This is a genomic window from Isoptericola sp. NPDC056134, assembly GCF_042264825.1.
Lineage (GTDB): Bacteria > Actinomycetota > Actinomycetes > Actinomycetales > Cellulomonadaceae > Isoptericola > Isoptericola nanjingensis.
In genome coordinates this window covers 1-56,557 of record NZ_JBHJVM010000024.1, presented here as the reverse complement: position 1 = coordinate 56,557, position 56,557 = coordinate 1, and the positions used below count along the sequence as shown (strand labels likewise).

Below are 56,557 nucleotides of genomic sequence, written 5' to 3'. Positions count from 1 at the left end.
CCATCGGGGTTCCTCCCTGTCCTGCGCGGATGGGCCCGCGCCCGCAGGCGCGGGTGGATCAGATGGTGCACGCAAAAGTTAAGACAGCTTCCTATCCCGGCGACATCGGGGACTCCCACACTCACCGGCGCCGGCCGTACGCGACAACGCGTACGCCCGCGGCTGCGGGCCAGGTCAGGCGCGGGTCACGACGCGGGCCGCAGCGCGACCACCGTCAGCTCGGCGCGCGAGCTCACGCCGACCTTGCGGAACACGCGCCCCAGGTGCACCTCGACGGTGCGCACGGACACGCACAGCCGGTCGGCCACCTGCTTGTTCGCCAGGCCGTCCGCGACGAGGCGCGCGACGTCGAGCTCCCGCGCCGTGAGCACGTCCGCCCAGCGCGCCCACACGTCCGCGAGCCCGTCCGGACCGCCCCGGCACGTCCGCACGGCGCTCACCACGAGCGACGGCACGGCGGCCGGGCGCGGGTACCCGAGGTCGCGGCAGGCGGTGACCGCGGCGGGGTCCGGGTCCGGGCCGACGGCGCGCAGCCCGGCGGCGAGGGTGTCGGAGCCCCCGGTGCGACGTGCCACCTCCGCCGCGAGCCCGCCGACGACGTGCGTCACCGGCAGCCGCGCCGCGGCGTCGTCGAGCACCCGGGCCGCCTGCTCGGCGTCGCCGCCGCGCAGGAGCACCAGCGCCTGCACCACCCGCAGGTGCGCCTCCGCCAACGGGGAGAGCCCGTCGGCTCCCGCCCAGGCGACGGTCTCGCGGTACGGCACCGCGGTCACGACGGCCCGCGCCAGGACCTCGTCGGCCTCGCGGGGGTAGCGGTCGAGGCGGGCCAGCGCCTCGACCACGGCGGCCAGGACGGCGCGGTCCGTCGAGGACACCGTGGCGCGGGCCACCGGCACGACGAGGCGCGCGAGCCGGACGCCCGGCGGGTCGTCGTCGGCGTCGAGCGGGGCGGCCGCGCCGCCGCCGGGCCGCGGGGCGGCGGTACCCGCGGCGCGGGCGACCGTCCGGGCGTCGACCAGCGCGAGCACCGCGTCGCGGGCACGCTCGGCAGCCTCCTGGACCGTCGCCACGCCGGTGCTCGCGACCCGCTCGAGCCACCCGGCGGCGTCACGCACGTGCCCGGCGAGCAGCGCCGCGCGCCCCGCGACCAGGAACGCCCGCGCCCGCACGTCTCCGGTGCCGTGGCTGGCCGCCTCGCGCGCGATCGCGTGCGCCGCGACGGCGCACCCCTGCCCCAGCCGCTGCTGGGCGAGGCGCACCAGGCCGTCGGCCAGGGCCGGGTCGCCGGCGAGGGTGGCGAGCGCGGCGTGCCACCGCGCCGCGCCGGGCTCGCCCACCCGCTCCAGCTCGGTCGCCAGGGCGGCGTGCACGGCCGTGCGCTCGGTGAGGTCGGCGTCCTCGTGCACGACGGCGCGCAGCCTCTGGTCCGCGACCCGGAACCGGCCGTCGGCGAGCTGGAGGTGCCCGGCCAGCGGCGGTGCGAGCAGCCGTTCGACGGGGGCGCCGGTCGCGCCGAGCAGGACGTCGACGCGGTCCAGGACGAGTACCCCCGCGGTCAGCAGCAGGCGCCGGTCCGCCGCGTCGAGCGCGCCGGCGGTCCCGTCGAGGGCGGCCGCCCGCACCGCGGCTGTCACGGGGAGCGGGTCGGGCAGCGCGGCGACGCCGGCGAGCTGGTGGGGCGTGAGCAGACCGAGCGTCTGGGCGAGGGCCTCGGGGTCGGCGCCGACGAGCTCCGAGACCCGTCGCACGACCTGCGGCGCGACCGGGCGTGCACGCGCGCCGGACGAGGACTGCCAGGGCGCCGCAGTGTCGCGGATCGAGGTCATCGTCGGCCTCCCGTCTCGTGCCGGGCCTCGGTGCTCGGCGGCACCACTCTGCCGCATCGCCCCGAGATGTGCGCGAAGACGCAGGTCAGCGATTTGTCAGGTCTCCACCAATATCGTCACGGGGCCGTCGTTCACCAGGGCGACGTCCATGTCCGCGCCGAACCTCCCGGTGGCCACCTCGAGGCCCCGCGACCGCAGGTCGGCCACGACCGCGTCCACCAACGGCTCCGCCACCGGGCCGGGCGCGGCCGCGTTCCAGGTGGGCCTGCGACCTTTGCGCGCGTCCCCGTACAGGGTGAACTGGCTGACCACCAGCACCGGGGCGCCCGCGTCCGTGACCGAGCGCTCGTCGCGCAGGATCCGCAGCTCCGCGATCTTGCGGGCGACGGTCGCCACCTCGGCGGCGCCGTCGTCGTGCGTCACGCCGACGAGCGCGAGCAGGCCGGGGCGGTCGATCGCGCCCACCACCTCGCCGTCGACCGTGACGGACGCGCTCGACACGCGCTGCAGCACGGCCCTCATGCGACGTCCGCCGCGAAGGCCGGGCGCACCGCGCCGACCGGGGCCCCGCCGCCCAGCACGGGCGTGACGCCGACGGCGTCGAGCGCTGCGGCGTCCGCCCCCGCGACGCCGGCGGCCCCTGCCGCGCGCATCGCCGCGGCGAGGATGGCCGGGCGCGGCCGGTCGCCGCCGTCGAGGATCTTGAACGCCACCGCCGACCCGTCGGGCAGGCCCGCCGCGCACACGCCGTCCGCGCCGATCTTGGCGATCGCGCCGGGCACGGCGGTCATGACGAGGGTGTCCTCGCGCCCGCGGCCGGCCACCATCTCCGGGTGCCGCGCCATCGCGCGCGCGATCCGCCCGCCGTCGGCGGAGGCGCCGTCGGCGGCCGCCGACGCGAGCCGGCCGAACGAGCGGGCCAGCCCGAGCACGGTCGTGGAGAACAGCGGCGCGCCGCAGCCGTCCACGGTGACGTGCGGGTCCGCGTCCCCCGTCAGCCCGACGACGGCGTCGCGCACCGCGTGCTGCAGCGGGTGGTCGACGTCGAGGTAGGTCGCGGCGTCCCAGCCGGCCGCGACGCAGGTCGCGAGCATCGCGGCGTGCTTGCCCGAGCAGTTCTGCGCGATCCGCTCCGGGCCGTGCCCTGCCTCCTGCCAGGCGAGCGCCTCCGCGCGGCCCAGCGGCAGGTCGGGCGTGTTGCGGAGCGCGGACTCGTCGAGCCCGGCGCCGGCGAGGATCTCGCGGACCCCGGCCAGGTGCTCCGGGGCACCGCTGTGGCTGGCGGCCGCGAGCGCCAGGAGGCGGTCCGGCAGGTCGAGGCCGGTGCGCAGCATGGCCACGGCCTGCAGCGGCTTGACCGACGAGCGCGGCCAGATCGTCGTCGTCGGGTCGCCCAGGGCGAGCCGGACCGCGCCGTCCGGGCCCAGCACCACCAGGTGCCCCAGGTGCACCGACTCCACGAGGTCCCCCCGCACGACCTCGGCCAGCGGGGCCGCGCCCCGCGCCACGGGCGCGCTCGAGCCAGGCGTCGTCACCTCGACCACGTCACCAGCCGCCCGTCGGGCCCTGGGGACGACGCCCCCCGCCCGTGCCGTAGGGCAGGATCCGCGGGCGCACGTCGACCCAGTAGATGATCGCGGGCGTCACGGCGATGACGTTGAAGAACGACCAGGCCGTCATGAGCATCGGCGGCAGCCCGAACAGCCCGATGAGGGCCGCGATGCCGAGGATGATCAGCCAGATGTTCTTCTTCAGCTTCCCCTCGGACACGTAGGCGTTGGCCGGCCGGCGGGCGGCGTCGAGGAACGCGACGAGCTGCACGACGAACACCACGACGGCGAGCACGACGAGCACGATGTACTGGAAGGATCCGAAGGCGGCGGAGATCACCCGCCGAGCCTACGGGAGGACGCGGAGGCGCCGGGAGCGGGCGGCGCCCGCGACGTGCTCGTCCCACGCGGCGACGACGGTGTCGTCGTGCGCGACGGCGAGGGCGCTCGCCACGTGCAGGGCGTCGGCGCCACGCAGCGGCACGGGGCACGACGCGACGAGCTCGGCCGCGCGCTTCGAGACCTCGGCCGTCACCTCGAGAGTGTGCAGCCCGACGCTCAGCTCGTCCCAGATCGCCGTCCCGCGCCGTCGCGCGAGCGGGTCGAGGACGCCGGCCCGCTCGCCGGCGGCGAGCGCCGCCCGCACCTCGGCGTCGGCGATGCGCGACGAGACCACGATGTCGGCGCGGTTCCACAGCGCGCTCGCCAGCGCCGAGCCGGGCTCGGGCACGCACAGCTTCACCAGCGCGCTGGCGTCGAAGTAGACGAGGGCCATCCTGCTCCGTTCTCCGTGACGGCGGTCTTGCGGGCAAGAACGGCGTCAGCGCCGGATGCGCCGCACGAGGTCGGACATGCGCGACGCCGGCCGGGCCGCGGGGCGCGGGGCCGGCCGCGCGACCGTCCGGGCGGCCTCGCCGTGGTCGGGCACCGCGTGCACCGGCCGCTCCGTCGCGGCGGGCGTGAGCAGGCCGTCGCGCACCAGCCCGGCGACGAGGTCGGCGGTCTGCACCCCCGACAGGCGTGCGACCGGCACCCCCCGCTCGGTGATGACGACCTCCTCGCCCGCCCGCGCCTTCTCGATCCACGACTTGAGCTCGGCGCGCAGCGCGCTGACGGAGACCTCCATGACCGACGACCGTACCGTCCCCGTCGAGCCCCGAACAGACACCCCCGCCGAGGGAATACCGAACCTGACGAGGTAGGACGCACCCTGCCGAGGTAGGACGAGACCTGCCGAGGTAGTACGAGACCACGTGTCCGGTACCACCTCGGCAGTCCTGCTGCTCCCGCTCCCTCGGCGTCAGACGGCGCGCCGGTAGGCGCGGAACGCCGACGACGCGAGCGCGCCCATGACCGCGACGGCGCCGGCGAGCAGGCCCAGGTGCAGCCACACGGTGCCGGGGTCGGCGAAGCCCTGGAGCGCGTCGCGGGCCACGACCACCGCCCAGTCGAACGGGTTGTACCGCGCGGCGGTGGCGATCCAGTCCGGCGCGAGGGCCGGGTCCATCACGGCCGACGAGAGGAACATCAGCGGGATCGTCAGCAGCTGCGAGACGCCGATGAGCGCCTCCTGCTGCCGCGTGAGCAGGGCGACGGCGCCGGACAGCGCCGCGAACAGGCAGCTCAGCAGCGCGACGGCGACCAGCATGACGAGCACGCCGGCCCAGCCGCCCGGGAACCGCGCCCCGCCGAGCCACGCGACACCCACGACGACCAGCGCCTGCGCGCAGCCGAGCAGCGCGTACCAGGCCATCGACGCGGACAGCAGCGCGCCGCGGCTGGTCGGCGAGGCGAGGAAGCGGTCCATGACGCCGCGGTCCATGTCCTGCACGAACGTGGTGCCCGCCCAGGCCGCGCCTCCCATCGCCGTCATCATGACGACGCCCGGCGTGAGGTACTCGAGGTAGCTGACGTCCGCTCCCCCGGCGAACCCGGGGATCTCGATGACGGACCGGAAGAGCTGCCCGAACAGCAGCAGCCAGATCATCGGCTGCAGCAGGTTCATCACCATGAAGACGGGGATGCGCACGCCCTGTCGGGCCTGCCGCCCCGTGAGGAGCGCGGCCTGGGTCAGCGCGCTCGTGCGACGGGCCGGACGGCGCGTCGTGGTCGGGTCGATCGTCGCGGTGCTCATGCCGCCACCTCCGTGGCCTCGGCGCCGGCGCTGCCGGCGGTCTCGCTCGCGGCCCGGTGGGCCGCCTCCAGGCTGCGGCCGGTGTGCCGCAGGTAGACGTCGTCGAGCGTGGGCCGGGACAGCCCCGCCGCCCGCACGCCCAGGCCCGCGGTGTCGAGGGCCGCGAGCAGCGCCGGGAGCGCGGTGGCCCCCGCGTCGGCGCGCGCCCGCAGCGTGCGACCTTCCGCCACGACGTCGACGACGCCCGGCAGGCCCGCGGCGACGGGTGCGGCGGCCGCCGCCGCGGCGACGTCGTCGAGCTCGACGGTGACGCCGTCGCCGCGCAGCCCGTCCTTCAGCGCGTCGGGGGTGCCCGCGGTGACGACGCGGCCCGCGTCCACGATGACCACCTGGTCGGCGAGGCGGTCGGCCTCGTCCAGGTAGTGGGTGGTGAGCAGGATCGTCATGCCGTCGCCGGCCGCCATGCGCTCGATCTCGGCCCACATCGCGGCGCGCGCCTCGGGGTCGAGGCCCGTGGTGGGCTCGTCGAGGAACAGCACCTGCGGCCGGTGCACCAGGCCGACGGCGACGTCCAGCTTGCGCGCCATCCCGCCGGACCAGGTCTTCACCAGGCGGTCGGCGGCGTGCGCGACGCCGAACCGCTCGAGCAGCTCGCCGGCCCGCGACCGGGCGTCGCGGGCGCCGAGGCCCTGCAGCCGGCCGGCCAGGACGAGGTTCTCGCGGCCCGTGCCCATCGGGTCGGTGACGGGGCGCTGCGCGACGTAGCCGATGGCGCGCCGGACGGCGGCCGGGTCGCGCACGACGTCGTGGCCCGCGACGCGCGCGGTCCCGCCGTCCGGGGCGGAGAGCGTCGCGAGGATCTTCACGGTGGTGGACTTGCCGGCGCCGTTCGGGCCGAGCAGCCCCAGCACGCTGCCGGGGGCGGCGGCGAGGTCGAGGCCGTCGAGGGCGCGCACCGTGCGCGAGCCTCGACGTGCGGTGCGGCCGGAGCCGTAGGTCTTGGTCAGGCCGGCGACCTCGATCGTCGGCGCCGACAGGGTCGGGGTGGACATGCTTCCTCCAGGGGTCGGAGGGTCCGGCGCACGCCCTAGGGTGGGAGTGCGTCTCGTGGTGCGGTCGTGCACCGGACCCGAGCCACCGGTCCCGGGCGATGGCAGTCGCCCGGGACCGTTCTGCTGCTACTTCTTCTGCTGCTCCTCCGTCGACCGGAAGAGCATCCGGGCGAGGACGAGCATCATCACCGCGAGGGCGACGACGAAGGTCAGCCAGGACCAGGCCCAGCCGACGGTGACGCCGAGGACGACGAACACGACGAACGCCACCAGCCAGATGACGACCGTGTAGACGCCGAAGCGCGCGGCGGCGGCCGGGTCGTGGTCGAACCGGTCGTAGTGGTGACCGGAGGCCTGGGCCCGCGCGACGTCCCGCACCCACGCCTTCTTCCGGTTGGTCTGCGTGACGCCGAGCATCGTGAACACGACGCCGCCCACCACGAGGAGTCCTGCCGAGACGACGTACCCCCACGCCTCGAACGTGCCGAGCAGGGTGAACCCGGCGAGGAGCAGGCCGAAGACGGCGAGGCCCGTGGCGAGGTAGTAGCCGCCCGCGCGCCGCGACGGCACGGGATGGTTCGTCGTCGTCTCCTGCGAGAGCGACGACCCGACCACGAACCCGGCGGCGCTGGACGCCGTGAGCAGGAGCGCGGCGACGACGACGCCCGGCAGGGCGAGGACGTCGAGGGCCGCCAGCAGGCAGAGGGCGACCAGGGCCACGAGCACCAGCGACGCGAGGACGACGCCCAGGACGAAGCGCGGCTTCGGCCGGACACGGTGCTGCCGGGCGGCCACGAAGGCCTCCTGCAGCGCCGTGCGGGGTGCGCCGCCGGTCTCGGCGACGACGTCCGCCTGCGCGTCGGCGACGAGCGCGCCGACGTCGCCCAGCTCGTCGAACGCCCGGCGGGCGGCGTCGTCGGGTGACGCACCGCCGGCCTGCAGCTCGGCGGCCCGGGCCTCGAGGTTCGCCCGGATCTCCTCCTTGAGGTCCTGGACCTCGGGGGACGGCTCGACGCCCGCGAACGCGTCGTCGAGGAGGCGGTGGACGGTGGTCATCGGGAGGTGTCCTTGTCTGTGCTGGTGCCCGTGCTGGTGCCGGTGCTGAGGAGGGAGTCGATGACGTCGCGGGTGGCGACCCACGCGGCGACGTTGCTCCGGAACACGGCCCGCCCGGCGTCCGTGATCCGGTAGTACTTGCGGCGCCCGCCCTGGGACTCGTCGCCCCAGTAGGCCTCGACCAGGCCGTCCTTGGTGAGACGGCGGTACGTCGCGTAGAGCGTGGCCTCCTTGATCTCGTGCGCACCGCCCGTGGCGTCGCGGATCGTCTTGTAGATCTCGAAGCCGTAGCGGTCCCCGCGACGGAGCGTCGCGAGCACGATCGTGTCGGTGTGACCACGCAGCAGGTCGGCGGAGAACGCGTCGTCCGCCGTCGAAGGTTCAGCTCGCTGCATCACGCCAAGTACTGTATCTCATCAACTACTCGACGACAACGAGTGGTTCCGCATGCCGACCCGCACCGTCCGTGGCAACGTGCGACCCGGACGAGTTTCGACAGGCTCAACCACCGGGCCGGGAGGCATCCCATGACCGCTCCGAGCGCACCACCCGCCGAACCGGAGGCCCTGCCGCAGCGCAGGGTGCTGGCCATCTTCGGCGGGCTCATGCTCGCGATGCTGCTCGCCGCGCTCGACCAGACGATCGTCGCGACGGCGCTGCCCACCATCGTGTCCGACCTCGGCGGCGCGGAGCACCTCTCCTGGGTCGTGACGGCCTACATGCTCGCGAGCACGGCCACCACGGTGCTGTGGGGCAAGCTCGGCGACCTCTACGGGCGCAAGGCGCTGTTCATCGCCTGCATCCTCATCTTCCTCGTCGGGTCGATCCTGTCCGGCACGTCCCAGACGATGGGCCAGCTCATCGCGTGGCGCGCCGTGCAGGGCGTGGGCGGCGGCGGGCTCATGGTGCTGTCGCAGGCGATCATCGGCGACGTCGTCCCGCCGCGCGAGCGCGGCAGGTACCAGGGCTTCTTCGGCGCCGTCTTCGGCGTCTCGTCGGTCGCCGGCCCGCTGCTGGGCGGCTTCTTCGTGGACAACCTCGACTGGCGCTGGGTCTTCTACATCAACATCCCCATCGGCGTGGTCGCGCTGCTCGTCGTCGCCTCCGTGCTCCCTCGCATCGAGGCCGGCCGCAAGCCCAAGGTCGACTACGCCGGCATCGTCCTGCTCGCCATGGTCTCGACGGCGATCGTGCTGGTCACGAGCCTGGGCGGCAGCACCTGGGCGTGGGACTCCGTCGCCGTGTGGGCGATGATCGCGGCCGCCGTCCTCGGGATCGTCGCGTTCGTCGTCGTCGAACGGCGAGCCGCCGAGCCGGTGCTGCCGCTGCACCTGTTCCGCAGCAGGGTGTTCACCGTGGCCGCGGTCGTCGGATTCGTCGTCGGGTTCGCGATGTTCGGCGCGATCACCTACCTGCCGCTGTACCTGCAGACCGTCAAGGGCTCCACACCCACGGAGTCCGGGCTCGAGATGACGCCGATGATGCTCGGCATGCTGCTCACGTCCATCGGGTCCGGGCAGCTCATCTCCCGCACCGGGCGGTACAAGATCTACCCGATCCTCGGGACCGCGATCACCTCCGTCGGCCTCTACCTGCTCTCGCTCATGGGCCCGGACACGAGCACGCTCCAGGCCGGCCTGAGCATGTTCGTGCTCGGCGCCGGGCTGGGCATGGTCACGCAGGTCCTGGTGATCGCGGTGCAGAACGCCGTCGACTACAAGGACCTCGGCACGGCCACGTCGGGCGCCACCTACTTCCGGACCATCGGGTCGTCCGTGGGCGTCGCGGTGTTCGGCACCGTCTTCGCGAACCGGCTCGGCACCGAGCTCACCACCGCCGTCCCGGCGACCGCCCAGGGCCCCTGCTCACCGGCCGCCCTGTCCGCCTCGTCGCAGACGCTCGCGCAGTGCCCGCCCGAGGTGCAGAACTGGTTCGTCGACGCCTACGCAGGCGCGCTGCACGTCGTCTTCCTCTGGGCCGTACCGGTGGCGGCGCTCGCCTTCCTCCTCACCTGGCTGCTGCCCGAGGTCGAGCTGCGCAGCGCCACCCGCGGGGACGGGCCCGGCAGCGCGGGCCAGGCCGCCGGTGGGTCGTTCGGACTGGGGTCCGCCCGCACGTCGCTCGACGAGCTGCGGCTGATCCTGTGGCGCCGGGTGGGCAAGCTCGACCCGCTCAAGGTGTACGAGACGATCTCGCGCGACGACGACCTCACCGCCGAGGAGGCGTGGATGGTCACGCGTGTCTCCCTCAAGCGGAAGCGCTCCGTTCAGCTCATGGCCGAGCGCACCGAGGTCTCGCCCGCGACGGTGCGGCGGGTCGCGGAGGCGCTGGAGGCGCGCGGCCTCGTCGAGATCGACGGCGACGCGGTCCTCGCCACCCCCGACGGCGACGTCGCGGCCGAGTCGATCCGCGAGGCGGAGCGGCAGCGGCTGCGGCGGTACGTCGCCGAGTGGCCCGGCGGCGACGAGCCGGAGGTCGACGAGCTCGTGGAACAGCTCACCCACCAGCTCCTCGCCGACGACACGGACACCGTCGAGCACCGCTGAGACCAGCTACCTCGGCAGGTTCGGTACTACCTCGCCGTCACATCTCCGGGAGGGCGTCCCGCGCCTCCTCGGGCGGCAGGCCCGCCGCCTCCAGCAGGTCGACGACGGGCGAGCGCAGCAGCAGCACCAGCGACTGCACCTGCCAGTGCCCCTCGCCCACGGTGCGCGGGTCGACGTCGCGCGCGACGTCGAGGAGCGCGTCGCGCGCCTGCCCCAGGCCCGTGCCCGAGCCGAGGGCGGCGGCGAGCAGCCGCACGCCGTGCGCGAGGCGCACGACGAGGTCGGCCACCGGGTCGGCGGTCGGGTCGACCTCCGGCGGGGGCGGGAGCCCGCCCGACAGGGGCGCCGCCGTCACGCGGTGGCTGCCCTCCTCCCCCAGCTTCCCCAACGAGCGGAGCGTCGCCGGGGCACGCCGGGCGAGCACGCGGACGCTGCGCATGGCCCGGTCGACCAGCACCGCCTGGCCGGTGAGCCGCGTGATCTCCGCCCTGAGCACGCGGTTGACGCTCACCCGGGCGATCTCGTCCGACTTCGTCGCGACGTCGTGCCACTCCTCGAGCGACTTCTCGGCGGCCCGGCCGCGCACCAGCGCCGCGGCGAGCTCGTCGGCGTCGCCGTCGCGCAGGCCCAGCGCGACGGACTCCAGCGTGAGCGCCAGCTCCCGGGTCGCGCTCTGCGCCAGGTCACGGATGCGCCGCCGCGGGTCGCCGGGTGTGAGGAGCGCGACGAGCAGCGCGACGCCGCCCCCGACCAGGGCGTCCGTCCACCGGCCGAAGGCGCCGTTGGTCGCGACCGACGCCGGCAGGCCCACGACGACGCCCGCCTGGACGCCCGCCTGGATCGTCACCAGCGGGCCGCGGTCGACGAACCGGGCGAGGAGGGCCGAGACCGCCATCACCAACGCGATCTGCCACCAGCCCGACCCGATGAGGTGGACCATGAGGTCCCCAAGACCGACGCCGAGGGCCACGCCCGCGGCCACCTCGGCCACCTTCCGCAGCTCGCGGTCGAAGCTGAAGCCGAGGCAGACCCACGCGGCGACGGCGGCGAAGAAGGGCTGGGTGTGCCCGAGCACGACGACCGCGATCCCGTACGCGACGCCCGCGGCCAGCGCCGCCTGGACGATCGGCCAGAACGCGACCCGGACCCGCGAGATGCCCTGCCGGAGCCGGATGCGCCGGGGCAGGGACCGCAGCGCGGCGCGCGCGGCGGCGCCCGCGCGGCGGGACATGTCGCCCGCGGGACGGGCCGCCGGCTCGTCGCTCACGGGCGCCTGCTCACAGCAGGCTCTGCGGGGCGTCGGGCCCGCGCGGGGTGAGGCCGCGGGTCAGCGGCCCGTGCGCCTCGGGGCGGTCGGCCGAGACGCCGTCGCCCGGCACCACGACCTCCTGCGCGGCCGCGACCTGCAGCTCCTGCCCGCCGACGTCGCCCACCACGGTGAGCTCGGCGTCCTCGGGGGCGGACCGCTTGATCACGGCGAGCGCGACCGGTCCGAGCTCGTGGTGCCGCGCCACGGTGGTCACGGTGCCGACCGCACGCCCGTCGGGCCCGCCGACGAACACCTGGGCACCCGCCTCGGGGACCACGTGCTGGGAGCCGTCGAGGTGGAGCAGCACCAGCCGCCGCGGCGGGCGGCCGAGGTTGTGCACGCGCGCGATCGTCTCCTGCCCGCGGTAGCAGCCCTTGTGCAGGTGGACGGCGGTGCGCAACCAGTCGAGCTCGTGCGGCACGCTCCGGTGGTCGACCTCGTGGGCCAGCCGCGGGCGCCACGCCTCGACGCGCAGCGCCTCGGTGGCCCAGGTGCCGGCCAGGCGCCATCCGGCGGCCTCGCGCTCGGCGACGGCGGCCTCCAGGTCGGCGCGGGGCACGAGGACGAGGCGCCACGGACGGTCCAGGCCCGGGTGCTCCGTCTCGGGCGGGCCGTACCGGGTGCCGCCCTGAGCGACGCGCGGCCAGGTGTCCCACCAGGTCACGGGCTCGCCCTCGACGCCCTCGGCGGCGACGGGCTCCCCCAGCGCCGCGTACTCGGCGGAGAGGTCGTCGATCTCGACCCGCATCATGAACTTCATGCGCTCGAGCCAGGCGGCGAGCGGCGCGGCGTGGTCGCCCTCGGTGACCAGCCAGGTGGCCTCGCCGTCGTCGACGACGCCGGCGGCGTGCTCGACGTGGCCCTGCGGCGACAGCACGAACAGCTCGGTGGAGGTGCGCGGCGGCAGCGCCTGCACGTCCTGCGACGTGATCGAGTGCAGCCACGACAGGCGGTCGGGCCCGGCGACGCGCACGACGCCCAGGTGCGACTGGTCGACCACGGCGCCGCCGCGGGCGAGCGCGCGCTGCTCGGCCACCGGGTCCCCGTAGTGCCAGGCGACGCCCTCGTCGGCACCCGTGGCGGCCACGGCGCCCTGTCGGGCCAGGAGCGGCGAGTCCATCGGGGTCCCCTCAGTCGTTCTCGACGCGGTCGAGCTGGGCGGAGGCGTACGAGCCGAGCGGGTGCCCGAACGCGGCGAGCTCCTCGACCCACATCAGGCGCCCCTCGACCAGGCCGTACAGGCGCTTCGCCGCGGTGACCTCCGCGGCCGTCGAGGTGCGGGCCACGAAGTCCGTGGCCAGGTCGATGCGGCCGTTGCCCGCGACGCCGAGGAACAGGGAGAGCCGGCCGGACGCGTCGGTGACGAGCACCTCCAGCGCGTGCCGGTCGTCCTCCAGCCCCTCCGGCCGGTCGCTCGACACGCGCCAGTAGCCGGTCTCCGTCGACCAGACCGTGTCGGGCTCGTCGTCGCCCGGCGCGTCACCGCCCTCGCCGTCGGCCGCCGCGGCGGAGCGCACGCGCAGCGTGGACTCGAACCGCAGGTAGGGGCCGCCGTCGTGGTCGAAGACGAGGTCGTGCACGAACGGCGTCTCGTCGATGCCGGTGTACTCGATCACACCCTCGCCCCGCCAGCGGCCCACGAGCCACGCGAGCGGGTAGACCTCGGGCGCGAGTCCCTCGGGGAAGGCGAAGGGCATCAGCGCTGGCCCTGGAACAGCTTGTAGACGACGTAGCCGGCGAACCAGATGATCGTGACCGAGACGACGACCAGCAGACCGGTGAACACTGCCTCGAGAGCGTGGATCGACATGCCGCGATCCTACCCAGCCGTCACCCGGTCGGTCAGCGTGAGTAAGGTCGCCGCCCATGAGCACCCCCACCGCTGCGACGCCCGCGCGCTCGCTCGTGATCAAGACCACGTCGGGGACGGACCGGCCGGAGGCCGCCAACCAGGCGCTCACCGTGGCGGCCGCGGCCGTCGCCGCCGGCGCGGAGGTGAGCCTGTGGCTCACCGGCGAGGCGGCGTGGTTCGCCGTCCCGGGCCGCGTGGCGGAGCTCGAGCTCGAGCACGCGGCACCCGCCGCCGACCTGCTCGACGCCGTCCTCGCCGCCGGCTCGGTCACCCTCTGCACGCAGTGCGCAGCCCGCCGTGACCTCGGGCCCGACGACGTCCTGCCGGGCGTCCGCATCGCCGGGGCGGCGGTCTTCGCCGAGGAGGTGCTCCGACCGGGGGCCCAGGCGCTCGTCTACTGACGCCCGCACCGACGTGTGAGGCGCACCACCCGGCCGGCGGACCCACTCCCGCCGGGCACCCCCCGTACCGTAGATTGAACGTTGAAGCATCGAGTGACGTCCCGCCGTCGAGCCGGCCGGCGGGCGCACGTGCCCCACGGGCCCGCCCCCCGGCGCCGGCCGACGTCGCGACCACGGAGAACCATCCATGACCTCGTCCACCAGGACCTGGAACGACCTCGTCATCCCCGCCGCCGGCGACTACGTGCTCGACAAGGAGCACCGGCGGCTCGGCTTCCTCGCGATGCACATGATGGTGAGCCCGGTGCGCGGCGAGTTCTCGTCGGGCAGCGCGACCATCCGCGTGGCCGAGGACCCGCTGCAGTCGTCGGTCGCAGCCAGCCTGGACGCCGCGTCGATCAGCACCCACCTGCCGGACCGGGACGCGCACCTGCTCAGCCCCGACTTCCTCGACGTGGAGAACTACCCCACGATCGACTTCCGCAGCACGGGCCTCGAGTGGCGCACCGAGGTCGACCCGATCTTCTCCTGGGCCCGGCTCAAGGGCCGCACCCCGGGTCGCGCCGACACCGCCCCCAGCACGCTGAAGACGTCCGCGAAGTTCGTGCTGCACGGCGACCTGACGATCCGCGGCATCACGCACCCGATCGCGCTCGACGCCGAGTTCGGCGGGGCCGGGCGCGACCCGTACGGCCGCGACATCTTCGGCTTCAGCGCGGCGGCCGACTTCGAGCGCGAGCGGTACGGGCTGGTGTGGAACGTGCCGCTCGAGGCCGGCGGCGTGCTCGTGAGCAAGAAGGTGCGCATCGAGCTGGCCGGCGAGGCCATCAACATGGCGGGCGTGGTCGAGCGCCCGGCGTGACGCCGGGCCGGGCCCGCCACCGCGGGGTGACGCGCCCGCTCAGGCGACGACGAGCCGCCCCACGACGAACACCAGGATGCCGCTCACGGCGACCGGCGCCGTGACCGCGGCCAGCATCGCCCGGCGGCCGGTCAGCGCGGGCTGACGCTCGAAGAGCAGTCGCAGCACCGCGACCACCAGGCCGGTCACGGCTCCCGCGACCAGGCCGCTCACCGGGTCGATCGACGGCAGGAGCGTCGCCACCCCGCCCGCCGCGACGGCGCCCAGCACCACACCCACGAGCGAGCCCGCCCAGCCGCGCGCGACCGGCGTCGCCGACACCCCCGCGGCGACCGCGAGGCCGAGCGCGCTCACGACCACGAGCGACGCGCCCGCCTCGGAGCGCCCCGCGGCCACCCAGCCGGAGCAGCACACCGCGACGACCGCGCCCGTCACCGTGCCGCTCACGGACTCCACGAGCCGGGCCCGCCCGCCGCGGCGCAGCATCTCCGCGACGAACGCCAGCACCAGAGCCATCGCGAGCACCAGCGGCACGTTCCGCAGCACCGGCTCGCCCTGGGTGGCCCACGCCACGGCGACGGCGCCGAGCCCCGCGACCGCCACGACGACCGTCGTCCCGCCCTGGGCGGGCAGCCGCAGCAGCGGGCCCCAGCCCGTCGCGAGGAGCAGCACGAGGACCCCGGCCACCGCCGTCAGGGGCAGGGTCCCGTAGTCGTCGAGGGCGGCGGCCGCCGCGACGACGGCGGAGAGGACGGCCGTCCAGACGGCGCGGGTGGTGACGGTCACGACGACGAGTGTCGCAGACGGCGGGCGGCGCCCCGCCCGCTCGCGACGCCGGCCGCGACCCGCCGCCGACACGTCGCGGCACCGTCACGGCCGCGCCCGTCACAGTCCGGTCGTCGATCGGAAACGCGCCCGCAACACGGTTCGGGGCACACTGCGGGAACCGGTCACCCGACCGGGACGGGTGCGGTGTGATCGACGCCGCACCGCGGTACGTTGGCGGACGCACCTGTCGGACGCTGTCGAACGGACCGTCCGACGACCCGGGAGGAGGTGCCGGTGGCCGAGCTGCTGATCCTCACGCCCGCGTCCGGCGGGTCGGTCGAGGTGCTGCCCGCCCTCGGACTGCTGAGCCACCGGATCCGGGTGCTGCCCATGGAGCCGTCCGCACTGGTGGACGCCCCGGACTCCGACGTGGTCCTGCTCGACGCGCGTCGTGACCTCGTCGCCGCCCGCACCACGTGCCGGCTCCTGCACGCCACGGGCCTCACCGTGCCGCTCGTGCTCGTGCTCACCGAGGGCGGGCTGACCGTCGTCACGCACGAGTGGGGCGCCGACGACCTGCTGCTCGAGACCGCGTCCCCCGCCGAGGTGGAGGCACGCCTGCGCCTCGTCATCGAGCGGTCCGAGCGCGGCCCCGTCGACGACGGCCCGCAGGAGATCGCCGCCGGCGACCTCGCGATCGACGCCGGCGGCTACACCGCCCGGCTGCGCGGGCGTCCCATCGACCTCACCTACAAGGAGTTCGAGCTCCTCAAGTACCTGGTGCAGCACCCCGGGCGCGTCTTCACGCGGGCCCAGCTGCTGCAGGAGGTGTGGGGCTACGACTACTACGGCGGCACCCGGACCGTGGACGTGCACGTGCGGCGCCTGCGCGCGAAGCTCGGCCCCGAGCACGAGCAGCTCATCGGCACCGTCCGCAACGTCGGCTACCGGTTCGACCCGCCCAAGGAGCCGCGTCCGACCGAGGGCGGAGACGTGCCGGTCGAGTCCGCCGGCTGAGCCCGCCCGCCTGCCTGACCCGAGCCCGTCGCAGGGTCGGGCAGGCGGACGAACCTGTGACATCGCGCGCCCGTACGGGCCCCGGCGCGCCGCAGCGGGTAGGTTCGACCGGTGACCGCGATGTCGGACTCCAGCGACTTCTCCAGCGCCCTGGTCGACGGACCCTGGCGGCACGAGCTCGTGCCCGCGAACGGCGCCCGCTTCCACGTCGCGCTCGCCGGGCCCGACCGGACGAACGGCGGCCGCAGCCCGCTCGTCGTGCTGCTGCACGGGTTCCCGCAGTTCTGGTGGGCGTGGCGGCACCAGATGGAGCAGCTCGCCGACGCCGGGTACCGGGTGGCGGCGATGGACCTGCGCGGCGTGGGCGCCTCCGACAAGCCGCCGTCCGGCTACGACGTCCCCACCGGCACCCAGGACGTCGCGGGCGTGGTGCGCTCCCTCGGCCACGACCGGGCGGTCGTCGTCGGGCACGGCACCGGCGGCGTCACCGCGTGGTCGATGGCGCGGCTGCAGCCGGCCGTGACCGCGGCCGTGGGCGCCGTCTCCGCGCCGCACCCGGCCCGCCTGCACGTCTCGGGCCGCCGGCTGCTCACCCCGCTGGCACGCCGCCAGCTCGCCGCCTACCAGCTGCCCACCCTGCCCGAACGACGGCTCACCGAGGGCGACCAGGTGGCGCGCGTGCTGCGCGACGGCGCCGCGCGCCCCCTCGGCACCGACGCCTACGAGCTGTACCGCACGGTGATGCGGATCCCGTTCGCGGCGCACACCGTGATGGAGTCGCTGCGCTGGATGGTCCGCTCGACGCCGCGCCCCGACGGCCGCCGCTACCTCGCCGCGCTGCGCGAGCCCGTCGACGTCCCGGTGCTGCAGGTGCACGGCGAGCTGGACGGCTTCCTCGACCCCCGCCACGCCCCCGTCGACGGGGCGGCGCTCGCCCGCGACTTCCGCTACGAGACCGTCGACGGCGCCGGGCACTTCCTGCCCGAGGAGGCCCCCGACGAGGTCGGCAAGCTCCTCGTCGACTGGCTCGACCACGCGCTCGCCGCCCGCTGAGACCGGGTCACGGCTCGGTCAGTGGTCGGGGCTCAGCCCCGCGGCCCCGGCTTGACGAGCTTCGCCGCGGCGACCGGGTCGGTCTCCCCGATCCCGAACGACGGGCACCAGCGCGCCACCGGGCACGCCCCGCACGCCGGCCGCCGCGCGTGGCACCGCCGGCGCCCGTGCCAGACGAGGTGATGGCTCAGCATCGTCCAGTCCTTCTTCGGGAACAGCGCCCCGACCTCGTGCTCGACCTTGACCGGGTCCTCCTGGTCGGTCCAGCCGAAGCGGCGCGCCAGCCGGCCGAAGTGCGTGTCCACCGTGATCCCGGGGACGCCGAACGCGTTGCCCAGCACCACGTTCGCCGTCTTGCGCCCCACGCCCGGCAGCGTCACCAGCTCGTCCAGGCGGGCCGGGACCTCGCCGTCGAACCGCTCCACGAGCGCCTGCCCCAGCCCGATGATCGAGCGCGTCTTGGCCCGGAAGAAGCCCAGCGGCTTGAACAGCTCCTCCATCTCCGCCGGGTCCGCGCCCGCGTACGCGGCGGCGTCCGGGTAGCGGGCGAAGATCGCCGGCGTGGTCGCGTTGACCCGCACGTCCGTGGTCTGCGCCGACAGCACCGTCGCCACCAGCAGCTCCAGCGGCGTCGTGAAGTCCAGCTCCGCCCGCGCGTCCGGGTACGTCACCGCCAGCTCGCGGTCGATGCGGCGCGCGCGTCGCACCAGCGCGACCCGCGACTCGCCCGTAGGCGTCGCGTCGGACTGGAGGGCGGTCGAGGAGGTGGGCTTCGTCGGCACACTGCGAGCGTAGCCACGCCCGCCCACACGGGCTCCGGCAACGCTTCCCCGGCGCCTCCCGGCGCTTCGTCGTGCCGCGATTTGGTGCGGTGAGGCAGACTGAGAACCGGAACACACCCTCTTGACAACCCCCGGACGACCGCACCCGACCCGGGACGGCCGCCCACGAACCACGTGAGGAATCCTGTGGACGACACCGTCGTGCTCTCCGCCCCTCTCTTCGCGGACATGGAATCCGAGGAGACGAAGGCGCTCTTCGAGTCCATGGTCCCGGTCGAGCTGACCCGCGGGGACGTCCTCTTCCGCGAGGGCGAGCCCGGCGACCGGCTCTACGTCATCGCGCAGGGCAAGATCAAGCTCGGCCGTCGATCGAGCGACGGCCGGGAGAACCTGCTGTCGATCCTCGGCCCCGGCGAGATGTTCGGCGAGCTGTCCCTGTTCGACCCGGGCCCCCGCACCGCGACGGCCTCGTCCGTGTCCGACGCGCTCGTCTACGAGCTGCGCCACCAGGCCCTCGTGCAGTGGATCGCCGCGCACCCCAGCGTCGCCACCACCCTGCTCGGCGCCCTGGCCCGCCGCCTGCGCCGCACCAACGAGACCCTGGCCGACCTCGTCTTCTCCGACGTCCCCGGCCGCGTCGCCAAGGCGCTCCTCGACCTCTCCGCCCGCTTCGGCGAGCCCAACGACGACGGCATCCGCGTCGCCCACGACCTCACGCAGGAAGAGCTCGCCCAGCTGGTCGGCGCCTCGCGCGAGACGGTCAACAAGGCTCTGGCGGACTTCGCGACGCGCGGTTGGGTGCGTCGTGAGGGTCGCGCTGTGGTGCTGCTGGACATCGACCGTCTGGAGCGGCGGGCTCGCTAGTCCTCGCGGCCGCACCTGGTTGCGGCCGACACCTTTCTCGCTGCCGCAGGCGGGAGGGGCCGCCACTCCTGCCTTGCGCGTCGCGGTTCGTTCGCGCCGCGCCGTCGTGCGGCCGCGTGAGGAGCGCGCTCGCTCGTGGTGGGAGATCTCCCGGTGCTGTGACCCGGCCGGGGACCTGTCCCCCGAAGCAACCCGCCGCCGGCGCCCTGCAAACCCAGGGACCGCACGTCGCGCCGCGCACCGTCACCACGTCGTCGAGCGCGTCATCCGAGGAAGCGGCGCGCGAGACGGTGCAGGAGCGGGTGGGGACGAGGTCCTTCGCCAGGTCGTAGAAGTCCCGAAGTGGAGGGCCCCCTGGGGCCCGTGAACGCGACCTGGCGAAGGACCTCGTCCCCACCCGCGTCCGCAACCAAGAGCTACGGACAGAACCTCAGGAAAGCTCGACGACCAGCTCCACCTCGACCGGGGAGTCGAGCGGAAGAACCGCCACCCCCACCGCGGAGCGGGCGTGCACGCCCGCCTCGCCGAAGATCTCGCCGAGGACGTTCGAGGCGCCGTTGACGACGCCGGGCTGGCCGGTGAACGACGGGTCGGAGGCGACGAAACCCGTCACCTTGACGATCCGCGCGCCGTCGAGGGTGCCCACGAGGGAGCGGACGGCGGCGAGCCCGTTGAGCGCGCAGGTGCGCGCCAGGTCGGTGGCCTCCTCCGGCGAGACGCCGGCGCCGACCTTGCCGGTCAGCGGCAGCGCGCCGTCGACGAAGGGCAGCTGGCCCGCCGTGTAGACGTAGTTCCCGGAGCGGACGGCGGGGACGTAGGCCGCGACGGGCGCGGCGACGTCGGGCAGGGTGATGCCGAGCTCGGCGAGCCGGGCCTCGGGCGAGACGCTCATCACTGCCCGCCGGAGGGGCGCTTGAGGTAGGCGACCAGGTTGGTGCTGTCGGGGCCGGGGACGACCTGGACGAGCTCCCACCCGTCGGCCCCCCATTGGTCGAGGATCGCCTTGGTGTTGTGGATCAGCAGGGGGATGGTCGCGTACTCCCACGTGGTAGCCATGCCGCGATCGTAACCAGCGACCGCCCCGAGCGCCGTCGTCACGTCGTCCCGTCGCTCCCACGACGGGTCCACACGATCTGCACAGCGGGACCGGCGTCGCGGCCGTGCCGCCTCAGACTCAGCCCGTACCCTGGTGGGCATGGCCAAATCCGACCCTCGCCGCATCACGCGCACGATGCCGGCGACGCAGCTCGTCGCGCTGCTGCTCGCGTTCGTCCTCGCGGCCGGTGTCGGCGGCGTCCTCGCCGCCGGGCTGGTCATCCCGATGGTGGCGGGAGCCAACGCCGCGGCCGACAGCACCGTCGCGATCTACGACGAGGTGCCGGCGGAGCTGGAGCCGCGGCCGATGTCGCAGCAGTCGCGCATCTACGCCGCGAACGGGAAGCTGCTCGCCACGTTCTACGCGCAGAACCGCATCGTGGTGCCGCTGGACGAGATCTCCGAGCCGATGCAGCACGCGGTGATCTCCATCGAGGACGAGCGCTTCTACGAGCACGGCGGCATCGACGTGCAGGGCATGACGCGCGCGCTGGCCAACAACGTGGCCGGCCACGCCACGCAGGGTGCGTCGACGCTGACGCAGCAGTACGTGAAGAACATGCTCATCGACCAGGCCCTGCAGGACGGCGACCAGTTCGGCGTCATCAAGGCGAGCGAGGACTCGATCTCCCGCAAGCTCACCGAGGCGAAGATGGCCATCTCCCTCGAGAAGACGATGACCAAGGACGAGGTGCTGCAGGGCTACCTCAACGCCGCGCAGTTCGGGTCGCGCAGCATCTACGGCGTGGAGGCCGCGGCCCGCTACTACTTCGACAAGCACGCTTCCGAGCTGAGCATCGTCGAGGCCGCGACCATCGCCGGCATCACGAAGTCGCCGAGCCGCTTCGACCCCACGGTGAACCCGAAGGACGCCAAGGAGCGTCGCGACCTCGTGCTGCAGAACATGTGGAAGCTGGGGTACATCTCCACCGAGGAGCGCGACGAGGCGAAGGCGACGCCGATCAAGAAGTCGCTGGACGTCAACCCGACCGAGATCGGCTGCGCCGCCGCCAAGGACTCCGCGTTCTTCTGCGACTACGTCACCAAGGAGATCGTCACCAACCCGGTGTTCGGCGAGACGAAGGCCGAGCGTCAGCAGCTGCTGTACCGCGGCGGCCTCGAGATCCACACCACGCTGGACCCGAAGAAGCAGAAGGCCGCGGCCGCGGCGGTCAAGAACGCCGTCCCCGCGGGCGACTCGAGCGGCCTGCAGTCGGCCATCGCGTCCGTCGAGCCGGGCACCGGGAAGATCCTCGCGATGGCGCAGAACATCCCCTACACGCCCTCCGAGGGCAAGGAGGGGACCACGCGCGTCAACTACGCGGCCGACCCGACCCACGGTGCGTCCGGTGGTTTCCAGGTGGGCTCGAACTTCAAGCCGTTCGTGCTCGCGGAGTGGCTCAAGGAGGGTCACACCCTGTCCGAGCGAGTGAACGCCAACGAGGTCACCCGCACGGTCGGCAACTTCCAGACCAAGCCGTGCGTCGGCTGGCTCGGCCCCGAGCCGTGGACCCCGGGCAACGCCGAGGGCGGCGGGCAGGGCTACATCAGCGCGCTCGAGGCGACCTACCGGTCCGTCAACACGGCCTACGCGTCGATGGGCTACGAGCTCAACCTCTGCAACCTGCGCAACACCGCGTGGGACATGGGCTTCCGGCCCACCCGGTCCGAGGACAACAACGGTGCCGTGATCAACGAGCCGAAGCGGGACAACATCGACGTCCGGGCGCCGATGATTCTCGGCACCCAGGAGTCGACCCCGCTGTACCAGGCGGCGGCCTACGCGACGCTCGCCACCGGCGGCACCTACTGCTCGCCGGTCGCGATCACCGCGGTCTCCGGCCCCGGAGGCAAGGAGTACGACGTCCCGGACGCGAAGTGCGACAAGGACGCCCTGCCCTCCAACGTCGCGAACACCGTGGTGTACGCGATGGAGAAGGTCTTCACCGAGGGCACCGCGCGCACGCTGGGCGGTCTGGCGGACGGGCGGCCGGTCGCCGGCAAGACCGGTACGTCGAACGCGTCGGCACAGACCTGGTTCACCGGGTTCACGCCGAACCTCTCGACCTCCGTCTGGGTGGGCAACGCCGACAAGCCCAACGAGGACCACACCAACGGTGGGGTTGTGAACGGCAAGCCCTACCGCGTCCTGTACGGCTCGACCGTCGCCGCCCCGGCGTGGAAGGACTACATGGACAAGGCGATCTCGGGTCTCCCGGTGAAGGACTTCGGCGCCCCCGACCAGTCCATGATCGGTGTCTCGGCCCCGCCGCCCTCGTCGGGCGGTGACGACGGCGACGACACGAGCGACGACGGCGGCGGCGGCGACAAGGGCAAGGAGCCCAAGGGCGACGAGGGCAACGACCGCGGCGGCAACGGCAACGGGAACGGCCGCGCCGACGCGGCGGCCGCCTGGGACGCCGTCCAGAACGGTGACTGGGAGTCGCTCGGCGACGCCTGGGGCGACAACTGACCCCCGGCTGGCAGGTCGCCGGCGGGCTCGTCGCCGCCGGCGTCGCGGGACTCGGCTACGCCCACCTGGAGACCAAGCTCTTCACGGTGCGCCGGGCCACGGTTCCGGTGCTGCCCGCGGGCGAGCCCGAGCTGCGGGTGCTGCACGTGTCCGACCTGCACCTCACGCCGTCGCAGAGCCGCAAGATCGCCTGGGTGCAGTCGCTGGCGGAGTACGAGCCGCACCTGGTGGTGAACACCGGCGACAACCTGGCCCACCGGGACGCGCTCGGGCCGCTGCTGGAGGCGCTCACCCCCCTGCTCACGACGGCGCCCGGCGCGTTCGTCATGGGGTCGAACGACTACTACGCGCCCGTGCCGAAGAACCCGGCGCGGTACCTGCGGCGCGACACCCGCATCGTGCACACCCGCCCGGCCGAGCTGCCCTCCGACGAGCTGGCCGGCGCGATGGTCGCCGCCGGGTGGCGGGACCTCACCAACCGCCGCGACACGGTCGAGGCCGACGGCCGGCTGCTGTCGCTCGTGGGCGTGGACGACCCGCACCTGGACCGTGACGACTTCCCCCCGTCGCCGGCCACCACCGGCGTTGCGCCGGACGACGCGGTGCTGCACCTCGGCGTCACGCACGCCCCGTACCGGCGCGTGCTGGACCGCATGCACGCCGACGGCGCGGACGTCGTCCTCGCCGGCCACACGCACGGCGGGCAGCTGCGGCTGCCGGGCGTCGGCGCGCTCGTCACCAACTGCGACATCGACCGACGCCGGGCCAGCGGCCTGCACGGCTGGCCGGGTCCGCGGCCCGACGAGACGGGCGGTGCGGGCTCCGCGTGGCTGCACGTGTCGGCCGGCGCGGGCACGTCGCCGTACGCCCCGGTGCGCTTCGCGTGCCGCCCGGAGGCGACGTTGCTCACGTTCACCGCCCGGTAGCCGGATCTCATTTTCGTCCAGGCCCGATCGTCGGCTATTCTGAGCAGGCTTCCGCACGAGGACGTAGGTCCTGCGGCGTGGGAGCAAGTCCTTCGGGGTGTGGCGCAGCTTGGTAGCGCGCTTCGTTCGGGACGAAGAGGTCGCAGGTTCAAATCCTGTCACCCCGACCACCAGAGAGGCCCTCTGAACAGCGGAAACGCTGGCCAGGGGGCCTCTTGCTTTGCCCGCTGGAACCCCGGAACGGCCGCTGGGGGCTTAACTGGGGGCTTACGCCTGAGAAGTGCGCCCGTCTCCCGGCATCTTGAACAGCGGTTCCATGTGCCAGTCGGGGGTGACGACCTCGATGGTGGCGAACGAGTTCATGAACGTCGCGCCGTCCTGGATCACCGGCCGCAGCTCGTGCCGGTAGATGCGCTCCGTGGTCGAGGTGTCCGAGTGCCCGACGACGTCGGAGATCTTCTCGACCGCCGCGCCGCCCAGAGACATCAGCGAGACGAACGAGTGTCGTAGCTCGCGCGGCGTCCACTCGGCAGGGTCGATTCCGGGCACCAGCTTGAGAGCTGACCGGAATCCACGGCGCACGTTGGCTGCGTCCAGCGCTGTGCCGAGTGTCGTCGTGAACACGAGGCCGTGCTCCGTCCACGAGCTTCCGGCCTTCACCTTGTCGGCAGCTTGGTCGCGATGTCGCCGACGGAGGACGTCGGCAACAAGCTCGGGCATCGCGAGGGTGCGCCGCGACTTCTCTGTCTTCGTGTCTCCAGACTTCCGCACCGAGCGCCAGACGGCGATCGTCGGCGGCTCACCCTCGAGGTCGACCCGATCCCACGTCAGCGCGCGCATCTCCTCGGTCCGGATCCCGACGAGCATCGAGACGACGATGTACGGGTACATCCAGTGGCCCTTGGTGAGCATGAGGACGTCGAGGGCCTGCTTGTCGGAGAGCGACTTCGACTTCCGTCCGGCCGTACCCCGGGGCGTCACCACGAGCTCGACGACATTCCGCTCCAGGAGGTCGCGCGCCATCGCCCGCTTCACGACGGCGTTGAGGCATGCCCTGACGTCCGTGATGGTCCGGGTCGAGTGGGTCGCGACCAGAGACTGCAGCAGCTTCTCGACGTGCTTGGCCACACATGTACTCGTGCTTCCTGACGGTCGCGTCGTCGACCTGGCCCTGCCCGTAGAGCAGGGGTCTGCTGCACGGGTAGGTGACAGTGGTTGTCAGGCGGCGAGTGCGACCTGAGTGGTGATGATGGCTTCGTACTCGATGGGGGTCAATCGTCCGAGGCGGGCCTGGCGGCGGCGTCGATGGTAGGTGCGCTCGATCCAGGTGATGATCGCGATCCGTAGTTCGGCCCGGGTGGTCCATCGGCGGCGGTCCAGGACGTTCTTCTGCAGCAGGGAGAAGAAGGACTCCATCGCGGCGTTGTCGCCCGCGGAGGCGACTTGCCCCATCGATCCGACCATGCCGTGACGGCGTAGCGCGGACAGGAATTTCCGGCTTCGGAACTGGCTGCCTCGGTCGCTGTGGATCACGCAGCCGGTCACGTCGGCGCCCTCGACGTGGCGTCTGGCGACGGCGTTCTCCAGTGCCTGGACGGCCAGCCTCGACTTCATGCGGGCGCTGATGGAGTAACCCACGATCCGGTTGGAATACACGTCCTTGATCGCGCACAGGTAGACCTTGCCCTCGGCCGTGGGGTGCTCGGTGATATCCGTCAACCACAGGCTGTTGGGCTCACTGGCAGTGAAGTCACGTCGCACGAGGTCGTCGTGCGCGGGCGGGCCGGGCTTCTTGCCGCCCTTGGTCGCCTTCTTCTTGCCGAACACCGACCACCAGCGCCCGTCGCGACACAGCCGCCACATCGTGCGGTCACACGCGACATGGCCTGCCTGGCGGGCCTCGTCGGCCAGGAGCCGGTAGCCGAACTCCGGGTCGTCTCGGTGGGCGTCGAACAGGGCGTTGGCGAGATGAGCCTGCTCGAGGTCGGTGGCCGTGACCGGGTCGGCGAGCCACCGGTAGTAGGGCTGGCGGGCGATCTTCAGGACCCGGCACGTCACCGCGACGGGGATCCCCGCTGCGGCGAGCTCACGGACGAGCGGGTAGCTCATTTTCCCGGCAGGTGCGCCTGGGCGAAGTACGCCGCCGCACGACGCAGCACCTCTTTCTCCTGCTCCAACGCACGCACCCGCTTGCGCGCCTCACGCAGCTCGGCAGACTCCGACGCCGTCACGCCGGGCTTCGCGCCGTCCTCGACATCGGCCTGGTGCAGCCAGTTGCGCAGGCACGACTCGCTGATGCCGAAGTCCTTGGCGACCTGCTTGACCGGGATCTCGCCCTGCCGGGCGATGGCCACGACGTCGTCGCGGAACTCCTCGGGATGGGGTCTGGGTACGGGACACATCCTTCCAGCAGCACCCGCAGGCACCACAGGTCAGGTGTCACCTATCCGTGCAGCAGACCCGTGGCTCCCGTTCTCTGAGTTGGTCCGGCACTGAGTCGGTCCGGCGGACGATTCACTTCGATCGCCAGATACTTGAGGCGCGCGGGCAACGTGTCTTGTTTGGCGCCGCCAGCCTGCGGCTGCCGGTCGACCGCGACTTGAACGTGTCGTCGGGTACGAGGTAGGCGGCTCCTACTGCCCGCCAACGGCGGAGCCCAGCACCAGCACGGCCGTAGCACCGGGATCAGGCCCCCCTGAGGTCCCCGGTATCGGGAACACGGGCTTTGCGCGCGCCTCGCTGGGGCGGAGGACCTCCACGATGGCCGCCGGCAGCCCACCTGAGGAAGCATCACTCCTCGGACGTCGACCGGGGCCACAGCACGGCCTGTGCGGCGATGACCCGCTCCCCGCTCAGGCTGATCGACGGTGACCCGTAGAGGCGGTAGCCCAGCGTCAGGGCTTCGGAGACGCGGCGGCAGAACGTCGCGTCATCCGGGCCGGTCAGTAGTCGATACACGGGAAGCCCGTCCGGCGGCTGAGTCATGCGATCTCCTTGCGGTGCGGGGTGGATCAGTTCTGCCACTTCCCCTGCCGGATGCCCACCACCGATGCTGACGCGGCGGCGGGACGCTCAGGCCTGGCGGGTGCGAGTCAGCGAGCTGGCGGCCGACAGTTCAGGACCGGAAACTAGCCCGGTACTGCGTGGGAGTACGGCCGGTCAATTCCTTGAATGCGAGGTTGAAGGCGGACAACGAGCTGTATCCGACGGCGTACGCGACGTCCGTGACCGGGGCCTCGTCGGCGGCGAGGTGCTCGATCGCGGCCGCGACCCGCATCCTGCGCAGCACCGCGCGCCACGTCATGCCGGCCTCTTCCTCGAAGCGGCGCGCGAGGGAACGCGGGGCGAGGCCCACCGCGTCGGCGACATCCTCGAAGCGGACCGGATCCGTGAGGCGTCGCTCCGTCAGCGCCAGCGCGCGGCGCAGCTCGGGCGAGCGGCCCGCCGGCACGACGACCGGGCTCGGCTCCCGGGCGAGCCGCCAGGCCACCGCGGCGAGCGCGGAGTACAGCGTCTCGGCGTACGCGGTCAGCGGTGCGTCAGCCTCGCCCCAGGCGCGGCACTCGGCCAGCAGCGCGTGCGCCAAGGGGTCGAGGTCGAAGACCGTCAGCGGAGCCGGCGGGGGCGGCACCCAGGCCGTGTCGAAGAGGACGGATGCGGTCGTGGCCGGCCGCGGGATGCTCACCCGGATGGATCGGCCCGCCTCGATCAGCGCGGCGCGCGCCGGCGGCAGCAACCATGCCTGGCCCTGCGCCTCCAGCCGGAGGGTTCCGGCGGAGGCGCAGAGCAGGTAATGGCGGTCCGGGCAGAGGTCGCGGGCGGGCTCCGGCGCGAACCTGCGGACGAAGCTGGACGCGCGGCGGGTCATCGGCGGTCTCGCACGGCTCGATCCTAGGCGGCTGGTCGTGGCGCCGTCGGTCAGGCCACCGACTCAAGCAGGTCGGCACGGAAGCGCCGGCTCACCGTCGTGCCGGTCTGCAGCGGGCGGACCGACCCGCCTAGGCGCGCGAAGGAGTCGGAGCCCAGGTAGCGGGCGAACGAGGCCTCGTCGTCCCACTCGTGGACCACGGCGATCGCGGTGTCGTCCTCGCGTGCGGCGTAGACCCGAAAGGCGACGTTGCCGGGCATCGCGCGCACCAGGTCGGCCTCCGCATCGAACCGGGCGAGGGCGGCGGGGCGGTCGGCTGCGGCGGTGTGGAGATCGAGGATCGCGATGAACATGGGGCCTCCTGACGTGGGCGGCGGCTGCCGCGGAACGGGGACGACCCGATCCTCCGGCAGGGTCGACGCGGCACGCTCCCGCCGGTCGGACACGTTCACGCGTCCACCGGACGCGAGGTCATATCGCTGGAGTCGCCGCTGGCCGGCGCCCCGTCCTGCCTTCTTCCCGCCGCAAGCTCGCGACAATGGCCAAGGTCAGCCACTGATCAAGTGGTACCCGGGTGGGCGTTCACCGACCCTGAGTGTCCGGTGCGTCTCAGTGCGTCGTGACGGGTCGCAGGTACAGGCCGGCGCGGCAGCCCAGTTCTCCCGGCTCGAGCAGGATCCGGTCGAAATCGGTGAACCGCCAGGCCTCCTCATCGTCGGGCCGGACTGCCACCACGCAGTCGCGCGTGCCCAGCACCTGGACGGCGACGACGAGCACGTCCTCCTCCCGTTCGGCGTCGACCGCGGCGTCGTCACCGAGCGCGGCCCACACCGCAGGCCCGACATCCGGGGGCTGCGTGCCGTCGGGTAGCGCATTGAGGACCTCGAGTACACCCGACTCGAGGTCGGCGCGCTGAGACGCGACGGGGGTCGGCCGCGGTGTTGCCGCCGTGAGGGGCTCTGGACAGTCGATCTGATCGTGGTCGGCGACACCGTCCGGGTCGAACTGGTGCACGACGAACCGAACGCACGTCGTGCGGCTCCCGGAATTCCTTCCGGCGTCGAACAACCCGACGCCGTCTTCGTGAGCTACGTGGACGGTGACAGCCAGGTCGACCTGCGCGCCCCTGTCGTCGTCCGTGCGGCCTTCCCAGGCGAGCGGCACCACGCCGTACGAGGCACCGACCACGCCATGGGGAAAACGGGGGTAAGCCACGGCGCCCCGGGTCACGGACTCAGCATCCAACGCCTCACCTTGCACCTCCTGGATGTCGTCCGCGAGGCCGACGATCACGTCCCCGTTGAGACTGCGCGCCAACCGCTCCCCGCTCTGCGGAGTGAACGCGACATACCCGATCACGGCGGGGACTCCGAACACGAGCGCGAGGAACACGAGTGCCCCCGCCCGGCCGCCTCCGCCGCGCGCCGACCGGCGGGTGCGCTCAGGCGCGACGTCAGCGCCCCAAGGATCGATCACATCCCGGATCATCTCGGTGCGGGCGGGCCAGCGGCAAGAGTCGGCCGATGCCGGGACTCCCCCAGCGGGCGACTGCTGACCTGCAGCGACGATGTCATCGCATCAAGGTGCGAGCCCGACTGCTCTGCCGTTGGCGCCGCTCATCGGGCCGCTCGGAACCGGCGACAGCCAGCGGAAGGCTGGCGCTCCGGGCAGCGGTCCGCCAGGATCGTCGCGTGCTCAACGCCGAGGGCAAGCCACAGCGTCGCAAGACCGGCCTCTTCATGAAGGTCCTGGGACTCGTCGCGCTCCTCGCGATCGTGCCGACGATCGCCACCATCTACATCGTGAACAAGCTGGTCGACGGGCCCGTCCGCGACGCCGCCGGGATCTTCGTCGCGGAAGACGGCGATGCTCTGGCCGCTGAGCTCGGGGAACGCGTCGCGATCGGGATCGCCGACGACGTCGAACCGTCCTACGACGAGCCCGCCGACGCCGCCGCGATCGTTCAACGACCCGCGATCGTTTCGCCGCGGCTGCCGAGGGGCGAGGACGGCGTGTCCTACTCGGTCGTCGCCCTCGCCTGGCAGGGGTCTTCCGGCGACCACGACGGAGCGGTGATCGACCTCGCCATCGTGGTCAACGTCGATCACATCGACAGCGTCATGGGCGATGCGGGTCGCAACTCGGGGAGCTCGAGGTCCTGCTGGCGGTTCGTGGTCCGGGCATCCGACCTGGACGACATCGCCGACTACGACAAGGTCGACTGCCCGAAGGCCTCGTCGCCTGCCCAGCCCTCGCCGACGCCGCCTCCGTCCCTCGACGAAAGCGAGAGCGGCGAGGTACGACAGGTGCTGGACCGGCTCCCCGACCGAGCGAGCCCGGACGACGCGATCGCGGCCCTGCGCGCCGTCTTTCCCCGGGTCGACGTCGTCCGGGCGGAACGGACAGCCGACGAGCTCGTCGCAGCCGTGGGCATCACCCAGGCACGCGACTGCATCGTGGCCGTGCGCCCGGACGGCAAGCCCACGTGGCAGTTCACTGCCTTCGACAGGATCCTCATCGAACCCGGCGAGTCGGGCTGCACACCGAGCCTTGACACCAGCCCGGTCACCACCCACTAGTTGTACCCGGCCATCACGTTGGTTGCAGTCGGCTGATTGGTGGTCGTCCGTCGAGTGCGCTGTGGCGGCGTTCAGTGTTGTAGTGCTCGATCCAGGGCGCAAGAGTGTCCCGCCCCGGCTCTGATGGAGGCGCCGTCGGGGCCACGGGGCGCCTCTCCGTGATGATCGCCGCTGGAACGGTCGCCGGCCTCCGGCGACGGACGCTAGCGCCACAACCGTCAGCAGGCGCGGCGAGACCGCTCGGCTACCTGCGGGGCCGCCGTGTGTCCTTCGCCACGTGCCCTTCAGGATGCGAGACACGAAGACCCGTGGAAATGTCCCGGCCCGGCGCAGAAGTGCGTTTCGCTGTGAAGTTCTGATTCGCGAACGAAAAGGAGATTGTCGTGAGCATCATCGGGTGGATCCTCATCGGGCTCATCATGGGAGCAATCGCCCGGGCCATCGTTCCGGGTGCGCAGAAGGGCGGCTGGATCGTCACGCTGCTGCTCGGGATCGTCGGCGCGCTCGTGGGTGGGTTCATCGCATCGGCTGTCTTCGGCACCAGCGTGAACGACGAGTTCTTCGACCTCGGCACGTGGGGCTTCGCCCTCGTCGGGTCGATCATCGTCGTGGCGATCTGGTCGTGGGCCACAGGTCGCAAGCACGCCTGACTCTCCATCGCTCGCCCCCTGCGCACCACGACCCGCGCAGGGGGCGAGTGCCGCAGTCCTGGGTCCGGCCGCGCGCCATGGCCGAGATACTGATCTCGATCGGCAACGGCGTCGCCATGCAGGCCCACGGCGGAGAGCCCGGCGTCGACAGCGTGCTCGAGGTGCGGAAGGGATGACGATGCGCGGACGTGCGGTGGTCGCGGGCTGGAACGGGTTCATCGGGCACCGGCTGGTGGCCGACCTGACGAAGCGTGGGTACGACGTCGCCCGCGTCGGGCGCACGGGTCCCGAGGCCCGCTGGGGCGACCCCGCCGCGCTGGCCGCCGCCGTCGACGGCGCCGACCTGGTCGTGAATCTCGCGGGCAAGAGCGTCGGCTGCCGGTACACCGAGGCGAACCGCGACGAGATCCTGCGCTCCCGGGTCGCCACCACGCGGGCGCTGCACGAGGCGATCGCGGCGGCCGCGGCGCCCCCACGACTGTGGCTCAACGCGAGCACCGCCACCATCTACCGGTACGCGGCGGACAGACCGCAGACCGAGTCCGACGGCGAGCTCGGCACGGGCTTCTCCGTGGACGTCGCCCGCAGCTGGGAGCGCGAGCTCTTCGCCGGCGACCTGCCCGGCACGCGCCGCGTGGCGCTGCGCATGGCGATCGTGCTCGGCGGGCCGGCGTCCGACCTGCTGGCCCGGATCGCGCGGCTCGGCGTGGGAGGGCCGCAGCACGACGGCTGGTGGTTCCCGCACCGCCGCTACCGCGGCATCGGCGACGAGCCGACCGGCGGCCCGGTGCCGGTCCACCGCTCCGGCGGCCGGCAGAGGTTCTCGTGGATCCACGTCGACGACGTGCTCGCCGCGATCCGGTTCCTCGACTCCCACGACGAGCTCGCCGGGCCGGTCAACCTGTCCTCGCCGCACCCGAGCGACAACCGCACCCTCATGGCCGAGCTGCGCCGCGCCGTCGGCATGCCGGTGGGCCTCCCCACCCCGCGCTGGCTGCTGGAGCCCGCGCTGTGGGCGCTCCGCAACGAGTCCGAGCTGGTGCTCAAGAGCCGCTGGGTGCTCCCGGAACGGCTGACCGCCGCCGGCTTCGAGTTCTCCTGGCCGCAGATGCGGCCCGCGATCGCCGACGTCGTCGGGCAGCGCTGACGCGTCCGGGCGGAGGGTCGCCAGCAGCGCGGAACTGTGGCACCGTCGGCCTCGGCAGCCCTCTTCCCCGCTGGTCAGGAGCCCACCATGCCCGCGTCGTCCACCGCACCCGTCGTCGTCGTCGGAGGCGGCCTGGCCGCCGCCAGGGCCGTGGAGGCCGTCCGGGAGCAGGACGCCGACGTCGACCTCGTCGTCGTCACCTCCGAGGGGCACCGCCCGTACGAGCGCCCGCCCCTGTCGAAGGACTACCTGCGGGGGCAGGCGGAGCCGGACGTCATCTACCCGCTCAAGGCGGGCTGGTGGGACGACCACGCCATCGACCTGCGCACGCTCACGACCGTCGTCGACCTCGCCCCGGCCGACCACGAGGTGACGTTCGCCGACGGCTCCACGCTCGGCTACTCGAGGCTGCTGCTCGCGACCGGCTCGACGCCCCGCGCGCTCCAGGTGCCGGGCCGGAGCCTCATCGGCGTGCACACCCTCCGGACGGTCGACGACGCGGACCTGCTCGCCGGCCTCCTGCTGCCCGCGTCGCTCGAGGGCGAGGGCAAGGTCGTCGTCGTCGGGGACGGCTGGATCGGCACCGAGGTGGCGGCGTCCGCCCGGATGCTCGGCCTGGACGTGTGCCTCGTCGGCCAGACCGAGCACCCCCTCCAGGCCACGCTCGGCCCGGAGCTCGGCTCTTTGTACGGACGGGTGCACGACGAGCGCGGCGTCCTGCGCCACCGGGGCGACGTCGTCGCGTTCACCGGGGAGTCCGGGCGGGTCAAGGGCGTCGAGCTGGCCGACGGCACCCACCTGGAGGCCGACCTCGTGGTGATGGGCGTGGGCGTGACGCCCAACGTCGGCATCGCGTCGGCCGCGGGCATCGAGCTGCGCTCGCGCGACCTCGGCGGCGGGATCGTCGTGGACGGCACCTTGCGCACCTCGGCGCCCGACGTCTTCGCCGCCGGCGACATCGCCTCCGTCCCGTCGCCGCACTACGGCCGCCCGCTGCGCGTGGAGCACTGGGCCGTGGCGCAGGACACGGGCGCGCACGCCGGCCGCGCGATGCTCGGCGACGACGCCGCCTACGACGTCCTCCCCTACTTCTTCAGCGACCAGTACGACGTCGGGATGGAGTACAAGGGTTTCGTCGACCCGCGCGCCGGCGACACCGAGGTCGTGATCAGCGGCTCCGTCGACGACCGCGAGCTCGTCGCGTTCTGGCTGCGCGACGGCGAGGTGCAGGCGGGCATGGCCGTCAACGTGTGGGACCGCATGGACGACGTCGAGGAGCTCATCCGCTCCCGCCGGCAGGTCCCCCGCGCCGAGCTGGAGGCGTTCACGGGCTGACGTCCCGTGAGCGTCTCTGTCCGTCAGGAAGACGGAGCCGAATCCTGACGGACAGGGACGCTCGCGGGGCCGACGGCGGGGCGGCCGAGGGCGCGCACCCGCCAGCCGGCGGCGGCCCAGCGGTCGGCGTCGAGCGCGTTGCGACCGTCGACGACGACGCGGCGCGCGGGCTCGAGGGCCGCCGGGTCGAGGTCGCGGAACTCCTGCCACTCGGTGAGGTGCAGCACGAGGTCGGCGCCGGCGACCGCCTCCTCGACGGTGTCCGCGTAGCCCAGCGTGGGGAAGGTGCGCGCGGCGGTGGCGTTGGCCCGCGGGTCGTGCACGCGCACGTGCGCCCCCTGCAGCTGCAGCTGGGCGGCGACGTTCAGCGCGGGCGAGTCGCGCACGTCGTCGGTGCCGGGCTTGAACGCCGCGCCCAGGACGGCGACGCGGCGCCCGAGCACGCTGCCGCCGCACTCCTCGACCGCCAGCGCGACGGTGCGCGACCGGCGCCGCATGTTGATGGCGTCGACCTCGCGCAGGAACGTCAGCGCCTCGTCGACGCCCAGCTCGCCGGCACGCGCCATGAGCGCGCGGATGTCCTTGGGCAGGCAGCCCCCGCCGAACCCGAGGCCCGCCGACAGGAACTGGTGCCCGATGCGGGCGTCGTGCCCGATCGCGTCCGTCAGCGCGACGACGTCGCCGCCCGCCGCGTCGCACAGCTCGGCGATCGCGTTGGCGAACGAGATCTTCGTGGCGAGGAACGCGTTCGCCGCCACCTTGACCAGCTCGGACGTGGCGAGGTCGGTGACGAGGAACGGCACGCCGGCGTCGACGACGGGCGCGTACAGCTCGCGCAGCGCCTTCTCGTGGCGCGGGTCGGTGACGCCGACGACGATCCGGTCCGGTCGCAGCGTGTCCTCGACGGCGCGGCCCTCGCGCAGGAACTCCGGGTTCCACGCGACGCCCACCTCGACGCCCGCGGGGGCGAAGCGGTCGGCGAGCGCCTGCAGCCCGCCGGCCGTGCCCACGGGGACGGTGGACTTGCCGACGAGCAGCGCGTCGCCGCGCAGGTGCGGCACGAGCGCGGCCACGGCGGCCTCGACGTGGCTGGTGTCCGCGGCCATCGAGTCCCGGCGCTGCGGCGTGCCGACGCACACGAAATGCAGGTCCGCGAACGCGGCCGCCTCCGCCGGGTCGGTCGTGAACCGCAGGCGCCCGGCGGCGGTGTGCCGCTCGACGAGCTCCGCCAGCCCGGGCTCGTAGAACGGCAGCCGGCCGGCGGCCAGGTCGGCGATCTTCGCCGGATCGGTGTCCAGGCCGAGCACGTCGTAGCCCAGCTCGGCCAGGCACGCGGCGTGCGTCGCACCCAGGTAGCCCGTGCCGATCACGGTGACGCGCGCGGGCTCGGGCACGGCGGTGTCGTCGGCAGCGGTCGCGGCGGCGGTCGTGGTGGCGTGCGTCATCGGTCCTCCAGGGTGTGCAGGGCGGGCTCGAACGGCAGGGTCCGGTCGAGGTCGGTCAGGAGTGCGCCGGGCACGTCGCGGGGCGCAGGTCGGAAGGCGTACACCGCGGCGAGGCGGGCGCGGGCGGCGGTCGCCCAGGCCCGCAGCGCGGCCGGGTCGGAGCCGGTGCCGTGGCCGTAGCCGTCGACGACGGCGCGGGCCACGCGGGCTGCGCGGGCGGGCGGGCACACGCCCTGGTGGGCGCGCAGCTCGAGGTGCACGAGCAGGTTGGCCAGGTCGAGCGCCGGGTGCGCGACGGCGGCGAGGTCCAGGTCGAGCAGCCCGACGCGCACCCCGTCCCCGGGCACCGCGTCGCTGTCGACGTGCACCAGCAGCTGCTTGTCGTGCAGGTCGCGGTGCGTGAGCACCGCGGGCGCCGCGGGGGCGGCGGCCAGCGCGGCGCGCACCCGCCGGACGACGGCGTCCGCGGTGGCGTCCGTCGTCGCGCCGTGGGCGGCGGCCAGCCCCCACCAGCGCGCGACGACCGCACCCTCGGCCACGGCGTCATGCGCCGCGACGCCCGACGACGGCGGCGCGTCCTGCAGCCGCCGCAGCCCGCGCCCCACGGAGCGCCCCGCCTCGTCGAGCACGGGGTCGGGCACGTGGGGCTCGCCCAGCAGCTCGTGCAGCGTGCGCCCGGGCAGCGCGGTGGTGGTGACGAACCCGTCGCCGCGGCCCACGACCTCCGGGGTGGCGAACGCCGACGACGGCACCGCCACGTCCCCGGGCTCCCGGCCCCGGCGGGTCACCTTCGTGTACGTACCGGCGGGGTCGCGCACCACACCGCGCCGGCCCGAGCGGTGCGCGACGAGCGTCGCGCCCTCCCGCACGCGCGCGGCGAGCGACGGCAGGTCCGGGTCGGCGCCGTCGGGCTGGAGCACCAGCCCGCCGCCGGCGACCTCCCGCGCCCGGGCGTCCACCCGGGCGGCGAGGCGCGCTGCCGTCCGCACGTCGGCGTCCCAGCGGCCGGCGACGACCCGGCCGTCGGCCTCGGTGCCGACCACGAGCAGGCGGTCCGCGCGCCGCGGGACGACGGCCGAGAGCCGCCGGCCGTCGTCGGCGAGGACGTCCGCCAGCTCGCACGCGACCGGCGCGTACCGGATCCGCTCCGCCGGCGGGCCCGTGCCGTCCGGCGCGGTGGACGTCGCGGGGATGGCGGGCGGTGCAGGCACGGCGGGCGCCCCGGCCGTGCTCGCGGCGGTCCCGGCGCGGTGGCCGCTGCGCGACGCCGCGGCGTCGAGCACGTCGCCGAGGTCACCGCCGGCGCCGTCGAGGACGTCGCGGGCGAGGCCGACGAGCCGCGCGGTGCGGCCCGCCCAGCCCGTCTCCCGGCGACGGAACGGCTCGGTGGCGCGGCGCAGCAGGTGCGCCGCGGTCGCGTGCCGCAGCGCGGTCCGGTCGGGGGCCGGCGCGCCCGCGTCGTCGCGCCCCGCGAGGACGGCGGCGAGCCGGGCGGCCGCCGTCGGGACCCCCTCGTGCGCCCGGACGAGGCTCGCGGCCAGGGACCCCAGGTCGTCCTCGGGTGCGCCCCACCGTGCGGCGTCGCCGTCGACGAGCCAGAGCGCGCCGGAGGGGTCGCGCACGAGCTGGTCGAGCGAGAGGTCGCCGTGCAGCGGGACGGCACGGCCCGGGACGACGGACAGGTGCTGGTCGAGCGCGTCGGCCAGCGGCCCGACCGTCTCCGTGAGCCAAGGCAGCAGGCCCGCGACCGCGTCGGCCACGGGCCGCAGCTCGCCCCGGGCGAGGTCACCCCGCGCGGGCCGCGGCGGCATCGCGGTGGCCGACCCGTGCAGCGCCGCGACCGCCGCGCCGACGTCGTGCAGCCCGGCGTCGCCGAGCACGCCCGCGGCGTCGAGGGCGTCGAGCGGGTCGCCGTCCACCCAGCGCGTCACGACGACCCCGCGGCTCTCGTCGTGCGCCAGGACCCGCGACGCGGGCACGCCCGCCGCGGCGAGCAGCCCGTACCCGGCGACGGCGCGCGACACCGCCGTCGGCCGCACCAGGCGCAGGAGGATGTCGTCGCCGCCGTCCGTCGCCACGTGCAGCACCGCGCGCCGCTCCGGGTTGTGCCGCACCAGCCGGACCGTCGCGTCCGGCCCGGCGCCGTCCGGTCCGAGTCCGTCCGACCCGACGCCGGGCAGGCCGAGGTCGGGCAGGCCGAGGTCGGCGAGCATCGCCGACGCACCGCCGCGAGCGAGGAGCCGGGCACCGGGCAGGTCGCGGTCGGTCGCCCAGCCGGTCACGACCAGCCCGGCGTCCGCGTCCGCCAGCACGACGTCGTCCGGCGCGGCGCGGCGCAGGGCCTTGTCGAGCTTGGGACGGGCGTGGTCGGCGTAGGCGCGCACGAGGAGGTCGCGCGGGGCGCCGACGTCGGGCACCCACCGCGCGGCGAGCAGGCAGCTCGTGCCCGGCTTGTAGCGCAGGTAGGGCCGCGTCACCACGCCCGACGTGCCGGTCGCCGTCGTTATCCGCCGCGCCAACGTCGCCGGGTCGAGGAGGTCGGCCAGCGCGGGCACGGCCGGGTCGCGGGCGACCAGCTCACGGTCGGCGACGTGGTCGGCCAGGCGGACGGCTGCACCGTCCATGGTGCGACCGGGCGTCTCGATCAGCCGCTCAGTCACGCCCCACCCCCGCGGAGGCGGCCGCGCCGAGCACGGCGTCGGGCGGGCCGGACGCGACGATCCGCCCCGCGTCGAGCCGCACGACGCGGTCGCAGTCACGGGCGGCGTCGAGGTCGTGCGTCACGACGAAGGTGGTGCGGCCGCGGGTGAGGCGGCGCATGGCGTCGACGACCTCCCGCTCGGTCTGCTCGTCGAGGCCGGTCATGGCCTCGTCGAGCAGGACGACGGGGGCGTCGAGCATCGCGGCACGCGCGATGGCGATGCGCTGCCGCTGCCCGCCGGACAGGGTCGCGCCGCGCTCCCCCACGACCGTGTCGTAGCCGTCGGGCAGGGCGGTGACGAAGTCGTGCGCGCCCGCGACGCGGGCGGCGCGCTCGACCTGCGCGTCGGTGGCGTCGGGGACGGCGGCGGCGATGTTCTCGCGCACGGTCCCCCGGAACAGCACGCTGTCCTGCAGCACGACGGCGACCGACTGCCGCACGCTGCGCAGCGTGAGGTCGCGCAGGTTGTGTCCGTCGATCCGCACGACGCCGGAGTCGGGGTCGCGCAGGCGGGACAGCAGCGAGACCAGGCTGGACTTGCCGGCCCCGGACGTCCCGACGACCGCGACCCGCTCCCCCGGCCGCACCGCGAGGTCGAGCCCCCGGAGCACCGGGTGGCCGGGCACGTAGGAGAACCACACGTCCTCGAACCGCACGTCGCCGCGGGCGTCGCGCAGGGGCCGGGCCCAGCTCGCGTCGACCACCTCGGGGCTGCGCTCCAGCACCTCGACGACGCGCTCGCTCGACGCGCCGGCCTGCGCGATGCGGCCGGTGTACTTCGCGATGTCGCGCATCGGCTTGAACGCGGCCTTGAGGTAGGTGAGGAAGACGGTGAGCTCGCCCGGGGTCAGCGCGCCGTCGAGCACGCGCTGCGCCCCCACGTAGAGCACGACGGCGGTCGCGAGGCCGACCAGCACGTCGGTGGAGCGCTCGAGGCCGGCGGACAGCCGCTTCGCCTTGACCCCCTCGCGCAGGGAGGACGTGTTGGACCGGGCGAACCCGGCACGCATGCGGTCCTCGAGCGAGTACGCCTGCACCACCTTGACGGCCGCGAGCGACTCGGTGGCCAGCGACGCCAGCTGCCCCTCGGCCTTGCGCTGGTCGCGCGAGACGTGCCGGATGCGCCGCGACAGGCGGCCGCTGGTGAGCAGGAAGACGGGCAGGACGACGAGCATCACGAGCGCCAGGACCGGGTCGAGCACCGCGACCACCACGACCATGCCGACGAGCGTCACGACGTTGCCCAGCATCGGCAGCATCGCGGTGACCGACACCTCCTTGAGGCGCCCGACGTCGCTGGTGAGCCGGGTGACGAGGTCGCCGGTGGTGGAGCCGTCGTGGAACCTCAGGCTGAGCCGCTGCAGGTGGTCGTACAGGTCCGCGCGCACGCCCGTGAGGACGCGGTTGCCGGCCAGCGCGAAGCACACGGTCATGGCGTAGGCGGCTCCCGCCCGCAGCAGGACGACGACGAGCAGCGACCCCGCGGCGAGCGCGATGACGAGCCCGAGGTTCGCGGGCGCCGGCCCGGCGACGCTCGACCCGGTGGCCGCGACGATCCCGTCGACCACGTACTTCAGCGGCCACGGCTCCAGTAGCCGCATCGCGACCTCCGCGAGCAGCGCCAGGCCGCCCAGCACGAGCAGCCTTCGCTCGGGCCGCACGTGGTGGCGCAGGTGCGGCCAGAACCGGCGGAACGACCGGCCGGCCGCCCGCACCGACCGCTGACGACCCTCAGCCACGGCGACCACCCCCGGCGCTGGAGCCGGCCTCGGCAGGCTCGACCGACGAACGGGCCTCGACGAGCTCGACCGACGGGACGAGCCCGGGCAGCTCGACCCCGGCGAATCCCAGCGCACGGCGCACGACGGCGGACCAGTCGTGCCGCTCGACGGCGACCTCCCGGGCTCGGGCGCCGAGCGCGGCGCGGCGATCGTCGTCGTGCGCGAGCGCGACGATGGCGTCGGCGAGCGCCGCAGCACGACCCGGAGGCACGAGCACCCCGGCGTCCCCGTGCTCGAGCGCGTCGGGCAGCTCGCCCACCGCGCTCGCCACGACCGGCAGCCCGGCCGCCAGGTACTCGTAGACCTTCAGCGGCGAGAAGTAGAAGTCGTCGAGGGCGGGGTACGGCGCCACGGCGACGTCGGCCCGGTGCAGCAGCGCGGGGACCTCCGACGGCGCGACGGCGCCCGCGTGCTCCACGGCGTCCGCGACCCCGAGCGTGTCGGCCCGGGCGAGCACCGCCTCGCGCTCGGGACCGTCGCCGACGAGAAGCAGGCGTGCGTCGGGCACGCGGGCACGCACGCCGGCGAACGCGTCGATCAGCACGTCGAGGCCGTGCCACGGCTTGAGGGTGCCGACGAACAGCACGGTGAACGCCGTCGTCTCCTGTCGACCCCAGCACCGACCCGCGGCCGGAACGATCCGGGCGGTGTCCACGCCGTTCGCCAGCACGTGGACCTTCCCGGGGTGCTCGCCGGCGCGGTCGGCAGCCCAGGCCGCGACGGGGCCGCTCACGGCGACGACGGCCGTCGCGGCACCGACGGCCGCGCGGGCGCAGCGCTCGGCGGCCGCCTCGTCGACGAGCTCGCGGTGCGTGCGCTGCTCGGCGACGAGCGGCGCGTTCACCTCGAGCACGCTGGGGACGCGGGCGTCGTCGGCCCAGGCGGTGGCCGCCGTGCCCCAGAGGGAGTAGCGCTCGTAGACCAGGTCGAGGCCCTCACCTGCGGCGATCTTCGTCAGGATTCCGCCCACGCGGGCATCGGCGTCGCGCAGCGCGACCTCGCGCTCCGCCGTCGAGCCGGTGGGGGCCACGGGGACGCGGTGGACGACGACGCCCCGGAGGTCGTCGGGAGTGTCGTCGCCGGGGCGCGTCGTGACGACGTGCACCTCGGCGCCGGCACGCACCAGCTCGCGCAGCACTGCCTGGACGTGCACCGACGCCCCCTTGCGGCCGAACACCGGGACGCCCGGGTCGGAGCTCACGTACGCGACCCTCATGCCGCCCTCCCCTCCGCGGCGGGTGCCGCGCTCTCCAGCACGTCCAGCAGGCGGCGGGACGTGCCGACGACATCGAACTCGGCCTCGATGCGGGCGCGCGCACCGTCGGCGAGACGGGCTGCCTCGCCAGGGTCGTCGAGCAGGGCGCCGAGCGCCGCGGCGAGCGCGGGGGCGTCGCCGGGCGGCACGAGGCGGCCGGTCTCGCCGTCGCGCACCGCCTCGGGGATGCCGGTGACCGGCGTCGAGACGACGGGGGTGCCGAGGGCCATCGCCTCCAGCAGGACCGTGGGCAGGCCGTCGCGGTTGCCGTCGGCGCCGAGCACGCACGGCGCGGCGAAGACGGCGGCGCGGGCGACGACGTCACGCACCCCGTCCTGCGGCAGCGGGCCGTGGAAGGTCACGTGCTCAGCGCCGTCCCGCAGCAGGCCGAGCACGGCGGCGCGGTCACGCAGCTCGGCCTCCTCCGGCCCGGAGCCGACGAGGTCGAGGTGCACGTCGCGGCCGGCCGCCACGAGGAGGGCGAGCGCGTCGAGGAGGTCGCCGAAGCCCTTCTTCTCGACGAGGCGCCCGACGGCGCACACGCGCCCGGGCCGTCGCGGCGCCGTCGCGCGGGCGTACTCGTCGAGGTCGAGCCCGTTGTACACGCGTACGACGGCGTCCGCGGCGGGCCCGTAGGTGTCGCGCAGGTGGGCGAGGTTGTGGTCGCTCACGGTCACGACGGCGCGCGCGTCGGCGAGCTTCGTCCGCAGGTCGGCCGGGTTGACCGACTCGTGGAAGATGTCCTTCGCGTGCGCGGTGAACGTGTACCCGATGCCGAGGACGGCGGCGGCGAACCGCGCGACCGTGGTCGCGACGGACCCGAAGTGCGCGTGCAGGTGCGTCAGGCCGGCGTCGTGCGCGGCGGACGCGATCCACAGCGCCTGCACGGCGTCCTCCGGGTCGGCGGCGAGCAGGTCCGCGAGCACGGCGGCGGGCAGGCTGCGCAGGTCGAGCCGGTCGTGGGCCTCCGCGAGCGCCGACCACGCGTCCGACGCGCGGGTCGCCCGCGGCACGAACCGGACCGGCGCGGCGACGTCAGCCAGCGCCGCGTGGAAGCGGGTGTCGACGGGGGCGCGCAGGGAGAAGATCTCGATCTCCACGCCGCGGCGCTCCAGGCCGCGCACCTCGTTGACGATGAACGTCTCCGAGAAGCGCGGGTACATCTTGGTGACGTAGCCGACGCGCGGGGTCGGTGCCGTCGTCGAGGGAGTCATGGGGGTGGTCTCAGGCCGTGGCACGGTGCTCCTCCTCCTGGTTCTGCGGGTGCGGGGTGGCTGCCGCCGGGCGGGCCGGGGCCTCGTCCCGGTGGGCGAGCCGGTCGACGAGCCCGTCGACGAGCTCCGGGACGCGCGACAGCCCGTCGAGGTCGACGTCGACCTCGGGGCGCCGGGGCGCGTCGTCGACGGCCGTGCGGGCGAGCCATGCCCCGACCCGATCGGGGGTGATCGCGCCGACGAGGACGTCGAGCAGCCCGAGGTCGGCGAGCCGGCAGGCCCGCACGAGCTGCTCGGCACGAGGGTGCGTGCGCGGCACGACCAGGCCGGGGCGGCCGGACGCCAGCAGCTCGCACACGGAGTTGTAGCCGCCCATCGTCACGACGGCGGCTGCGCCCTCGATCAGGGGCACGACGTCGCGCACGAACGCGTGCACCTCGAGGTCGTCGCGGCCCGCGGCGACGGCGTGCAGCCGATCGCGCGCCGCCTCGGGCAGGTAGGGCCCGGTGACGAGCACGCCGCCGTGGCCCGGGGGCAGCGGCGCGGCGGCGAACGCCTCCGCGAGCGCCGCGCCGTCCTGTCCGCCGCCGACGAGGCAGAGGACGTAGGGGTCGGCGCTCGTGGGCGCCGGCGTCCCGACGGTGCGGCCGCGACCGAGGTAGCCGGTGGAGGTGGTGGACGCGCGACCGCGACCGAGGTAACCGGTGAACACAGCCCGGGCGGCGACATGCTCCGGCAGGGCGTACTCGGTGAGCGGGTCGTAGACGCGCGCGTCGCCGTACACCCACACCTCGTCGAAGAACCGCTCGATCACCGACGTGCTGCGCTGCTCGCGCCACTCGCGGACGGCGACCTCGGGGGTGTCGAGCACGTCGCGCAGCCCGAGCACGCACGCGGTGCCGCCCTCCGCGCGCAGGCACCGCAGCGCGGGCAGCAGCTCGCCGCCGACGCCGAGGGGCACCTTGTCCACCACGAGCACGTCGGGGCGGAAGGCGGCGAGCGCGCCGTCGATCACCCCCGCGCGGACGCGGACGACGTCGTCCAGCGTGCCGCCCCAGGTGCGCGGCCCGTAACCGCGGTCCGGGTCCTTGCCGACGCGCGGCAGCGTCACGACCTCCGTGCGCTCCGGCAGGGGCAGGCTCGTCGCCTCCCGCGCGCCGGACAGGAGGAGGACGTCGACGTCCGGGTCGGCGTCCACCACCGCGCGCGCCAGCAGCGACGTGCGCCGCACGTGGCCGAGGCCCTGCGTGTCGTGGGAGTAGAACGCGACCCGGCGTCGCGTCGGGAGCTCGGGTTCGACCGCTGATATCTGTCGCACCCTGGCAACCCTGCGGAGGTTGCCTGAGTCACGGATGAGGCGGCCATGAGGGGGTTCTCATCCGGAAGGGCGCAGCATCTGCACAGAGCACGCCCAGGTCCGCCGCTCGCCCGCCCGGGAGGTCTGGCACGCTCCCGTCGTGACCCGACGACGCACGTCCGCCCTGGTGGCGGCGGTCATCCTGTTGGCCGGCACCGCGGCGCTGCTCGCCGTCTGGCGCCCGTGGGACCCGGTGCCCGACGAGCTGCGTGCGGCCGCACGCCAGGCCGCTCACCTCCCCGGCGTCGTCTCCGCGGAGGTCACCGACTACGAGGTGGTCTTCCGCGACGCGAAGGACGGCGACGTCGCCCTCGTCACCCTCGAGGTCGAGCTCGACGGCGGGCTCTCCCCCGAGGCCGCGAGCGCGGCCGCGTCGCAGGCGGACGACGCCGTCGCGGAGACGCAGGTCGACGGGGTGCGCACGCTGTCCCGCACCACGACAGTCCACGCCGGCGACCCGCGGACCGTGCACGGCGTCGAGGTCTATCCGCTGACGGCGTGGGTGACCGAGGACGGCGACGCGTCCTCCGTCGCGGACGCCGTCGTCCTCCGCCGCGCGGGCGCGACGACGGTGAGCGGCGTCAGCGCGGAGGCGGCCGACGGAGAAGGGCTCGTGCGGCTGGCGGAGGAGGCCGCGGAGCACAAGATCGCCGCGTCGCTCGGCACCGCCGACGACGCCGTGCGGTACGACGCCTCCGGGCGCGTCCCCGTGGTGGCGGCCGCGCGGCTGGCCGTCGACGCGGCCGGACGGCCGGGCGTGGCGTCGGTCGTCGTGCACGCGGGGTTCCCGGAGGGAACGGCGACGGCGGACGACTCGGCGCTGACGCTCCAGGTGGGTCTGGACGGGCCGACGTCGTCCCCCGAGGCGGACGACGTCGCGCGCTGGCTCGACGACCCGGCCCGCGACGCCGGCGGCCGCCACCTCGCGTACACGCTCACCGAGCCGGGCTACGCCGCGCGCGTCGACGGCTGGGTCGCGGCCGCGCCGCCCCCGACGCCCGAGGAGCACACCGTGCCGCTGCCCGCGGGCGTCGGGGCGTGGCCGGACGACGACGACGCCCCGGCCTGCGCGAGCGACGACCTCCGCCTCACCCTCGGCACACCGGACGCCGCGGCCGGCGGCCGGTATCTCGCCGTGCTCGCCGAGAACGTGTCCGAGCGGCCGTGCGCCCTCGACGGCGTGCCGCGGCTGACGTTCCGGAACGCCGACGGCGAACCGCAGGACGACGTCACGGCCGAGCCCGCCGCACCGGGCGTCGTCCCGGGCCGCGTCGTCGTGCCGGTGGGCGAGCGCGCGCTGGCGACCGTGCAGTGGCGGGCCATGTCGGCGGCGAACGACCCTGACGTCACCACGACGGTGGACGTCGTCGCCGTCCCGGACGGAGATCCGGTCCCGCTGACCCCGACCGCCGAGCTCGACGTGCTCGACGGCGCCGAGGTGCGCGTCGGCCCGTGGGCGCAGGGGGCGGAGGGCTGGTCGTGAACGGTGCCGCGGCCCGCCAGGCGGGGTGGTGGGCTCAGTCCCCGCACAGCTCCGCGACCTCGGCCCGGAACTGGTCGGACCCGAGATCGAGGTCGCTGATCCACAGCATGTGGCCGAGCTGGAGATCCGACTCCCGGGCGATCCCGAGCGACCGGACGCGGAGCGGCGCGTGCTCGATCCCCGTGCGGCTGCTGGCCGCGGCGCCGTACCGCATGTCCGCGTCCATGGGGCCCCACGGCCCCACGACCCACATGGCCACCTCACGCCCGGGCGGGATCTCGACCTCGGCGGTGGTGTCCGCCTCGGGCGGGGGGCCGTCCGCCGGGTCGCGGAACCCGTAGTCGTCCCGCGGGTCGGCTGCCACGGCGCCGAACCGGAAGACGTCGGGCAGCAGGCTCGTCACGGTGATCGGCCAGCGCGCGTCGTTGCGGACGGTCTGCACGACGGCGACGTCCTGGTCCGCGGCGAAGAGCGCCCAGAGGCCCTCGTCGGGGTACGTGCACTCGTCCGTGAATCCGGCACCCGTCGAGGACACCGACCCGAGCTCCACGCCCGCGCTCGCCGACAGTCCCCACCACCCGCCGAGGGCCGCGGCCGCCAGCACCGCCGCGCCGACGACCGCGACGGTCGAACGCCGGACCCGCCGCGTGCTCACATCGCCCCGAAGCACCAGCGCCGGATCTTCGACTCGTCCTGCACGGAGTCGAGCACGCGGACGCCGTCCACGGCGCCGCGCCAGGCGCCGCCGCCGACGGTGACCGGCCCGGACGGCGCGGCCGTGAGCGGCCCCGCCTGCGCCCGACCGGACCGTACGGGCGCCCCCATCCCGGTGAGGGAGCAGGTCCACAGGTCGACGGCGCCCGTCGCGGCGTTCCGCGTCCCCGCGAGGAAGACCCAGCTGCCGGGCTCGGGGGCAACGCCGGACACCGCGGTCGTCGACGTTCCGCCGTCGCCGGTGGCGACCGAGAACGCCCAGCAGGTGCCGGTCGCCGACGTGCAGGAGTCGTCGGCGACGGTGCCGAGCGTGAAGCCCGGCCGTCCGTCATCCCCCTGCGTGACGACGGACGCGGTGACGCCGTCGGCGTCGGGCCGCACGAACGCCGCCACGGTGACGTTGCCCGCCGCGTCGACGACGGCGCCGTCGGTCGCCGCCACGTCGGAGTCGGCGTCGAAGGTCAGCGCGCCGTCGCCCGGGACGCCCCAGGGACCGGGCGACCACAGGTCCGTGCCGGACAGGGTGAGCGCGTTGCCGCCGCCGAGGGTGCTGCCCGCCGTCGTCCCCGCGAGCTCGTCGAACCACCAGGTCGCACCGCGTGCCACGGGGTACGCGACCACGAACCGGTACTCCCGCCGCGGGCCCACGTTCCCCGCGGCGTCCACCGCCTGGGCGTACAGGATGGTCGGGCCGGCATAGCTCGGCGTGAGCTCGACGACCTCCCCCGGCTGTGCGCGGTCGAACAGGGCGTCACCCACGGTCGAGTACTGCACGTAGGCCACGTCGTCGGAGCCCGGCACGTCGAACCGGAACCCGCCGGTCATCCCGACCCCGCCCGCGGTCCGGTCCTCGAGGTAGACGGCGGGGTACCCCTCGACCGGCGTGACGACGGTCTCGCCGGGGGCCGACACGTCCACGCTCAGCTCGCAGCCGACCGGCTCCGTGAGGCCGCCGCTCGGCAGCACCGCCTGCGCCGACCACCCGTACGTCCCGCCCTCGGCGAGGACGCCGTCCGGGACCTTGACGGAGTGGGTCGCCCCGGACGCCTGCGGCGTGGTCGGGGCCGACCGCCACAGCTCGTCGCCCGTCGCGAGGTCGCGCACGGCGAACTCGGCGCTCATCGAGGACGGGAACGGCTCGCGCGCGTTGGAGAGCTCGGCCACCAGGGTCGGGGTCGTCGAGCGGACCGCCGGGCGGTCGTCGCCCGCCGCGCACGACGTCTCCGGCCGCATCGTGCCCAGCGCGACGACGGTGTCCGTCGCCCGCAGCTCGACGGTCAGGGTCGCGTCGGGGCCGAAGGCCGCCCGGCCGCAGCCCCGACAGTCCTCGTCCGCGGCGAGGCCGAACGCCAGCGGGTCGCCGGAGCGCACGGCCTGCCCCACGGCCCGGGTGACGTCGACCTCGACGCGCCGGTCGCCGCCGCACCCCGCGCCCTTCAGGTCCGCGCCCGTCGAACGCCAACCGGGTGTCGAGGCGGCCCACGTGGTCGCCGCGGTCACGGCCGGGACCGCGTGCACCCGGACGTCGTCGACCCCGCACGCCTGGTCGCGGCCCACCGGGAGCGACAGCGTCGCGGCGACCAGCACTCCGTCGGCCAGCGCGGCCGGGTCGCCGAGGTCCCCGAAGTCGTAGGCCACACGCTGCACCCCCCGCGCAGGGCAGCCCCGCCCGCCCTCGCCGACGCACCGCCCGACGACCCGGTCGCCGTCGAACCCGACGCCGGCCGTGCTGGTCGGGGCGCCGCTGCGCAGCGCCGTCCACGCGCGCGGGCCGGACTCGAGGACCACCCGCCCGCTCGGGACCTCCGTCGTCTCGAGCCGTGGTGCGGCACCGGGTGAGGCCGTCGCCGTCGTGGCGCCTCCTGTCAGCACGAGTCCAGCAAGGGCGAGCGCTGCCAGGAGCTGACGTCGTCGAACCACCGTTGACCACCGTTCGTCGTCCTCGACGCGACCCGTGCAGGTCGCCCGGACCGTATCATCCCGGACAAGTCCGACCGAAAGGTAGCGGATCCCGTCGCCTCAGCGAACCGCAGGACCTGTTTTTCACCCGCTCGCACCGACTTCGTGCCGTCCTCAGCCGAAGGTGAAGGTGTAGACGGCGACGCCGTCGGGCACGTCGAGCTCCACGATCCCGTCGGTCGGTCCGTCGCCGCGCAGCACGTCGTACAGCGTCGGGTTGCCGGCCACGTCGATCTCACGCTCGGCGCGGACGCTGCCGTCGTCGGCGAGCACGCGGGCGGTGACCGTCCCCTCGCCGCCGAGGACGCTGAACACGTCGGTCGAGCGGTACGCGAGCCGCAGGGTCGCGTCGTCGGAGGCTGCGGTCGCCCCCTGGAAGTCGACGTCCCACGTGCCGCCGAGGGAGAAGGTGTCCCGCGGCTGGTCGTCCGGGTGGGCGAACACCTCCCGGCCGGAGCCGTACTCGGGCGAGCCCGAGTAGTTGAACACCTTGTTGAGGGCGAGGTAGGTCTCCGGCGTCGTCTCCCCGCCGGGCGTCGTGTCCGCGACGTCGGTCGCGGGCGGCAGCTCGACGTCCGGGTCGGCGGCGCGCAACAGGTCGCGGACGTGCTGCTCGGTGACGTCGTAGCCGCCCTCGCCGTGCTTGATGTAGCGGACGGTGCCCTCGGCGTCGATCAGGTACTCCGCCGGCCAGTACCGGTTCCGGTACGTCGTCCACGTGGAGTAGGAGTTGTCCTGCGCGATCGGGTACTCGACGCCCAGGTCGCGGGCGCCGGCGACGACGTTGCGTGTCTCGCGCTCGAAGGCGAACTCCGGCGTGTGCACCCCGATGACCTCGAGACCGGCGTCCTCGTACGCGTCGTACCAGGCGCTCACGTGCGGGATGGCGCGCTGGCAGTTGATGCAGGAGTAGGTCCAGAAGTCGATCAGCACGACCTTGCCGCGCAGGTCCGCGAGGTCGACGGGGGCCCCGTCCTCGGTGTTGAGCCAGTGCGTGATGCCCGTGAGCGGCGGCGCCGTCCCGCAGTCGGCGAGCTCTGTCGACCCGTTGGAGCAGTTCGACAGCTCCCGGTTGGCGTCGGTGACGATCCCGCCCAGGTCCAGCGCGTCCTGCACGGACGCGTTCTCGTCCACCCGCTGCTGCAGCGCACCCGTGTAGTCGGGCAGGGCGCGCTGCAGCTGCTGCGGAAGATTCAGCGCCAGGGCCCCCGCGAGCAGGATGACGACGACACCGCCCGTGACGCGGATACCGCGCTGGTGGCGGCGGAAGGCCGACACCCGCTCCGCGACCCGGCGCCCGGCCAGCGCGAAGACGAGCAGCGGGATCGCGGCGCCGACGGCGAACGACACCGTGAGGACCACCGTCCCCGGCCCGATGTCGCCCGTCGCGCCCGCGACCGTGATGGCCGCCAGCACCGGTCCGGCGCACGGGACGTAGAGCACCCCGAGCCCGAGGCCGAGCAGGAACGCGCCCCGGTCCTGGCCGGCCGCGCGGCGCGACCCCAGCGACGCGAGCCTCAGGAAGGGGCGCTCCAGCACCTCCTCGAACCGCGGCACGATCATCCCGACCCCGAGGGCCGCGAGCAGCACGATGCCGACCCAGCGCAGCAGGTCCTGCGGCAGCCCGAGGGCGCCCAGGACCAGCGAGCCCAGCAGCGTCATCGCGCTGAAGCTCAGCACCAGGCCGGCGATCACGAGGTAGGGGCGCCACGACCGCGCACGGGCGGCGCGGGCGGGCCGCTCCGTCAGGTCGACGGCGGCTCCCCCGCCCGTCGGCGCGACGCCCGTCTCGACCTGCCCGCCCGCGCCGGTGCGGACCGCCGTCGGCACGTCGAACCGCAGCGCCGGTTCGCGCGCGCCCTGCACCCCGCCGGCGAAGAAGATCACCGGGAGCATCGGCAGGATGCACGGCGAGATGCCGGTGATGAGGCCACCGAGCAGGCCGATCAGGACCAAGGTCTCCATGACCGTCGTTCGGAACCGCGGGGCCGGCGGATGGGATCGCAGACGACACCCATCCGGCGCGGCGCCCGCTCCGAACCCCCGTCGAGCGCCCCGGACCGGAGGGGCGACGACGCAAGGAGAGAGAACGATGAACGTCCGCACTCGCACCCGCACCGCCGCCGCCGGCTTCGCCACCCTGGCCCTGCTGGGGCTCGCCGCCTGTTCGTCCGACTCCGGCTCCGACGCCGGGTCCGGCTCCGAGGAGACGATGACCGAGGAGTCGCCGATGGCCTCCGACGAGCCGTCGGACGAGATGAGCGAGGACATGTCCGCCGACCCGGCCGCGAACCTCGTCGGCCCCGGCTGCGACGCCTACGCCGAGCAGGTGCCCGACGGCGCCGGCTCCATCACGGGCATGTCGACCGACCCGGTCGCCGTCGCCGCGTCCAACAACCCGATGCTCACCACGCTGACGAAGGCCGTCAGCGGCGAGCTCAACCCCGACGTCGACCTGGTCGACACCCTCAACGGCGGCGAGTTCACCGTGTTCGCGCCGGTCGACGACGCGTTCGGCAAGGTCGACAAGGAGACGCTCGACACCCTGGCGACGGACGCCGACCTCCTGACCACGGTGCTCACCTACCACGTGGTGCCCGGCCAGATCCTGCCCGAGGACATCGCCGGCGAGCACGAGACCGTCCAGGGCGACACCCTCGAGGTCACCGGCGAGGGCGACGAGCTCAAGGTCAACGACGCCAACGTCGTCTGCGGCGGCGTGATGACCCAGAACGCCACCGTCTACCTGGTCGACTCGGTGCTGATGCCGCCGATGTGACCCGTATCCGGCCGGGCACCGCAGGGGGGTGCCCGGCCCACCCCGGGACCGACCGGCCCGCCTCGACTCGTCCCGAGGCGGGCTGGTCCACGTTCCGGGCGGGCCGCGGGGACCGTGCCGTCGACCGGTCAGCTCGTCAGGAGGTCCTCGATCGGGACCCGCAGCCGGCGCGCCGTACCCGGGTCCGTCGCGCACGACCTGGCAGGGCTCGGACGCGTCCTAACCCTCCGCCAGCACGACGATCGGGTCGGTCGTCGGCTGCTCGGACCCGCCGTCGGGCTCGACGGTCACGGCGACCCCGACGCCCGGGACGTCCTGGACCAGGTGCTCGACGCGGCCGCCGGACGCCTGGAGCACGCCGGCCGGGGCGACGTCGCCCTCGGAGCCCACCACCCAGAGCTGGTAGTCCTTCCCCTCGCCCGGCCCGGGCAGGTCGCTCGCGGTGAACAGGAAGTCGTCGCCGGCGGCCAGCACGGACGCCGCGCCGCCGCCCGCCACGGGCGAGGTCAGGAGCTGCGCGTCGGGGTCGGCCAGCATCTCGGCGACGCGGTCGAGCTGCGCCTCCACCTGGAGCCCTGCGCGGTGCTCCTGCACGGCGATCGTCGTCGGCACGGCGACGGCGACCACCGCCGCGGCGGCGACCGCATACCGCACCCACCGTCGTCCCGCCGGGCCCGCGGCCGGGCGGGCGCTCGGGGCGGCCGGGCGCTGCGGCGTCTGCGCGACCCGGGTCAGGACGGCGTCACGGACGTGCACCGGCGGCGCCTGCTCGACGGCGAACGCCGCGACGACGTCGCGGTACTCGTCGAGGGCGCGCCGCGCGTCCGCGTCGGACTCCAGCAGTCGCTCCACGGCGCGGCGCTCGAGGTCGTCGACCGCGTCGAGCGCGTACGCGGGCAGCAGGTCCCACGCGTCGCGGTTCGCGTCGGTGTCAGCCACGGTTCACCCCCAGGCAGTCGCGGAGCCGGCCGAGACCGTCACGGATGCGGCTCTTCACGGTGGGGAGGGCCGCACCGAGCTGCTCGGCCACCTCCCGGTACGTCCGGCCGCCGTAGTAAGCCTCGACGACGGCCTCCCGCTGCATGGCGGTGAGGGCGTCGAGGCAGCGCCGGACGGCGGCGCCCTCGAGGCGTCGTTCCACGTCCTCCGCGACGACGTCGCGCTGCGCCCCGGCCACGGAGGTGTCCAGGTCGCGCTGGTCGCGGTCGCGGCGGGACTGCTCGGAGCGCACCCGATCCACGGCGCGACGCCGCGCGAGCGTCGCGACCCACGTGCGGGCGGACGCGCGGGCGGGGTCGAACCGCGCTGCGGTCTGCCACACCTCCACCATCACCTCCTGGGTCACCTCGGCTGCGTGGTCGGGGTCGCGGAGCACGCCCAACGACGTCCCGTAGGCCACGGGGGCGAGGGCGTCGTAGACGGGCCCGAACGACGCGGGGTCGCCGTCCACGCACGCGACCAGCGCGTCGTCGACGGGACCGCGGGCGGTCGTGGGGGGTGGCACCCCGACAGTCTGCCGTACCGGGCAGGCCGATTCGATCGCCATCGGCTCCTCGCGTGTCCGTCCCGGACCCTCCGGGACGTGAGGGGTTCGGTGCGGACGGCTCCGCGGATGGGACCGCCCCGTGTGCGGCGCGTCACGGCCCGTCGCTCGTCCCGCCTTCCCGCACCAAGAGCGAGCGTCCCTGCCGGTCAGGAGTCCGCAAGTGAATCCTGACCGGCAGGGACGCTCGTCGTCCGACGCGTCGCCGTCAGGCCTCGCGCCGCTGCCGCACCGCCCCGGCGAGGGTGCCGAGCAGCTCGGCCGTGGTGTCCCAGTCGAGGCACTTGTCGGTGACGGACTGGCCGTAGACGAGGCCGTCGAGCGGCCCCGGCTTCTGGGCGCCCGCCACGAGGAAGCTCTCCATCATCAGGCCGGTGACGTCCCGCTCGCCGTCGGCGACGCGCGCCGCGAGCTCCCGCACCACCTCGGCCTGGCGCACGTGGTCCTTGCCGGAGTTGCCGTGCGACGCGTCCACCACGACGCCCGCCTCCACGGCCCCGCCGAGGCCGGACGTGCGCGCCACCGCCAGCGCGTCCGCGACATCCTTCTCGGAGTAGTTCGGGCCACCGCGCCCGCCGCGCAGGATGACGTGGCAGTCCGGGTTGCCGGTCGTCTCGACCGCGGCCGCACGCCCCTGCGCGTCCGCCCCGAAGAAGGTGTGCTCGCTCGCCGCCGTGATGCACCCGTCGACGGCGATCTGCACGTCCCCGTCGGTCGCGTTCTTGAAGCCGACCGGCATCGACAGGCCGGACGCGAGCTGCCGGTGCACCTGCGACTCCGCGTTGCGCGCGCCGATCGCGCCCCAGGTCACGGCGTCGGCGATGTACTGCGGGCTCGTGGGCTCGAGGAACTCGCACGCGGCTGGCACGCCCGCGTCGAGCACGCCCAGCAGCACCTCGCGCGCCAGGTGCAGCCCGTGGTGCACGTCGTGGGAGCCGTCCAGGTGCGGGTCGTTGATGAGGCCCTTCCAGCCCACCGTGGTGCGCGGCTTCTCGAAGTACACCCGCATCACGACGACCAGGTCGTCCGACAGCTCGCGCGCCACCGGCGCCAGACGTCGGGCGTAGTCCAGCGCGGCGGCCGGGTCGTGCACGGAGCACGGACCGACGATGACGAGCAGGCGGTCGTCCTCGCCACGCAGGACGTCGCGCACCTCGCGGCGGGACGTCGTGACGAGGTCGCTGCGCGGGGTGCCGAGCGGCAGCTCCGCCCGCATGGCGCCCGGCGCGGGCAGCGGGTCGAGCGCGCGGACCCGCAGGTCGGAGGTCTCTGCCATCAGGTCAGTATGCGGCCGGCCGGTATCGGACGGCGCGAGTTCAGACGGCGCGGTGCGGGCGGTGGTGGCGGGCGTGGTGCCGGTGGCGGTGCTCAACGCGGGGCTCCTGGGGGGTGTCGGCGGCGGGGCGGTCGGGGTGGGGCTCGGCGTCGTCGTCGTGACGTCTCGAACCGTGGTCCATGCCCGACCGGAGCGGCCCGTCTGACGACGAAGGGCCCGGACGCACGATGCGTCCCAGGCCCTGTGCTGGCTCCGGTGAAGTGGTGTCGGTCAGGCGTCAGCCCGCCGAGCCCCTACCGGAGCCGGCGTAAAGCGCCAATACCAACGGATGTCCACGGCGACGACGGTACGTCGCCCTCCCCGCACCCGTCCAGTCGCGTCCACCATCCGGTCCGGCGGCCCGGCCCGGCAGCACCGGGCAGACCCTCGTAGGGTCGACGCATGCCGGTGCCCGAGTTCGTCTCCGCCCTGCGCTCCCACGTCGGCCACGACCTGCTGTGGCTGCCGGGCGTGTCCGCCGTCGTGCTCGACGACGACGGTCGGCTGCTGCTCGGCCGCCGCGCCGACAACGGCCTGTGGGCGGTGGTGTCCGGGATCCTCGAGCCGGGCGAGGACCCGGCCGTCGGGCTGGCCCGCGAGGTGCTCGAGGAGACGGGCGTCGACGTCGTGGTCGACGCGCTCGTGGCGGTCACCGTCACCCCGCCGGTCGAGTACCCGAACGGCGATCGCTCGCAGTACCTCGACCTGTGCTTCCTGTGCCGGGCGGCGAGTCCCGCCGCGGCCGCGCGGGCGCACGTCGCCGACGACGAGTCCACCGACGTCGCGTGGTTCGCGCCCGACGACGTCCCCGCGGACCTCGCCCCCTCGTCCGCCGAACGCGTCGGCCACGCCCTCGGCTGGCTCGCTACCGGCTCCGGAGCCCCCTACTTCGTGCGCTGACCACCCGCCCGAGAGGAGCGCGACCCGTGCCGACGCCCGCCACGCCGTCCACCCCCGAGGACCTGTTCGCGCACTCCCCCACGGGCCTGACGATCTGCCGGGCGTTCGCGACGCTCGTCGCGGAGGTGACCGGCGACGACGTCACGACGCGCACCACGAAGACGCAGGTCGCGTTCCGGCGCCGCCGCGGCTTCGCGTTCGTCTGGCCGCCGTGGGTGGGGGTGCGCGACCACGTCGACGCGCCCGCCGTCGTCTCCTTCGTCCTCGCCCGCGAGGACCGCTCACCGCGGATCGAGCAGGTGGCACACGCGACGTCGACGGCGTGGACGCACCACGTCGAGGTCCGCGACCCGGCCGAGCTGGACGACGAGGTCGCCGCCTGGGTGCGCGAGGCGTACGACGCCGCGGGCTGACTCCGTTCCCCCTGGTCGGCGAGACGTTCTCTGTTCGTCTCGCGGGTGAAACCTGGAAGTGGTTATGTGTGCCCCGCCACAGTTTGCCGAGCGCACCGACGCGCCACGGCACGACGGTGCCCGGCCACCGCGACCGGGTCGCTCCGACACCCCTGGAGGAAAAACCGTGAGAGCACGCACCACGAGCGCGTTCGGCGCAGCGGGAGCCCTGCTGGCCGCCGCCGTCCTCGCCCCCGGCCTCGCCGCGTCGGCGTCCTCGGCGCCCGCGGCGGACGCCCCACCGAACGACCCCGCGGCACACGTCAAGGAGGACGACCGTCCCGACCCGCTGGCCGAGAAGCGCACCGCGCTCAAGCAGGAGGCCGTCGACCGCGTCGCCATGGGTGACGCCACCGTGCAGACGCGGGGCAAGGGCGCCCACACGTCGAAGTCGGTGAAGGTCGGCAAGAACCAGTGGGTCGAGTACGAGACCGAGCAGACGGCGCAGCTGCTGACCTTCCTGGTCGACTTCGGCGACCAGGCCGACCCGCGCTTCCCCGACGCGCCGCAGTCCGGGCCGCAGCACAACGAGATCCCGGAGCCCACGCGCAGCGACAACTCCACCTACTGGGAGGACGACTTCTCCCAGGAGCACTACAAGGAGATGTTCTTCACCGGGCTGGAGGACCAGGACGGCGAGTCGTTCGCCGGCGTCTACGACGAGATGTCCTCCGGCCGGTTCGACCTGCAGGGCGACGTGTCCGACTGGGTGACCGTGCCGTACAACTCCGCGTCGTACGGGGAGACCGAGTCGAACAAGGACATGACGCGCTTCGTGCAGGACTCGGCCGACGCCTGGTACGCCGATCAGGTCGCGCAGGGCAAGACGGCCGAGGAGATCGACGAGTACCTGCAGTCGTTCGACGTCTGGGACCGTTACGACATCGACGGCGACGGGATCTTCGACGAGCCCGACGGCTACATCGACCACTTCCAGGCGATCCACGCGGGCGAGGGCGAGGAGGCCGGTGCACCCACGTCGGCCATCTGGTCGCACCGGTGGGCGGTCAACCCGCTGGGCACCGACGGCCCGGCCGCGTTCCCGAAGGTCGGCGGCATCAAGATCGGCGACTCCGACCTCTGGATCCGTGACTACACGACGGAGCCGGAGAACGGCGGGCTCGGCGTCTTCGCGCACGAGTTCGGCCACGACCTCGGCCTGCCCGACTACTACGACACCGAGGGCGGCGAGAACGGCACCGCCTTCTGGACCCTCATGAGCTCCGGCTCGTGGCTCGGCCACGGCGACGGCACCATCGGCACCACGCCGAACCACATGGGCGCCACGGAGAAGATGTTCCTGGGCTGGCTCGACTACGCCACCGTCGACCAGGGCGAGCGCGCCACGGTCAAGCTCGGCCCGTCGTACCACGCCACGACGAACTCGCAGGCCGTCGTCGTGAACCTGCCGGACGGCGTCAAGGACGTCGACCTCGGCGTCGACCCCTACGACGGGGAGTTCGCCTACTCGGGCACCGGCAGCAACGCGAACTACACGCTCACGTCGCCGTCGTTCACCGTGCCCGACGGCGCCTCGCTCACGGCCAAGGTGCAGTACGAGATCGAGCCCGGCTACGACCACGCCTTCGCGGACGTCTCGACCGACGGCGGCGACACCTGGGAACCGCTGGCGACGAACCTCTCCGACGAGGACGCGAACGGCGGCATCTCGGGCGACTCCGGCAAGAAGTGGGTGGATCTCACCGCCGACCTCGCCGACCACGCCGGCCAGGACGCCCAGGTCCGGTTCCGCTACCAGAGCGACGGCGGCCTGAACCTCACGGGCTTCATGGTCGACGACGTCGCCGTCGGCGACGCGCTGACCGAGGACTTCTCCGACGGGTTCGGGGACTGGACGAACGACGGCTTCCACGTCATCGGGGCGGACGGCACGTACGAGGTCGAGTACTCGCACTACTACGTGGCGGAGAACCGGCAGTACACCGGTTACGACACGACCCTGCAGACCGGGCCGTACAACTTCGGCTGGACGCTCTCGAAGCCGAACACCGTGGAGCACTTCCCGTACCAGGACGGCCTGCTGGTCTGGTACGCGAACAGCTTCTACGGCGACAACAACACGTCGCAGCACCCGGGCGGCGGGCAGGCCCTGCCGGTCGACGCGAACCCGCAGGCGCTGCGGTGGTCGGACGGCGCGCTCGCCCGCAACCGCATCCAGTCGTTCGACGCGACGTTCGGCCTCGGCAAGTCCGACGCGTTCACCCTGCACCGGGAGACCGCGGCGGGCATGACGACGCTGCGGACGTGGAAGGAGAAGGCGGAGAGCGTCTTCAACGACAAGGACCCGTACGCGTACTACGACGAGTCCAACCCGGGCGGCTCGGTCATCGTCGGCGGCACGGGCACGAAGATCGCCGTGAAGTCGGTGAACTCGAAGAACGGCGTGATGACGGTGGACGTCACCACGCCGCGCAAGAAGGGCTGACCGCGAGATAGAGAGGGCAGACCCGCGAGATAGAGAGGCCCGGACGAGACCGCAGGGATGCGGTCTCG

Annotated in this window: 53 protein-coding genes, 1 tRNA gene and 1 pseudogene (1 of these 55 cut by a window edge); 18 read left to right on the top strand and 37 right to left on the bottom strand. The window is 74.1% G+C overall.

Features of this window, described 5'->3' with window-relative positions:
* From ACFCZN_RS18105 to ACFCZN_RS18055, 11 genes are all read right to left on the bottom strand, one after another.
* Positions 1-4, bottom strand: partial view of a glycosyl hydrolase family 18 protein gene (locus ACFCZN_RS18105; protein ID WP_430557660.1) — the start only. It extends 1,673 nt beyond the left edge of the window; only the first 4 of its 1,677 coding nucleotides appear in the window; it begins with the start codon at positions 2-4; its stop codon lies off the left edge, out of view.
* 181 nt (positions 5-185) lie between these two features.
* Positions 186-1,826: a LuxR C-terminal-related transcriptional regulator gene (locus ACFCZN_RS18100; protein WP_430557659.1), complete on the bottom strand. Its 1,641-nt coding sequence runs from the start codon at positions 1,824-1,826 to the stop codon at positions 186-188.
* Between the two features lie 96 nt (positions 1,827-1,922).
* Positions 1,923-2,348: a D-aminoacyl-tRNA deacylase gene (gene dtd / locus ACFCZN_RS18095; RefSeq protein WP_429766713.1), complete on the bottom strand. Its 426-nt coding sequence runs from the start codon at positions 2,346-2,348 to the stop codon at positions 1,923-1,925.
* On the bottom strand, positions 2,345-3,361 hold the full coding sequence (locus tag ACFCZN_RS18090; protein WP_429766712.1) for an asparaginase: 1,017 nt from the start codon (positions 3,359-3,361) through the stop codon (positions 2,345-2,347). The genes dtd and ACFCZN_RS18090 overlap by 4 nt, the downstream gene beginning before the upstream one ends.
* A 10-nt stretch (positions 3,362-3,371) precedes the next feature.
* A complete protein-coding gene (locus ACFCZN_RS18085) occupies positions 3,372-3,716 on the bottom strand; it encodes a DUF2516 family protein (protein ID WP_429766710.1) in 345 nt (114 codons plus the stop codon).
* A 9-nt stretch (positions 3,717-3,725) separates the two neighbouring features.
* Complete coding sequence (locus tag ACFCZN_RS18080; RefSeq protein WP_429766708.1) at positions 3,726-4,151, bottom strand: type II toxin-antitoxin system VapC family toxin; 426 nt, start codon at positions 4,149-4,151, stop codon at positions 3,726-3,728.
* 45 nt (positions 4,152-4,196) lie between these two features.
* On the bottom strand, positions 4,197-4,502 hold the full coding sequence (locus ACFCZN_RS18075; protein WP_429766706.1) for a type II toxin-antitoxin system Phd/YefM family antitoxin: 306 nt from the start codon (positions 4,500-4,502) through the stop codon (positions 4,197-4,199).
* Between the two features lie 174 nt (positions 4,503-4,676).
* The gene (locus tag ACFCZN_RS18070) at positions 4,677-5,510 is read right to left on the bottom strand and encodes an ABC transporter permease (RefSeq protein WP_429766704.1); all 834 of its coding nucleotides are present in this window, start codon (positions 5,508-5,510) and stop codon (positions 4,677-4,679) included.
* A complete protein-coding gene (locus ACFCZN_RS18065) occupies positions 5,507-6,562 on the bottom strand; it encodes an ABC transporter ATP-binding protein (protein ID WP_430557658.1) in 1,056 nt (351 codons plus the stop codon). Before ACFCZN_RS18065 ends, ACFCZN_RS18070 begins: the two co-directional genes overlap by 4 nt.
* A gap of 126 nt (positions 6,563-6,688) precedes the next feature.
* Positions 6,689-7,618, bottom strand: a complete 930-nt coding sequence (locus ACFCZN_RS18060; protein WP_429766700.1) for a permease prefix domain 1-containing protein — start codon at positions 7,616-7,618, stop codon at positions 6,689-6,691.
* Positions 7,615-8,013, bottom strand: a complete 399-nt coding sequence (locus tag ACFCZN_RS18055; protein WP_429766826.1) for a PadR family transcriptional regulator — start codon at positions 8,011-8,013, stop codon at positions 7,615-7,617. Before ACFCZN_RS18055 ends, ACFCZN_RS18060 begins: the two co-directional genes overlap by 4 nt.
* A 132-nt stretch (positions 8,014-8,145) precedes the next feature.
* On the opposite strand from ACFCZN_RS18055, the gene ACFCZN_RS18050 reads away from it, so the two are divergent.
* Positions 8,146-10,164 carry a DHA2 family efflux MFS transporter permease subunit gene (locus ACFCZN_RS18050; RefSeq protein WP_429766699.1) on the top strand — a complete coding sequence of 673 codons (2,019 nt, stop codon included), beginning with the start codon at positions 8,146-8,148 and terminating at the stop codon, positions 10,162-10,164.
* 37 nt (positions 10,165-10,201) lie between these two features.
* Here the strand turns inward: ACFCZN_RS18050 and ACFCZN_RS18045 are convergent, their stop codons facing one another.
* From ACFCZN_RS18045 to ACFCZN_RS18035, 3 genes are read right to left on the bottom strand one after another with little or no spacing between them, the layout of a single operon-like run.
* On the bottom strand, positions 10,202-11,431 hold the full coding sequence (locus tag ACFCZN_RS18045; protein WP_430557657.1) for an aromatic acid exporter family protein: 1,230 nt from the start codon (positions 11,429-11,431) through the stop codon (positions 10,202-10,204).
* A 10-nt stretch (positions 11,432-11,441) separates the two neighbouring features.
* Positions 11,442-12,593 carry a YgfZ/GcvT domain-containing protein gene (locus tag ACFCZN_RS18040; protein WP_429766696.1) on the bottom strand — a complete coding sequence of 384 codons (1,152 nt, stop codon included), beginning with the start codon at positions 12,591-12,593 and terminating at the stop codon, positions 11,442-11,444.
* Between the two features lie 10 nt (positions 12,594-12,603).
* Positions 12,604-13,170: an FABP family protein gene (locus tag ACFCZN_RS18035; RefSeq protein ID WP_429766694.1), complete on the bottom strand. Its 567-nt coding sequence runs from the start codon at positions 13,168-13,170 to the stop codon at positions 12,604-12,606.
* 169 nt (positions 13,171-13,339) lie between these two features.
* Here ACFCZN_RS18035 and ACFCZN_RS18030 point away from each other — a divergent pair, with 169 nt between their 5' ends.
* Positions 13,340-13,726, top strand: coding sequence for a DsrE family protein (locus ACFCZN_RS18030; protein ID WP_429766693.1), 387 nt, complete (start codon positions 13,340-13,342; stop codon positions 13,724-13,726).
* A gap of 187 nt (positions 13,727-13,913) precedes the next feature.
* Positions 13,914-14,588, top strand: a complete 675-nt coding sequence (locus ACFCZN_RS18025; RefSeq protein WP_429766692.1) for a YceI family protein — start codon at positions 13,914-13,916, stop codon at positions 14,586-14,588.
* Between the two features lie 39 nt (positions 14,589-14,627).
* On the opposite strand, the gene ACFCZN_RS18020 is transcribed toward ACFCZN_RS18025, so the two are convergent.
* Positions 14,628-15,374: a hypothetical protein gene (locus ACFCZN_RS18020; RefSeq protein WP_429766691.1), complete on the bottom strand. Its 747-nt coding sequence runs from the start codon at positions 15,372-15,374 to the stop codon at positions 14,628-14,630.
* 276 nt (positions 15,375-15,650) lie between these two features.
* Here ACFCZN_RS18020 and ACFCZN_RS18015 point away from each other — a divergent pair, with 276 nt between their 5' ends.
* Both ACFCZN_RS18015 and ACFCZN_RS18010 read left to right on the top strand, forming a co-directional pair.
* Complete coding sequence (locus ACFCZN_RS18015; protein ID WP_429766690.1) at positions 15,651-16,373, top strand: winged helix-turn-helix transcriptional regulator; 723 nt, start codon at positions 15,651-15,653, stop codon at positions 16,371-16,373.
* 120 nt (positions 16,374-16,493) lie between these two features.
* Positions 16,494-17,426 carry an alpha/beta fold hydrolase gene (locus ACFCZN_RS18010; protein ID WP_430557665.1) on the top strand — a complete coding sequence of 311 codons (933 nt, stop codon included), beginning with the start codon at positions 16,494-16,496 and terminating at the stop codon, positions 17,424-17,426.
* 32 nt (positions 17,427-17,458) lie between these two features.
* Here ACFCZN_RS18010 and nth read toward each other — a convergent pair whose 3' ends face one another.
* Positions 17,459-18,208, bottom strand: a complete 750-nt coding sequence (nth, locus tag ACFCZN_RS18005) for an endonuclease III (RefSeq protein WP_430557656.1) — start codon at positions 18,206-18,208, stop codon at positions 17,459-17,461.
* A 186-nt stretch (positions 18,209-18,394) separates the two neighbouring features.
* Between nth and ACFCZN_RS18000 the strand changes: the two genes are divergently transcribed.
* Positions 18,395-19,072 (top strand): Crp/Fnr family transcriptional regulator, encoded by a 678-nt coding sequence (locus ACFCZN_RS18000; protein ID WP_416345052.1) that lies wholly within the window; start codon positions 18,395-18,397, stop codon positions 19,070-19,072.
* A 430-nt stretch (positions 19,073-19,502) separates the two neighbouring features.
* Here the strand turns inward: ACFCZN_RS18000 and ACFCZN_RS17995 are convergent, their stop codons facing one another.
* Complete coding sequence (locus ACFCZN_RS17995; RefSeq protein ID WP_429766688.1) at positions 19,503-19,964, bottom strand: RidA family protein; 462 nt, start codon at positions 19,962-19,964, stop codon at positions 19,503-19,505.
* Positions 19,964-20,128 carry a DUF4177 domain-containing protein gene (locus tag ACFCZN_RS17990; RefSeq protein ID WP_139820690.1) on the bottom strand — a complete coding sequence of 55 codons (165 nt, stop codon included), beginning with the start codon at positions 20,126-20,128 and terminating at the stop codon, positions 19,964-19,966. Before ACFCZN_RS17990 ends, ACFCZN_RS17995 begins: the two co-directional genes overlap by 1 nt.
* 139 nt (positions 20,129-20,267) lie before the next feature.
* Between ACFCZN_RS17990 and ACFCZN_RS17985 the strand changes: the two genes are divergently transcribed.
* From ACFCZN_RS17985 to ACFCZN_RS17975, 3 genes are all read left to right on the top strand, one after another.
* Positions 20,268-22,640, top strand: a complete 2,373-nt coding sequence (locus ACFCZN_RS17985) for a transglycosylase domain-containing protein (protein WP_430557655.1) — start codon at positions 20,268-20,270, stop codon at positions 22,638-22,640.
* On the top strand, positions 22,637-23,566 hold the full coding sequence (locus tag ACFCZN_RS17980; protein WP_430557664.1) for a metallophosphoesterase: 930 nt from the start codon (positions 22,637-22,639) through the stop codon (positions 23,564-23,566). The genes ACFCZN_RS17985 and ACFCZN_RS17980 overlap by 4 nt, the downstream gene beginning before the upstream one ends.
* A gap of 93 nt (positions 23,567-23,659) precedes the next feature.
* A tRNA-Pro gene (locus ACFCZN_RS17975) sits at positions 23,660-23,736 on the top strand.
* Between the two features lie 97 nt (positions 23,737-23,833).
* On the opposite strand, the gene ACFCZN_RS17970 is transcribed toward ACFCZN_RS17975, so the two are convergent.
* From ACFCZN_RS17970 to ACFCZN_RS17945, 6 genes are all read right to left on the bottom strand, one after another.
* Entirely contained in the window at positions 23,834-24,694 is an 861-nt protein-coding gene (locus ACFCZN_RS17970; protein ID WP_430557654.1) for a site-specific integrase, read from the bottom strand.
* A gap of 90 nt (positions 24,695-24,784) precedes the next feature.
* Positions 24,785-25,968, bottom strand: a protein-coding gene (locus tag ACFCZN_RS17965) for an IS3 family transposase (RefSeq protein ID WP_430557653.1) whose coding sequence is annotated in 2 segments (ribosomal slippage) — positions 24,785-25,678 and positions 25,681-25,968 — 1,182 coding nt in all. Because the reading frame shifts where the segments join, the coding sequence is not laid out codon by codon here.
* A gap of 388 nt (positions 25,969-26,356) precedes the next feature.
* Entirely contained in the window at positions 26,357-26,551 is a 195-nt protein-coding gene (locus ACFCZN_RS17960; RefSeq protein ID WP_429766681.1) for a DUF1737 domain-containing protein, read from the bottom strand.
* A gap of 130 nt (positions 26,552-26,681) precedes the next feature.
* On the bottom strand, positions 26,682-27,434 hold the full coding sequence (locus tag ACFCZN_RS17955) for an AraC family transcriptional regulator (RefSeq protein ID WP_429766679.1): 753 nt from the start codon (positions 27,432-27,434) through the stop codon (positions 26,682-26,684).
* Between the two features lie 50 nt (positions 27,435-27,484).
* Positions 27,485-27,787 (bottom strand): putative quinol monooxygenase, encoded by a 303-nt coding sequence (locus tag ACFCZN_RS17950; RefSeq protein WP_430557652.1) that lies wholly within the window; start codon positions 27,785-27,787, stop codon positions 27,485-27,487.
* A gap of 256 nt (positions 27,788-28,043) precedes the next feature.
* Positions 28,044-28,826, bottom strand: coding sequence for a hypothetical protein (locus tag ACFCZN_RS17945; RefSeq protein WP_430557651.1), 783 nt, complete (start codon positions 28,824-28,826; stop codon positions 28,044-28,046).
* Between the two features lie 299 nt (positions 28,827-29,125).
* On the opposite strand from ACFCZN_RS17945, the gene ACFCZN_RS17940 reads away from it, so the two are divergent.
* Complete coding sequence (locus ACFCZN_RS17940) at positions 29,126-30,013, top strand: hypothetical protein (protein WP_430557650.1); 888 nt, start codon at positions 29,126-29,128, stop codon at positions 30,011-30,013.
* A gap of 13 nt (positions 30,014-30,026) precedes the next feature.
* Here ACFCZN_RS17940 and ACFCZN_RS17935 read toward each other — a convergent pair.
* A pseudogene (locus ACFCZN_RS17935) lies at positions 30,027-30,116 on the bottom strand (integrase core domain-containing protein); the annotation flags it as partial.
* A gap of 280 nt (positions 30,117-30,396) precedes the next feature.
* Here ACFCZN_RS17935 and ACFCZN_RS17930 point away from each other — a divergent pair.
* The 3 genes from ACFCZN_RS17930 (at position 30,397) to ACFCZN_RS17920 (ending at position 33,145) form a co-directional block, all read left to right on the top strand.
* Positions 30,397-30,663, top strand: a complete 267-nt coding sequence (locus tag ACFCZN_RS17930; RefSeq protein ID WP_429766673.1) for a GlsB/YeaQ/YmgE family stress response membrane protein — start codon at positions 30,397-30,399, stop codon at positions 30,661-30,663.
* A 178-nt stretch (positions 30,664-30,841) separates the two neighbouring features.
* Positions 30,842-31,810, top strand: coding sequence for an epimerase (locus ACFCZN_RS17925; protein ID WP_430557649.1), 969 nt, complete (start codon positions 30,842-30,844; stop codon positions 31,808-31,810).
* Positions 31,811-31,897: 87 nt separating this feature from the next.
* Complete coding sequence (locus tag ACFCZN_RS17920) at positions 31,898-33,145, top strand: NAD(P)/FAD-dependent oxidoreductase (protein ID WP_430557648.1); 1,248 nt, start codon at positions 31,898-31,900, stop codon at positions 33,143-33,145.
* Positions 33,146-33,168: 23 nt separating this feature from the next.
* Here ACFCZN_RS17920 and ACFCZN_RS17915 read toward each other — a convergent pair whose 3' ends face one another.
* Genes ACFCZN_RS17915 through ACFCZN_RS17890 form a run of 6 tightly spaced genes read right to left on the bottom strand, consistent with a single transcriptional unit; the run spans position 33,169 to position 42,859 of the window.
* Positions 33,169-34,590, bottom strand: a complete 1,422-nt coding sequence (locus ACFCZN_RS17915; protein ID WP_430557647.1) for a UDP-glucose dehydrogenase family protein — start codon at positions 34,588-34,590, stop codon at positions 33,169-33,171.
* Positions 34,587-37,250, bottom strand: a complete 2,664-nt coding sequence (locus ACFCZN_RS17910; RefSeq protein ID WP_430557646.1) for a phosphotransferase — start codon at positions 37,248-37,250, stop codon at positions 34,587-34,589. Before ACFCZN_RS17910 ends, ACFCZN_RS17915 begins: the two co-directional genes overlap by 4 nt.
* Positions 37,243-39,030 (bottom strand): ABC transporter ATP-binding protein, encoded by a 1,788-nt coding sequence (locus ACFCZN_RS17905; protein ID WP_430557645.1) that lies wholly within the window; start codon positions 39,028-39,030, stop codon positions 37,243-37,245. Before ACFCZN_RS17905 ends, ACFCZN_RS17910 begins: the two co-directional genes overlap by 8 nt.
* A complete protein-coding gene (locus ACFCZN_RS17900; protein ID WP_430557644.1) occupies positions 39,023-40,288 on the bottom strand; it encodes a glycosyltransferase family 4 protein in 1,266 nt (421 codons plus the stop codon). The genes ACFCZN_RS17905 and ACFCZN_RS17900 overlap by 8 nt, the downstream gene beginning before the upstream one ends.
* Positions 40,285-41,541, bottom strand: coding sequence for a glycosyltransferase family 4 protein (locus tag ACFCZN_RS17895; RefSeq protein WP_430557643.1), 1,257 nt, complete (start codon positions 41,539-41,541; stop codon positions 40,285-40,287). Before ACFCZN_RS17895 ends, ACFCZN_RS17900 begins: the two co-directional genes overlap by 4 nt.
* 10 nt (positions 41,542-41,551) lie before the next feature.
* Positions 41,552-42,859, bottom strand: a complete 1,308-nt coding sequence (locus ACFCZN_RS17890; RefSeq protein WP_430557642.1) for a glycosyltransferase family protein — start codon at positions 42,857-42,859, stop codon at positions 41,552-41,554.
* A gap of 139 nt (positions 42,860-42,998) precedes the next feature.
* On the opposite strand from ACFCZN_RS17890, the gene ACFCZN_RS17885 reads away from it, so the two are divergent.
* Positions 42,999-44,381: a DUF4232 domain-containing protein gene (locus ACFCZN_RS17885; protein ID WP_430557641.1), complete on the top strand. Its 1,383-nt coding sequence runs from the start codon at positions 42,999-43,001 to the stop codon at positions 44,379-44,381.
* A 34-nt stretch (positions 44,382-44,415) separates the two neighbouring features.
* On the opposite strand, the gene ACFCZN_RS17880 is transcribed toward ACFCZN_RS17885, so the two are convergent.
* The 3 genes from ACFCZN_RS17880 to ACFCZN_RS17870 form a co-directional block, all read right to left on the bottom strand.
* Positions 44,416-45,036: a hypothetical protein gene (locus ACFCZN_RS17880; protein WP_430557640.1), complete on the bottom strand. Its 621-nt coding sequence runs from the start codon at positions 45,034-45,036 to the stop codon at positions 44,416-44,418.
* Positions 45,033-47,015 (bottom strand): LamG-like jellyroll fold domain-containing protein, encoded by a 1,983-nt coding sequence (locus tag ACFCZN_RS17875; protein ID WP_430557639.1) that lies wholly within the window; start codon positions 47,013-47,015, stop codon positions 45,033-45,035. Before ACFCZN_RS17875 ends, ACFCZN_RS17880 begins: the two co-directional genes overlap by 4 nt.
* A gap of 153 nt (positions 47,016-47,168) precedes the next feature.
* Positions 47,169-49,019, bottom strand: a complete 1,851-nt coding sequence (locus ACFCZN_RS17870) for a cytochrome c biogenesis protein DipZ (protein WP_430557638.1) — start codon at positions 49,017-49,019, stop codon at positions 47,169-47,171.
* A 127-nt stretch (positions 49,020-49,146) separates the two neighbouring features.
* On the opposite strand from ACFCZN_RS17870, the gene ACFCZN_RS17865 reads away from it, so the two are divergent.
* Entirely contained in the window at positions 49,147-49,833 is a 687-nt protein-coding gene (locus ACFCZN_RS17865) for a fasciclin domain-containing protein (RefSeq protein ID WP_429766653.1), read from the top strand.
* A 219-nt stretch (positions 49,834-50,052) separates the two neighbouring features.
* Here the strand turns inward: ACFCZN_RS17865 and ACFCZN_RS17860 are convergent, their stop codons facing one another.
* The 3 genes from ACFCZN_RS17860 to ACFCZN_RS17850 form a co-directional block, all read right to left on the bottom strand.
* Positions 50,053-50,772 (bottom strand): anti-sigma factor domain-containing protein, encoded by a 720-nt coding sequence (locus tag ACFCZN_RS17860; protein WP_430557637.1) that lies wholly within the window; start codon positions 50,770-50,772, stop codon positions 50,053-50,055.
* The gene (locus ACFCZN_RS17855; protein ID WP_430557636.1) at positions 50,765-51,337 is read right to left on the bottom strand and encodes a sigma-70 family RNA polymerase sigma factor; all 573 of its coding nucleotides are present in this window, start codon (positions 51,335-51,337) and stop codon (positions 50,765-50,767) included. Before ACFCZN_RS17855 ends, ACFCZN_RS17860 begins: the two co-directional genes overlap by 8 nt.
* Before the next feature lie 247 nt (positions 51,338-51,584).
* On the bottom strand, positions 51,585-52,652 hold the full coding sequence (locus ACFCZN_RS17850; protein ID WP_429766648.1) for a 3-deoxy-7-phosphoheptulonate synthase: 1,068 nt from the start codon (positions 52,650-52,652) through the stop codon (positions 51,585-51,587).
* A 441-nt stretch (positions 52,653-53,093) separates the two neighbouring features.
* On the opposite strand from ACFCZN_RS17850, the gene ACFCZN_RS17845 reads away from it, so the two are divergent.
* From ACFCZN_RS17845 to ACFCZN_RS17835, 3 genes are all read left to right on the top strand, one after another.
* Positions 53,094-53,591: an NUDIX hydrolase gene (locus tag ACFCZN_RS17845; RefSeq protein WP_429766646.1), complete on the top strand. Its 498-nt coding sequence runs from the start codon at positions 53,094-53,096 to the stop codon at positions 53,589-53,591.
* Between the two features lie 26 nt (positions 53,592-53,617).
* Complete coding sequence (locus ACFCZN_RS17840) at positions 53,618-54,004, top strand: DUF5655 domain-containing protein (protein ID WP_429766645.1); 387 nt, start codon at positions 53,618-53,620, stop codon at positions 54,002-54,004.
* Between the two features lie 166 nt (positions 54,005-54,170).
* Positions 54,171-56,489: an immune inhibitor A domain-containing protein gene (locus ACFCZN_RS17835; protein WP_429766643.1), complete on the top strand. Its 2,319-nt coding sequence runs from the start codon at positions 54,171-54,173 to the stop codon at positions 56,487-56,489.
* The last annotated feature ends 68 nt before the right edge of the window (positions 56,490-56,557 follow it).

Bases quoted from the DNA above. Each gene is read 5' to 3' on its own strand.
- dtd (WP_429766713.1), bottom strand. From the start codon at position 2,348: ATGAGGGCCGTGCTGCAGCGCGTGTCGAGCGCGTCCGTCACGGTCGAC.
- ACFCZN_RS18010 (WP_430557665.1), top strand. From the start codon at position 16,494: ATGTCGGACTCCAGCGACTTCTCCAGCGCCCTGGTCGACGGACCCTGG.
- ACFCZN_RS17925 (WP_430557649.1), top strand. From the start codon at position 30,842: ATGCGCGGACGTGCGGTGGTCGCGGGCTGGAACGGGTTCATCGGGCAC.
- ACFCZN_RS17850 (WP_429766648.1), bottom strand. From the start codon at position 52,652: ATGGCAGAGACCTCCGACCTGCGGGTCCGCGCGCTCGACCCGCTGCCC.
- ACFCZN_RS17990 (WP_139820690.1), bottom strand. From the start codon at position 20,128: ATGGCTACCACGTGGGAGTACGCGACCATCCCCCTGCTGATCCACAAC.
- ACFCZN_RS18025 (WP_429766692.1), top strand. From the start codon at position 13,914: ATGACCTCGTCCACCAGGACCTGGAACGACCTCGTCATCCCCGCCGCC.
- ACFCZN_RS18055 (WP_429766826.1), bottom strand. From the start codon at position 8,013: ATGCAGCGAGCTGAACCTTCGACGGCGGACGACGCGTTCTCCGCCGAC.
- ACFCZN_RS17900 (WP_430557644.1), bottom strand. From the start codon at position 40,288: ATGAGGGTCGCGTACGTGAGCTCCGACCCGGGCGTCCCGGTGTTCGGC.
- ACFCZN_RS18060 (WP_429766700.1), bottom strand. From the start codon at position 7,618: ATGACCACCGTCCACCGCCTCCTCGACGACGCGTTCGCGGGCGTCGAG.
- ACFCZN_RS18050 (WP_429766699.1), top strand. From the start codon at position 8,146: ATGACCGCTCCGAGCGCACCACCCGCCGAACCGGAGGCCCTGCCGCAG.
- ACFCZN_RS18080 (WP_429766708.1), bottom strand. From the start codon at position 4,151: ATGGCCCTCGTCTACTTCGACGCCAGCGCGCTGGTGAAGCTGTGCGTG.
- ACFCZN_RS18040 (WP_429766696.1), bottom strand. From the start codon at position 12,593: ATGGACTCGCCGCTCCTGGCCCGACAGGGCGCCGTGGCCGCCACGGGT.
- ACFCZN_RS17920 (WP_430557648.1), top strand. From the start codon at position 31,898: ATGCCCGCGTCGTCCACCGCACCCGTCGTCGTCGTCGGAGGCGGCCTG.
- ACFCZN_RS18030 (WP_429766693.1), top strand. From the start codon at position 13,340: ATGAGCACCCCCACCGCTGCGACGCCCGCGCGCTCGCTCGTGATCAAG.
- ACFCZN_RS17950 (WP_430557652.1), bottom strand. From the start codon at position 27,787: ATGTTCATCGCGATCCTCGATCTCCACACCGCCGCAGCCGACCGCCCC.
- ACFCZN_RS18035 (WP_429766694.1), bottom strand. From the start codon at position 13,170: ATGCCCTTCGCCTTCCCCGAGGGACTCGCGCCCGAGGTCTACCCGCTC.
- ACFCZN_RS18100 (WP_430557659.1), bottom strand. From the start codon at position 1,826: ATGACCTCGATCCGCGACACTGCGGCGCCCTGGCAGTCCTCGTCCGGC.
- ACFCZN_RS17865 (WP_429766653.1), top strand. From the start codon at position 49,147: ATGAACGTCCGCACTCGCACCCGCACCGCCGCCGCCGGCTTCGCCACC.
- ACFCZN_RS17955 (WP_429766679.1), bottom strand. From the start codon at position 27,434: ATGACCCGCCGCGCGTCCAGCTTCGTCCGCAGGTTCGCGCCGGAGCCC.
- ACFCZN_RS17995 (WP_429766688.1), bottom strand. From the start codon at position 19,964: ATGAGCGTCTCGCCCGAGGCCCGGCTCGCCGAGCTCGGCATCACCCTG.
- ACFCZN_RS18075 (WP_429766706.1), bottom strand. From the start codon at position 4,502: ATGGAGGTCTCCGTCAGCGCGCTGCGCGCCGAGCTCAAGTCGTGGATC.
- ACFCZN_RS18065 (WP_430557658.1), bottom strand. From the start codon at position 6,562: ATGTCCACCCCGACCCTGTCGGCGCCGACGATCGAGGTCGCCGGCCTG.
- ACFCZN_RS18070 (WP_429766704.1), bottom strand. From the start codon at position 5,510: ATGAGCACCGCGACGATCGACCCGACCACGACGCGCCGTCCGGCCCGT.
- ACFCZN_RS17870 (WP_430557638.1), bottom strand. From the start codon at position 49,019: ATGGAGACCTTGGTCCTGATCGGCCTGCTCGGTGGCCTCATCACCGGC.
- ACFCZN_RS17960 (WP_429766681.1), bottom strand. From the start codon at position 26,551: ATGACTCAGCCGCCGGACGGGCTTCCCGTGTATCGACTACTGACCGGC.
- ACFCZN_RS17895 (WP_430557643.1), bottom strand. From the start codon at position 41,541: ATGACTCCCTCGACGACGGCACCGACCCCGCGCGTCGGCTACGTCACC.
- ACFCZN_RS17845 (WP_429766646.1), top strand. From the start codon at position 53,094: ATGCCGGTGCCCGAGTTCGTCTCCGCCCTGCGCTCCCACGTCGGCCAC.
- ACFCZN_RS17915 (WP_430557647.1), bottom strand. From the start codon at position 34,590: ATGACGCACGCCACCACGACCGCCGCCGCGACCGCTGCCGACGACACC.
- ACFCZN_RS17985 (WP_430557655.1), top strand. From the start codon at position 20,268: ATGGCCAAATCCGACCCTCGCCGCATCACGCGCACGATGCCGGCGACG.